Below are 56,074 nucleotides of genomic sequence, written 5' to 3'. Positions count from 1 at the left end.
GCCTGCTGCAACTGCCGACGCAAGGCCGGCTGCACACAGGAAACATGAATGTGCAGCTGGTTCTGGCTGCGGCCCCATGGCGAGTTCACCGTCAGCGCCAGCGCCTCGCGCGGCAAGGGACTGCCGTGCAGACGCTCCATCCACTGGCGAGCGTCCCAGGCCGCGGTCCAGTAATCGGGCGCATCATCCTGCAATAGCAGCGGGCTTTCGATGCCGCTGACCCGCGCGGTGGGAATCAGCAGATATTGCAGTACACCGTGGATGTCCTTGAGCACGGCAAAACCCTGCGCCTCGCCCTGCCCGGTTTCCACCCTGGCACAGGGTGCCGGGTCCTCTGCCTGCTGCCAGTGCGGTACACACTGCTCGTGCACGATATTCCACAAGGCATCGGCATTGGCGGCATGCACCGCCCAGGACACCAATAGCAGCAGCGCGGCCAGCACACTGCCGCCACGGATGACTTTCACCGTCATGGAATGATGCTTTCGCCAGAGGAAAAACCGCATGATGAATCAGCCGGATGACAAACTGTCGCTCAGCGCGGCGGCAGCAGGCTGGGCAAGGGCCAGCGCTTGACCGTCCACCAGGCATAGCCGCCCAGCGTGGCCGACAAGCCCAAGGACACCACGAAATAACCAGCCGGGCCGATGGCCGCCATCACCGAGGAGCACAATAGCGGCCCCAGCGTGCCGCCCAGCGCATACACCATCAGCAGCGAAGCACTCACCTCCACCCGATGCCGGGATGGCATGGCATCGTTGGCGATACCGCTGAGCGTGCCGTAAAAGGTAAAGGCCACCGACACATACACCATCACCAGCGGCAGCATCCAGCCGGTGTTCAGCAACTGGGTCAGGATCAGCGACAGCACCGCCACCACCAGCGCGCAGCGCGCCAGCAAGGTGGCGCGGTCGCTGCTGTCCGCCCATTTGCCCATCGGCCACTGCAATAGCGGCGCCGCCAGCAAGGCCAGGCCCATGAAACTGGCAATATCCGGTGCAGAGCGGCCGGACTGGCTGAGCATGGCCGGCAGCATGGTGTAGAAGGCGCTATTGAAACAGCCGGCCAGCACCGCCCCCACCAGGCTGAGCGGAGCGCGCCGCCCCAGCAAGCGCAGGGTACGCATGGCCCGCGCCAGCACATTGCCAGGCGCTGGGGCCGCCAGCACTTGCGGACGCTGCTGGGTCAGGGTGACCGGGATGATGGCCAGGGCAAACAACATGGCCACGATGATGAAGGGCCAGCCAGACTGGCTGAACGGCAGCTTGAGCAGCCACTGGCCGGCACTTGCCCCCAGGTAGCTGATGATCAGGTAAAGCGAAAACAGCTGGCCGCGCTGGCTGTTGCTGACACAGCCGTTCAGCCAGCTTTCCACCACCATGTAGATGCCCACCATGGCCAGACCATTGCCCAGCCGCGCCAGCAGCCACAGCCACGGTGTGGTGAACAGCGCCTGACACAGGGTCAGCACGCAGATGATGGCGGTAAGCGCAGCAAAGGCCCGGTGATGGCCATACTGGCGAATCATGCCGCTGCAGAAGAATCCGCCGAGAAAGAAACCGGCGTAATAGGCCGACTGCACCATGCCGGCCACCGCCACCGGCACGCCATTGGCCAGCAGGCTGAGCGAGGTTTCGGTGCTGCCCAGCGCATTGCCCACCACCAGCAAGGCATAGGCCAGCAACAGGCTGGCCACCGCCCGCAGCATGCTGCGCCAGCTACGCTCCACCACCATTACGCTTTCCATTCGGCAAGCACCCTCGCGACACCTGATGTGAATGGCATTATGCCTGACAGCCCACGACTGGCCATGCCTGGAAACGACCAGTTGACCAAGTCTGAGGGGCTAGTCGCTCTGCCGCTGCCGCCAGGCCGCCAGTTCGCTTAGCTTCAGCCCGCGCGGAAAGGGCCGGTGTTTGCCATGGGCAATGCGTTGTGAGCGGTAAATGCCGCTATGGCCAGAAAAATAATAGCTGGCCACGCAGGCCAGTGCGGCGTAGATGCCCACCTCGCTGCCAAACAGCTCCATCGCCATGATGGTGGAGGCCAGCGGGGTGTTGGCCGCCCCGGCAAACACCGCGACAAAACCCAGGCCGGCCAGCAGGGAAAACGGCATATGCAGCAAGGGAGACAGGGCATTGCCCAGCGTGGCACCGATATAAAACAGTGGCGTGACTTCGCCGCCCTTGAAACCGCTGGCCAGCGACAGCACGGTCAGGCCCAGCTTGGCAGCGAAATCATAAGGCGCCAGCGGCTGCTGGAAGGCGTCGACAATCACCGGAATGCCCAGACCGATATAGCGATCGGCCCCCGTCGGCCAGACGATGGCCAACAACAGCAGGCCGCCCAGCAAAGGGCGCAACGGCGGGTATTTCACCAGACGCTTGATACGCGCCGCCAAGGCATGGGTGCTGTCGGCAAACAGCTTGCCGGCAAGACCGAACAAGGCGCCGGCCACCAGCGTGGCCAGCAGGGTCCAGCCGCTGATGGCCGGGATAAATTGAATGGCGTAGTGGGTGTGCAGCACACCCCAGGCCAGGCCCACCTGGTCGGCCACGATGGCTGCCAGCAGGCAGGGAAACAGTGCGTCGTAACGCATGCGGCCGATGGCCAGCACTTCCAGTGCAAATACGGCGCCAGCCAAGGGCGTGCCGAATACCGAAGCAAAACCGGCAGCAATGCCACACATCAGCAAGATGCGCCGGTCGGCATTACTCAGCTTCAACAGGTGGGTAAGCTGGTCGGCCAGCGCTCCGCCCATCTGTACCGCAGTGCCTTCACGGCCGACCGAGGCACCGAACAGATGCGACATCACCGTGCCCCACAGCACCAGCGGCACCATGCGCAGGGGAATGATACGGGTGGGATCGTGGATTTCGTCGATCAGCAGGTTATTGCCCGCTTCCACTCGGCTGCCATAGCGCAGATAGACCCAGCCAACCACAAAGCCGGCCAGCGGCAACAAGCACAGCAAATAGCGGTGGCTGTCACGCATGGCGGTAGCCCAGACCAGGCTGTGCAGGAAAAAGGCCGAGGCCGTGCCCGCCAGCAAGGCGACAACACAGGACAACAGCAATAATTTGGCCATGCGCGGCAGCATGGCAAGCGTTTCATAACGGGAGATGGCAGACATGACGTTCTTCTGAATGACAACACATAATCACCCCCGGCCGGATAATACAGACGCACCTGCAGCTCCCGGCAAGGGGAATCCTGCAGGCATCATCAGCCCGGACGGGCGGTTTGCTGTCACGGCCGCGACATGCTGCGCAGCAGGACAAGCGGGAGGAATGCCATCTCCCACAAAGAACAGCCATGCTAGCGGCAAAGCCCGAGCACGACAAGCAAAAAGCCGGACTGCCCCTCTGGGGTAGTCCGGCTTCCGCCGACAAGCCAGCGCCAGCTCCTGCTTAGCCCAGGGTGTCGCCTTTCTCGTCACGGGTCTTGTACAGCGAGTACAGCACACCGCTGATCAGCAGGCCCAGCGTCACCACCAGCGATACGCCAGTAGGAATGTGGAACTGCACCAGCTGGATGTCGTTGAGATACACCAGCCCCACTTTCACACCGATGAACACCAGCACGATGGCCAGCGAATACTTGAGGTATTCGAAGCGGTGCACCATGGCCGACAGGGCAAAGTACAGCGCACGCAGGCCGAGGATGGCAAAGATGTTGGAGGTGTAAACCAGGAAAGGGTCCTGGGTGATGGCGAAAATCGCCGGAATGCTATCCACCGCAAACACCAGGTCGGCGCTTTCCACCAGGATCAGCGTCAGCAGCAAGGGCGTGGCCCACCAGCCACGGGACAGACCGTGCTGTTCACCACGCACCAGGAAATGATGGCCATGCAGGGTGGGCGTGAGGCGCAGATGACGGCGCAGCCACTGGTACAGTTTATTGTCATCCAGCGAGGGATGGCCTTCATCCTTGCCCAGCAGCATCTTGATGCCGGTCAGCAGCAGGAACAGGCCGAACAGCACCAGCACCCACTTGAACTCGGCCACCAGCACCGCGCCCAGACCAATCATCACCGCCCGCAGCACAATCACCCCCAGAATGCCCCAGAACAGCACCCGGTGCTGGTATAGCCGTGGCACCGCCATGCCGCTGAAGATCAGCGACATCACGAAGATGTTGTCCATCGACAACGATTTTTCCACCAGATAGCCAGTGAGATACTGCATGCCGGCATCGCCGCCGCGATACCACCACACCCAGCCACCAAAGGCCAGGCCCATGGCGATGTAAAACGCTGACAGCTTGAGGCTTTCCTTGACGCCAATTTCGTGGTCGTCCTTGTTGAGCACGCCCAGGTCAAACAGCAGCAAGGCCGCCACGATGGCCATGAACATCAGCCACATCCACAGCGGTGTGCCGGCAAACAACACATTCAACCATTCCATTATCTTGTTCTTTCACGGTAACGCAGCCAGAGCCGAAGCAGGCTGCGGGGTAAAACGGCGATGAGCAGGACCAGCCTGCTCATCGTCATGTCCTCAGACAATACAGCGGCTTAGCGCACAGCTTGCAGCGCGGCGATGCGCGATTCCAGCGAAGGGTGGCTGGACATCAGGCCCATCAGGCCGGCACCACCGGAGATACCCGAGGCCGCCATGTTCTGCGGCAGCTCGCCAGCATGTACGCCACCCAGACGGTGCAGTGCGGCAATCATCGGCTGCGGGCTGCCCAGCAGCTTGGCCGCACCGGCGTCGGCGCGGTACTCACGCTGACGCGAGAAGTACATCACGATGAAGGACGCCAGGATGCCGAACACGATTTCACACACGATCACGGTGATGAAGTAGCCAATGCCGGTGCCGCTGGATGACTCCTCGTCGTTGCGGCGCAGGAAGTTGTCCACCAGATAGCCCACCACGCGCGCCAGGAAAAACACAAAGGTATTCACCACGCCCTGGATCAGCGTCAGCGTCACCATGTCGCCGTTCTGGATGTGGGCAATTTCATGGGCCAGCACGGCTTCGACTTCCTGCTCGGTCATCGAGGACAGCAGGCCGGTGGAAACCGCCACCAGCGAACTGGACTTGCTGGCACCGGTGGCAAAGGCATTGGGCTCGCCTTCGTATACGGCAACTTCCGGCATCGGCAGGCCGGCGCGGTCGGCCAGCTTGCGCACGGTAAACAGCAGCCAGCGTTCGGTTTCATTGCTCGGCTGCTCGATGACGCGGGCGCCGGTACTCCACTTGGCCATGGTCTTGGACATCCACAGCGAAATGAAGGCACCACCAAAACCCATCAGGCCGGCAAAGGCCAGCAGGCTGCCCATGTTCAGGCCGCCAGCGGTGATAAAACGGTTGATGCCCAGCAACTGGGCGGCGATGCTCAGCACCAGCATCACCGCGATATTGGTGGCGATCAGCAAGATCACGCGTTTCATGATCAATCCTCTCAGTAGTGGTTGATGACAGACCAGCAATGAGTGCCGGCCCGTATGAAGCAGATGCTGCATGATAGATGTTTCCAGTACACGAAAAAATCAAATAAAATAATAATATTTATCAGATTTTTTCGAATAATCATGCTCAGCGACCTCAATTACAAACATCTGCACTATTTCTGGGCGGTGGCCCGTGCCGGCAGCGTCACGGCAGCGGCACGCCAGCTGGGTATGACGGCGCAGACCGTCAGCGGCCAGATCTCGCGGCTGGAGCAACACATCGGCCGCGCATTGTTTACCCAGCAAGGCCGTGGTCTGGTATTGACCGAGGCTGGCCGCATGGCACTGGGCTATGCCGACCGTATTTTCCAGCTGGGTGAAGAGTTGCAGGAAATGCTGGCCGACGAGCAGCTGGACCACACCCTGCGGCTGAGCAGCGGCATCAGCGATGTGCTGCCCAAGAGCATCGCCTACCGCCTGCTGCAACCCGCCCTGGCCTTGCCACAACGCGTCAGGCTGCATTGCACCGAGGGCGCGTTTGACCAGTTGCTGCACGAGCTGAGCAGCCACAGCCTGGATCTGGTGCTGGCCGACCGCCCGGCACCGGCAGCCGCGCAGCAGACGCTGCAATCCTATTTGCTTGCCCGCTGTCCGGTGATGATTTTCGCCACGCCAGCACTGGCCGAGCGCTACCAATCGGGATTTCCGCACAGCCTGCAGCGGGCACCGCTATTGCTGCCCAGCCGCGACAATGTGCTGCGCGGCCAGCTGGAACACTGGCTGGACGAACGTGGTATTCGCCCGGACATCGTGGGGGAGTTCAAGGATGGCGCATTGCTGCATACCTTTGGCGAACAGGGCGCTGGCCTGTTTCCGGCACCGGCCTTTGCTGCCAGCGATATCACTGGCAGCGGCAAGCTCTGCCTGCTCGGCCTGGTGGAGGGCGTGGAAGAGCAGTATTACGCCATCGCCAACCGCCGCAAATTGCAGCATACGGCGGTACAGGCGATCATTCAGCATGCCGAATCGGAATAATCGTCACACGGAAAAACACAGTTCCGCGGTACGATTTTTCCCGGCACGACTGAACCAGCTGTAAATCAGTATTGTCTGATTTGACTTACTTACACTGGCTGCTGCCAAAAGCGGCTGATCTATACTGTTGTTCTGCTGACAAATTATCCATACTGCATGACAAGCCGGCTGCCAGCAGCCGGCATACACTGGCCTGACACTATCTGACCGAATGACCAATTTGCCCAATCCGACTCTCGATGCCATCTTTCAAAGCCTGAGCGCAGGCGAATGCAGCAGCGCTGCCGCACTGGCCGACCTGGTACGCAGCCTGCGTCCGTCCAGTGCCACCGATCATGAACAGGCGGTGATGAATCTGCGTGCGCTGGCCTGGCTGCTGGAGCACCACCCGGCATATCGCCAGGCACTGCGCACTGCCCTGCTGGAACTGCTGACCCAGACCCGGCAGATACCGCTGTATACCGAATCGGGCATTCTGGCCAATACCGGCTTCTTCTCCACGCTGTCCAAGCGGGTGGGCGAACGGCTGCTGCCCATGCCCATCCGCGAAGATTCGCTGCAGGACCGCTTCGGCCGCCTCTTCCGCTGGAAGCAGGACCACATATGGCTGGCCGGCATTCCGGATGAAACCTGGCAGCAGCTATGGCAGGCCATGGCCTGGCAGGAAGAAGCCGACCGAGCCGGCTGGGTACAAACCCGCCTGCAAATGGTGGAGGCGGTACAGATCCTGTCGGCCCGGGTCACCGCCATCGGTCTGGAACCGGAGCTGGTGCGGGTGTATCCGGAAATCGAGCGCTTCGAATCGCCCTTCCTGCACCTGAACGCCGCCGTGCTCAGCTATGCCGACAGCTATCGCCGGGCGCTGGCCGATGACACGCCCCAGACAGAAGACGACAAGCACGTGCTGGTGCTGCTGGATCAGTGCGAGGAAATACTGGGCAAAATCCGCAAGAATGCCTCGCGCAACGGCATCTCGGTCAACCTCACCTATCAGGCCTTGCGCCTGCTGCAAAGCCTGCACCGCCTGCGCGCGCTGCTGGCGCTGCTGGAGCCGGGCCACGATCCGGGACATAACCCGGCATTGTTTCACCTGATACAAGACTTCGCCCGCGCGGAAAACCGCAAATACAGCGTCAGCGATGTATTCAAGTCCAATACCGAACTGCTGGCGCTGCAGGTAACCGAGCATGCCGGCCGCCACGGCGAACACTATATTGCCGAATCGCGCCGGGAATGGGCGGGCATGGCCAAGGCTGCCATGGGCGCCGGGCTGATCGTGGGGGTGATGGCGCTGATCAAGCTGCTACTGGCCCAGGCCCACCTGCCACTGCTGTGGGAGGGGCTGTCGTATGGTCTCAACTACGCCATCGGCTTCATCATCGTGCAATTGCTGCACTTCACCATTGCCACCAAACAGCCGGCGATGACCGCCGCGCGCATTGCCGCCGCCCTGCACCAGCAGGAAAAAAGCGGTTCGCGAGTGCCACTGGATGAGCTGGCCGAACTGGTGGTCAAGGTGATGCGCACGCAGTTTGTCGCCATCCTGGGCAATGTACTGCTGGCCATTCCCACCGCCGCCATCATCGCCCTTGGCTGGCAGGCACTGTTCGGCCAGCCGGTGGTCGGCACGGCCAAGGCACAACACCTGCTGCATGATCTGGACCCGCTGGGCAGCCTGGCGCTGCTGCATGCCGCCATCGCCGGGGTCTATCTCTTCCTGTCCGGGCTGATAGCCGGCTATTACGACAACAAGGCCATCTATCGCCGCATCCCGGAACGGCTGGCTGCCCACCCGCTGCTGAACAAGCTGCTGGGCAAGCATCGCGCCTGGCAGCTGGGACATTACGTAGAGCACAATCTGGGGGCACTGGCCGGCAACTTCTATTTCGGCCTGTTTCTTGGGCTGACCGGCACCATCGGCATCATTCTCGGCCTGCCGCTGGACATCCGTCACATTACCTTCTCCGCCGCCAATCTGGCATTCGGGCTGGTGGCGCTGGACTTCCAACTGCCCCTGGGGATGATTGCCCTATACTGCGGCGGCGTGGCGCTGATTGGCTTCACCAATCTGGCGGTCAGCTTCAGCATGGCCTTGTGGGTAGCGCTGCGTTCGCGCAAGCTGAGCGGCCGCCAGGTACTGCCGCTGCTGCCGCTGTTGCTCAAACGCTTTATCCGCCAGCCGCTGCAGTTCTTCATCCCGCCCGCTGCGCCGCGCCCGGCGACGGACGAGGCCGCCGGGGACAAGCCGGCCGGTTCCTGAGCAGCCCGCAAGCCAGTGCCAGGCCCGCTTTCAGCCGGGCTTGCGCCAGCGCTGATTGCGTCGGCCCAGCAGCCGCTCCAGCAGGCTTAGCAGCAGGGACAACCCGGCCGAGCTCAAGACCACCAGCGTGGCCATGGCCGCTGCCGCAGCAGTATCGCCGGCATCGTCCATGGTGATGATGGACACCGCCGCCAGGCTGTGTTCCGGCGTCATGATGAAGATCAGCGCCGACAACGTAGTCATGGCCGACACAAACAGAAAGCGCGCCACGTCCACCAGCGCCGGCAGGCAAACCGGCAGGCTCACCCGCCACCAGGTCACCCAGAACGGTACTTTCAGCGAAGCGGCCACCGCTTCGAACTCGCCATCCAGCTGCTTGAGTGCCGTGGCGGCGGTCAGGTGCGCCGTGGTATAGAAGTGGGCAATGCAGCACAACACCATCAGGTCCAGGCTGCCATACCAGCCATGCAGCGGATTGGCCGGGTGATTGAAAAAGAACACATAGCCCAGGCCCAGCACCAGCCCCGGCACCGCCATCGGCAACATGGCCAGAAAGCGCAGCAGGCTGCGCCCCAGCGCCATGCCCGGCAGTTTTTCGCAGACATAGGCGCCGACAAACACCAGCAGGCTGCCCAGCAGTGCCGTGGCCGTGGCCAGCTGCAGGCTGTTGCCATAGGCCGACCAGCCACCGCCATCCACCGTGTCGAACTGATAATGGGCCAGGGTAAAGTCCAGATTGTACGGCCAGTACTTGATGAAGGATGCCGCCACCCCCACCCCCAGCAGTGCCAGCAAAAGCAGGCCGATGGCCAGCAACAGCAGCAGGGCGCCAGCATCGCGCAGCCATGATGGCGCCGGGGCAAACGGCTGCGCCCGCGCGGTCAGCGCCGCCTGCTGCCGCCTGGCCATGCGCCGCTCCACCAGGCAGGACAGGATGGCCGGCAGCAACAGCAGCAAGCCCACTACCGCTCCACGCGGAAAGTTCTGCTGGCCGATCACCTGCTTGAAGGCCTCTACCGCCAGCACATTGAAATCGCCCCCCACCACCTTGGGCACGCCAAAATCGGTCAGCACCAGGGTAAACACCACCAGCCCCGCCGAGACCAGCCCGTAACGTACCCCGGGCAGGGTGATGGTGAGGAACTGGCGTAGGGGCCCGGCCCCCAGCACCCGGCCAGCTTCGTACAGCCGGGCATCGGCAGCGGACAGTGCCGTCATGATGATCAGCAAGGCATGCGGAAAGGTGTAAAACAACTCGCCCAGCACCACGCCCCAGAAACCGTAGATATTGCCGCCATGCAGCCAGTCCTTGAGCAGGCCCTGGTTGCCAAACAGGTAAACCAGCGAAATGGCCGGCATCAGCGACGGCGCCAGCAAGGGCGACAGGCCGATCTGCCGCCACAGCCCCCTGCCCCACAGCCGGCTGCGCAGCAGGGCCCAGGCAAAGGCAAAGGCCAGCGGCAACACCAGGGCGGTGACGGTCAGCCCCAGTTGCAGGCTGTTGCTGCTGGCACGCAGCAGGCCGGGTGATTGCAGCACCTGGGCAAAATTGACGAGGCCGACAAAGCCGCCGTCGCCATCCTGTACCGCCTTGGCAAAGATAAACAACAAGGGCAGCCCCAACCCCAGCAGCAACACCGCCACCAGCGCCCACAGCAGCAGGATGGCAATGCGCGCCTCGCCTGCGATGCCGGTCTGCCCGCCACGCGGCAGCCAGCGTAATACCGCGCTCAGCATGGCAGGTCTCCGGCAAAGGCCAGCAGGCGGGCCGCCGGCAGTTCCACCGGCACGATCTCACCCGGCACCAGCGGCTGGCGGTCCAGCATGCCGGGACAGACTTCGGCATACAGCACCTGCCCGGGCATGCCTTCCGGCAGCAGGCGGATGCGGGTCAGCGCACCGCCAAAGCTGATATTGTCGACGCGGGCCAGCACGGTATTGGGCGCGTTTTCCCAGCGCGGCTTGATGATGACGTCCTCCGGCCGCAAAAACAGCTGCAAGGCCGGGGCTGGCGGCAAGGCTGCATCCAGGCGCAGCTGGTGGTTGCCCACGCGCACCTCTTGCACGCCGCTGGTAGTGGCCGGCAGCCAGTTGGCCTCACCGACGAATTCCGCCACAAAGCGGCTGCAGGGCTGGCGGTAGATTTCCGCCGGTGTGCCGATCTGCTCGATCCGGCCGGCATTCATCACCACCACCCGGTCGGCAATGGCCAGCGCCTCTTCCTGATCATGCGTCACCATCAGCGTGGTCACCCCCAGGCGCTGCTGCAGGCCTTTCAGCTCCTCGCGCAGCCTGTCGCGCACCCGGGCATCCAGCGCCGACAGCGGTTCATCCAGCAACAGCAGGCCGGGCGAGGTCGCCAGTGCGCGCGCCAGGGCCACGCGCTGCTGCTGGCCACCGGATAATTGCGCCGGGTATTTGTCCTCGGCACCGGGCAGGCCCACCATGTCCAGCAGCTCGCGTACCCGCAGGCGGTGGCGTTGCCGCTCATGCCGTGGCTTGAGCCCGTAGGCGATATTGTCTGCCACGCTCAGGTTGGGAAACAGCGCATAGCTCTGGAAAACAATGCCGTAATCACGCTGCGCCGGTGCGGCACGGGTGATATCACGCGCTTGCAGCGCGATACTGCCGGCATCCGGCAGATCAAGCCCGGCAATCAGCCGCAACAAGGTGGTCTTGCCACAGCCGGAAGGCCCCAGCAGGCAGACGAATTCGCCTTTGCGAATGGATAGCGATACCGCATCCAGCGCGGTAAAACTGCCAAAGCGCCGGGAAAGCCCGCGCATGGTCAGGTGATCGCTCAAGCCGTTTTCGGCCGGTTTCATGACACATTCCTCCTGCCGCAGCCGGTAACAGCGACCGGCGTGCGCGGTATAAATCGACAGACAACAAGCTGACCAGGTGATGAAGCCAAGGCCGGCACAACGCAATGGCCGGCCCGGCAAATGGCGCTAGCGCCAAACAAACGACACCAACAGTCGGCGGACTGCTGGTGTCGCGGGTGATGGACAACTAGCCGTGCGGCACGCCGCCTCAGTTCTTCGGCGCGGCCTTGCTTTCATAACGACGCGACCATTCCTGCAGGATGGCTTCGCGGTTCTTGGCGGCCCAGGCAAAATTGTTCTTGCTCAGGCGCTTGGCATAGTCGGTGGGGATGTAGGGGTTCTGCCTGGCCACGCCCGGCATGGCCACCACAGCGTAGTTCTTTTCATACAGCTGCATGGCCGGCAGGCTGACCGAGAAATCCGCCAGCTTTTTGGCGGCAGCCAGGTTCTTGCTGCCCTTGAGGATGGCCGTGGCTTCCAGATCCCAGCCCAGGCCTTCCTTGGGATAGACCAGATCGATCGGCGCGCCCTTTTCCTTCAGCTCGGCGCCACGGTATTCAAAGGAAATACCAATCGGGTATTCGCCGGCGGCGGCCATCTTGCAGGGCTTGCTACCTGAGTGCACATACTGCGCCATGTTGACGTGCAGTTTGTCCATGTAGTCCCAGCCCTTTTTCTCGCCCATCATCTGCAGCCAGGCGGACACATCCAGATAGCCGGTGCCGGACGAAGCCGGATGCGGCATCACGATCTGGCCCTTGTAAACCGGCTTGGTCAGGTCGGCCCAGCTTTCCGGCTTGGGCAGGCCTTTCTTGGCGGCTTCCACGGTATTGAAGCAGATGGTGGCAGCCCACACGTCCATGCCCGTCCACTTCGGCGGATGCGCCTTGTCGACGAATTCGCGATTGAGTTTTTCCACACCCTTGGGCGCATAGCCTTGCAGCATGCCCTGCTGATCCAGAATCATCAGGCTGGTGGCGGCCAGGCCCCACACCACATCGGCCTGCGGATTGTTCTTTTCCGACAGCAACTTGGCGGTGATTACCCCGGTGGATTCGCGCACAAAGCGCAGTTCGATATCCGGGTTGGCCTTCTCGAAAGCCTCCTTGTAATCCTTCACCTGATCGGCCTCCAGTGCCGAATACACCGTCAGGGTGGTGGTGGCCTGTGCCAGCGGAGCCATCAGGCCGGTACACACCAGCCCAATACATGCAGCCATTTGCTTTTTCATCGACATTACTCCATTAGTTTAGACGTATAGACAAATTTACCGGCACTTGAAGGCTGGTTGGCCAGTCAATGGCTGCCATCATGATCAGCCTGAGTGACAAGGCAGTTAAACCGCCATGAAACTTGTCTTGCGTTGCTAGACCTTTACCGCCACATGCCCGCCCAGCATGGCGCTGCCGATTTTCTTGGCCGCAGCCAATGCCCGCGGTATACACTGCAAACATAAAATCAACGGACCCTGAAGTTGCCCCAATGACCCTGCGTCGCATCTTTGACAGCATCATCACCCGCTTGCTGATCCTGGTGGTCTGCCTGGTATGCATCGGCTCGCTGGCACGCTATTACGCACTGGGACATTTCCTGCGCCAGGATCTCAGTACGGTGATGCAAGAGCAGCAACTGGCGCTGGCCAGCTATGTGGCGCGTGATATCGATGACAAGATCAGCCAGCGCCAGACCCTGCTGACCCATCTCGCCAGCGACCTGCCACAACAATTACTGCAACGGCCAGAGCAACTGCGCCAGTGGCTGCGCCAGCAATACCAGTACCAGAGCCTGTTTTCCGGCGGCTTGTTTGTCGCTGATCTGCACGGCAGGGCCATCGCCGACTACCCGGTAGCGCCCGGCCGCGCCGAGCGCAGCTATATCGAACGCGACTACATCAGGGCCGCCTTGCAGGGCAACAGCTATATCGGCCGCCCGGTGATAGGCCAAGCGCTGGGCATACCGGTGTTGCCGATGGCCGCGCCGGTTTTCAATCGTGACATGCAAGTGGTGGGCGTGCTGGCTGGCATCACGCCGCTGACTTCCGGCGGCTTTCTCGATCTGCTGCAAAAAGCACAGATAGGCCATGATAGCGGTGGCTTTGTGCTGGTTTCGCCACGTGACAATCTGTTCGTGGCCTCCTCGCAAAAGGGCATGAGCCTGAAAAAGCTGCCCGCCAGCGGTATCAACCCTTTGCATGACCGCGCCATGGCAGGCTATCGCGGCAGCGGCATCACCACCAATGCCGACGGCCAGGAAGAAGTTGCTGCCATCGTGTCGGTCCCCAGCAGCGGCTGGTTTGTGGTGGCACGCCTGCCCAGCAGCGAGGCCTTTGCCACCGTGGGCCATGTGCAGACTTTCGCCATTCGCGGAGCCATCGTGGCCACCGTGCTGTTTGCCCTGCTGGCATCGGCCTGCATGTATTACGTGTTGCGACCGCTGTTTCATGCTGCCGCCGACGCCGAACGCATGACGCGCGGCGAATTGCCGCTGGTGCCGCTGGCCATCCGCCGCAATGACGAAGTCGGCCACTTCATCGCCGCCTTTAACCGGCTGCTGCGCAAGCTGCACGAACAGCAGGCCCAGCTGGAACGCATCGCCCACCACGACACCCTGACCGGGCTGCCCAATCGCCTGCTGCTGGCCGACCGGATGAAGCTGGCACTGGCGCAGTCACGCCGCCACGGCAAGCACGTGGCACTGCTGTTCATGGATCTGGACGGTTTCAAGCACATCAACGACAGCCAGGGCCACGACGCCGGCGACGAGGCCTTGCGCATGGTCACCAGCAGATTGCTGGCGGTGCTACGCGAAACCGATACCCTGGCGCGCATCGGTGGCGATGAATTCGTGCTGCTGCTGTGTGATCTGGACGAACAAGCCAGGGAAGTCGCCCGCATCGTGGCGGAAAAATGTCTGGCCGCCATGCAGCCGCCGCTGCGCATTGGCACGGAAGAATTCCAGCTGGGCATTTCCATCGGCCTGACCCTGGCCACCGCCGACAGCACGCCCGATTCACTGCTGCAAGAGGCCGACCAGGCGATGTATCTGGCCAAACATGCCGGTGGCAACTGCCTGATGCGCAACTAGCGCCAGCGCGGCCGGCGCACCACTCTTTGACCACGATCAAACCAATCCGGCCGCCTGCCATTTTCAACACTTTCTCACCAGCAATCAGAAATATCCGGCAAATAACACTGTTGTAGTGAAAAACTACAGTGAATACCCCTGTCGCCGCCTCCATATACTACAAATCATCCCACCACGGGACCGGACGCCGGCCTGCCACTGAGCACGCCCTTGCACGTGCAGAATTTCAGCGCACCGCCGTCCGGATGACATGCCTTGTCATTGCTGCTTGACCGAGCAGGCCGCCTGTCACCAACAGGTTGCCCGGCTACCTGCCCAAGACGTTTGCTGTTGCTTCCATCCAATAACAGAAGGAGACGGTAATGTTGATCGGTGTTCCAAAGGAAATCAAAAACCACGAGTATCGTGTGGGTCTCACCCCTTCCGGCGTGCGCGAACTGGTTGCGCATGGTCACAAGGTGCTGGTGCAGACCCAGGCCGGGCTGGCCATCGGCTTTACCGACGAACAGTACATCCAGTCCGGGGCCTCGATAGCTTCTTCGGCAGAAGAAGTATTTTCAAAGGCCGAGATGGTGGTGAAAGTGAAAGAACCGCAGCCGGTGGAATGCCGCATGCTGCGCCCCGGCCAGATCCTGTTTACCTATCTGCATCTGGCACCGGACCCGGAGCAGACCAAGCTGCTGACCGAATCCGGTGCGGTGGCCATTGCCTACGAAACCGTGACCGACGAGCGCGGCGGCCTGCCTTTGCTGGCGCCGATGTCGGAAGTGGCCGGGCGCATGGCCATCCAGGCTGGCGCCCATGCGCTGGAAAAAGCCCAGGGCGGACGTGGCGTGCTGCTGGGTGGTGTGCCGGGCGTGGCACCGGCGCGCGTGGTGGTGATCGGTGGTGGCGTGGTGGGCCTGAATGCGGCACGCATGGCGGCCGGGCTGGGTGCTGATGTCACCATTCTGGACAAATCGCTACCGCGCCTGAAGGAAATCGACATGGTGTTTGGCGGCCGCATCAAGACCCTGGTGTCCAATACCGCCAATATCGACGAATCCATCCGCGAAGCCGACATGGTGGTTGGTGCGGTGCTGATTCCGGGGGCTGCTGCACCCAAGCTGGTTACCCGCGCCATGCTGGGCAATATGAAACCGGGTGCGGTGCTGGTGGATGTGGCCATCGATCAGGGCGGCTGTTTCGAAACCAGCCGCGCCACCACCCATCAGGACCCGATCTATGTGGTGGATGGCATCGTGCACTACTGCGTGGCCAATATGCCGGGCGGCGTGGCCCGCACTTCTACCCAGGCGCTGAACAACGCCACCCTGCCTTTCACGCTGGAACTGGCCAACAAGGGCTGGCGTCAGGCACTGCTGGACAATGCCCATCTGCGCAATGGCCTGAATGTGTGCCATGGCAAGATCACCTACAAGGCAGTAGCCGATGATCTGGGCTACCACTATGTTGATCCGGTAGAAGCCATCAAGACCGCCTGATTCCCGTCAGACTACCCGCTGCAGACAAGGCCGGCCCACGCCAGAACCATGGCGCAGGCCGGCCTTTTTGCATCCGCGTTCAGGCCAGCAGCAGGGTCAGCAGCCGGCTGCCGGCCTGCTCCAGCGCGCCGTCATTCTGCAACACGATACAGCCCGGCGGCGGCTGATAGGCATCGGCCTCACGCAGGCGGGCGACAATCTGCTGCGGCGTTTCGCGACCGCGAGCGGCCAGCCGGGCAGCCCTGACCTCCGCACTGGCGGTAATCCACAGCGGTTGTAGCGAGGGGAACACCAGCTGCGCCTGGGGCAAGGTGGCACGCGAACCATTCACCACCACATCCAGCCCACTGGCCAGCCAGCTTTGCACCTCCACCCCCAGCGCATAATCCAGACCATTGCGTTGCCAGCACAGGGCAAAGCAGCCGCTGGCCTGGCGTTGGCGAAATTCCTCACTGCTCAGCGCGATATGGTTTTCCCCGCCGGCGTCTGCCGCACGCGTGATATAGCGGTGGGCAAACACCACGCCAGCCGTAGCCGGTAACTGCTGCCGCACATAGGCCAGCACGCTGTCCTTGCCCGCTGCCGACGGCCCCATCACATACCACAGCCGTCCCGGTTTAAGCGACATGCTGCAGCTCTCCGTCAAAGCTGCAGCTGGCCAGATAGCGCAGGGGGCTGGCCGGCTGCGGCTCGACAAACAAGGCCAGCCGGTCCACCAGCAGGGGCGGCAGGTCGGCAAAATGGTGCGCGGCCGCCTGCAACAGCTGCTGTGCTTCGCTGGCATCCGCCAGCGTATCGCTTAGGGTGAAGTGACAGCGGTATTGCTCGAACACATAGGGATAGCCCCAGCGTTGCTGCAATTGCTGCTGACGCTCGCTCAGGCCGGGCCGTGGCCGCAGCACTTGTTGCGGATCGACCAGTCCATCCAGCGCCACCACACAGCTGCTGGCCAGTTCATCCAGCATGGCGCTGGAGGCAAGCGGACGCAGGGCGAGAAAATCCCCCAGCAGGGCCGGCTGCAGCGCCAGGCTGAATGGCTGGAAACGTCGGGCCAGTCGCGACAGCTGCTGCAACAGCATGGCTTCGCTGATACCCGCAGCAGGGGCAAACGGCGCTTTCAGCGTGGCATGCCAGCCATAGCGCGCTGGCGTGCGGGTTAGCAGTTCGAGACGTTCGCCACTGATGCCAGCGAGCACTGGCTGCATTACCGCCACATCCAGCGCAGCGTCACGGCCCAGCCAGCTGCATCCTGCCTGCCACCAGCGGCTGTCCGTAGCCGGCGCCAGGTAAACGGCATAGCGCATCACTGATCCTCCATCACCAGCTGCACCAGATCACCATTGAAACAGGTGATGCCGTACTGCACTGGCTGGCCGTCGGGGTCGACGTTCAGCGATTTGACATGCAATACCGGGCGGTTCTTGGGGATGCCCAGATAGTCCACCACCTCGCTGTCCGGCAGGCGGGCGGTTACCCGGGTAAAGCGCCGGGTGTAGTCCTGGATGCCGAAGTGCTGCAGGGTGAGGGTGACCGAGCGCAACTGCTGGTAGATGGCCGGCAGATCGGGAAAGCGCGCAGCCGGGAAGAACATGGTGCTGTAGTCCACCACCCGGTTTTCCACCCGGCTCAGCGTCTTGATGCGGAACAGCAGCTCGCCCACATTCACCCCCAGCAGCGCGGCCAGTTCGGCATTGGCCGCCAGGCTGTCACTGGCCAGTACATCGACATCCGAGCTGCGATTCTGCCTGGCCATATTCTGCGAAAAGCGCGTGCGCTTGCTGATGGCGTAGTCGATGGCATTGTCCTGCACGAAAGTGCCGCGCCCCTGCTCCACCCGCAACAGGCCGCGCTCCACCAGCGTGGCCACCGCGCGCCGTATGGTATGGCGGTTGACGCGAAAGCGCTCCGCCAGCTGCAGCTCGGTAGGCAGTTGCTCACCGGCCTGCAACTGGCCGCAGGCAATTTCCTCGGCCAGACTGTTTTCGATCTGACGCCATACCGCCACCCCTGAACCGCGTTCAATCATCTTTTTTCTCCGGCACCGCCACTGGTCTAGCGGCGCAATCCAAGCTTCACAAAAACTTCACGCTGACGTGCTGTTCACTTATCGACTGCCGCTATTATCATGCAGTCGTCTATACGTTTATATGAATTTTTCTTGAAACCAGCACAGGTTCACCACCCACATGGAAACCACGACAAGACAACACTGGCTCAGCCTGCTGGCGCATAGCCCGGCATCGCGGCTGGCCGAACTGCTGCAACAGCACCTGCCACCGGCTGGCGATATCAGCTGGCTGCGGCGCGCCCAGACCGGCCTGGTGATGTTGCAGGGTCGCAGCGGTGGCAGCGGCAGCCGCTTCAATCTGGGTGAAATCAGCGTCACCCGCGCCAGCTGCCAGATCGCCGGCTGGCTGGGGCATGGCTGGGTACGCGGCAGCGATGGCCAGCATGCCGAGCTGATTGCCCAGGCCGATGCGCTGCTGCAAAACCCGCAACACTACCCGCCGCTGCAGGCAGCCCTGCTGCAACCGCTGCAACAGGAACTGGCAGCACGGCGCGAGCAGAGCGCCCGCGCGGCGGCGGCCAGCAAGGTCGAGTTCTTTACCATGGTGCGGGGGGAATGATGCTGCAACAAGCTTTCGACAATATGGTGCAAGACTGCCAGCAGGTATTCCGCTGCACCCTGGCGGCACTGGCCGAGCCACTGCTGCCGCTTACCCTGCCCTGCCTGCCGCCGGCGCTGCCCGGCCTCAAACCGGCCACCAGCGCCCTGCTCTACACCCTGATCGATCAGGATGTAACGCTGTGGGCGCCAGCGCTGCCTGCCGCCACCCTGGCCAGCCTGCGCTTTCATTGCGCGCTGCGCCTAGCAGATACACCAGAGCAGGCCGATTTCATTTTGCTGCCGGCCGGCAGCGCACTGCCACCCTTGTCCAGCCTGCGCGCCGGCAGCCCGGAATACCCGGACCGCTCCGCCACCGTGCTGCTGGAAGTGGAAGATTTTACCCCGCAACAAGTGGAAGCCAGCGGCCCCGGCTTCGCCAGCCCGCGCCGTTTTGGCGCAACCGGCTTGCCGCCTGCATTCTGGTCGCAATGGCAGGCCAACCATGCCCGTTTCCCGCTGGGCGTGGATGTGCTGCTGATTTCCGCCACCCAGCTGGCCGGCTTGCCGCGCAGCACCGTGGTACAGGAGGGTTGACATGTATGTAGCCGTAAAAGGTGGCGAAACCGCCATTGCCCGTTCCTGGGATTTGCTGGCCGCCGCACGGCGCGGGGACAGTGCACTGGCAGAACTGAGCCTGGGGCAGATCCGCCAGCAACTGCGCCTGGCCGTGGCCAGGGTGATGCAGGAAGGTTCGCTCTACGACGAGGAACTGGCCGCGCTGGCACTGAAGCAGGCTGCCGGCGACACGGTGGAAGCGGTATTCCTGCTGCGTGCCTTCCGTACCACCCTGCCGCGCTTTGCCAGCAGCAAGCCGCTGGATACCGCCGCCATGCGGGTACGCCGCCGCGTGTCCGGCACCTTCAAGGATGTGCCGGGTGGCCAGATACTGGGCCCCACCGCCGATTACACCCAACGCCTGCTGGACTTCTCGCTGGGCCACAGCAGCGAAGTGCCGCCCTGCGCCCTGGCCGATAACGGCGTGCCGCAACCCTTGCCCAGCGTGCTGGAAGTACTGGCCGCCGAAGGGCTGATCGAAGCCGAGCAGCCCTTGCCCGGCGACCCGGAGCCGGCCGACCTCACCCGCCAGCCGTTGATGTTCCCGGCCGACCGCGCCACCCGCCTGCAAAACCTGGCCCGTGCCGATGAGGGCTGGCTGCTGGGCCTGGCTTACTCCACCCAGCGCGGCTATGCCGAAAGCCACCCCTTTGCCGGTGAAATCCGCATGGGCGAAGTCAGCGTCAGCGTTTGCCCGGAAGAATTGGGCTTCGACATCGACATCGGCGAAATCACCCTGACCGAATGCCAGATGATCAACCAGTTTGCCGGCAGCAAGACCGCGCCGCCGCAATTCACCCGCGGCTATGGCCTGAGCTTTGGCGAGGCCGAACGCAAGGCCATGGCCATGGCGCTGGTCGACCGCAGCCTGCGCGCCGAAGAACTGGGCGAAGCGGCGCACGCCCCGGCCCAGCAGCAGGAATTCGTGCTGTATCACAGCGACAATGTGGAAGCCTCCGGCTTTGTCCAGCATCTCAAACTGCCGCATTACGTCGACTTCCAGGCCGAGCTGTCGCTGATCCGCACCCTGCGCGCCCAGGCCAACTCCTCCGCACCACAAGAGGCCGCCCATGACTGAAGCCTGTCATAGCCAATGGCAATACAATTTCGCTTTCCTCGATGAAAACACCAAGCGCATGCTGCGGCGGGCCTTGCTCAAGGCGGTGGCCATTCCCGGCTACCAGGTGCCGTTCGGCAGCCGGGAAATGCCGCTGCCCTATGGCTGGGGCACCGGCGGCATCCAGCTGACCGCCAGCATCATCGGTCAGGATGACGTGCTCAAGGTGATCGACCAGGGCGCGGATGACACCACCAATGCCGTCAACATCCGCCGTTTCTTCGCCCGTGTCACCGGCGTGTCCACCACCAGCAGCACGGCGGCAGCCAGCCTGATCCAGAGCCGGCACCGCATACCGGAAACCCCGCTGCAGCCAGGGCAGATCATGGTGTTCCAGGTACCGGAGCCGGAAGCACTGCGCACGCTGGAGGCCAGCGAGGTGGAAACGCGCAAGCTGCATGCCCACCAGGAATACGGGCTGATGCACGTCAAGCTGTACGAAGACATCGCCCGCTTCGGCCATATCGCCACCAGCTACGACTACCCGGTAATGGTGAACGATCGCTATCTGAGCTCGCCCTCGCCCATTCCCAAATTCGACAACCCCAAGCTGCACATGAGCCCGGCGCTGATGCTGTTTGGTGCCGGCCGCGAAAAACGGCTGTATGCCATTCCGCCGCATACCCGGGTGGAAAGCCTGGCGTTCGAAGACCATCCCTTCAGCGTGCAGCGCTGGGAGCAAGCCTGCGCCCTGTGCGGCAGCCATGACAGCTATCTGGATGAAATCATCACCGACGATGCCGGAGCCAGGATGTTTGTTTGCTCCGATACCGATTACTGCCAGCAACAGCAGGAGGGCAAGGCATGAGCCAGCCAGTACTGAGCGTGAGCGGCCTGACCAAGGACTATGGCAACGGGCAAGGCTGCTTTGATATTGATTTCGAACTGTACGAGGGCGAGGTGCTGTGCATTGTCGGTGAATCCGGCTCGGGCAAATCCACCCTGCTCACCACCCTGGCCGGCCGCCTGAGCGCCGATGCCGGCAGCGTGCGTTTTCGCGACCGCGCCGGCAGCAGCCACGAACTGACCACCCTGGCCGAAGCCGAGCGCCGCCGGCTGGCACGCAGCGAGTGGGGCTTTGTCACCCAGCATGCCCGCGACGGCCTGCGCATGAATGTATCGGCAGGCGCCAATGTCAGCGAACGGCTGATGGCGCTGGGCCAGCGCCACTACGGCCAGCTGCGCGAAACCGCCGCCCAGTGGCTGGAAAAAGTGGAAATCAGCCGCGAGCGGCTGGACGACCGCCCCACCGCCTTTTCCGGCGGTATGCAACAAAGGCTGCAGATCGCCCGCAACCTGGTCACCCAGCCGCGACTGGTGTTCATGGACGAACCCACCGGCGGACTGGATGTCTCGGTCCAGGCACGCTTTCTCGACCTGCTGCGGCGGCTGGTTCACGATACCGGCATCGCCGTCATCATGGTGACGCACGATCTGGGCGTGGCACGGCTGCTGGCGCAGCGCACGCTGGTGATGCAACAGGGCCGGGTGGTGGAAGCCGGGCTGACCGACCAGATCCTGGATGATCCGCAACATCCCTACAGCCAGTTGCTGGTGTCCTCCATTTTGCAGGCCTGAAATCATGAAGCTACTGATCGATGCTCAACAGCTGAGCAAAACCTTTGTCCTGCACCAGCAGCATGGACTGGCGCTGCCGGTGCTCGCCGATGTTTCACTGCAAGTGGCCGCAGGCGAATGCGTGGCGCTGACCGGCCCCTCCGGTGCCGGCAAAAGCACCCTGCTCAAGGCACTCTATGCCAACTACCTGGTAGGGGGTGGCAGCATCCGCATCAGGCACCAGGGCAGCTGGGTAGACATGACTAGCGCCCGGCCCCATGAAATCGCCGCCGTGCGCCGCCACACCCTGGGCTATGTCAGCCAGTTCCTGCGGGTGATTCCACGGGTGTCGGCCCTGGATATCGTGGCCGAACCGCTGCTGGAATGGGGCTACTCGGCACAGGAAGCCCAACAGCAGGCCGGCGCATGGCTGGCGCGGCTGAATATCGGCGAGCGGCTGTGGCAGCTACCGCCAGCCACCTTTTCCGGCGGCGAGCAGCAGCGGGTGAATATCGCCCGCGGCATGATCGCCCCCCGCCCCATCCTGCTGCTGGATGAACCAACCGCCTCGCTGGATGCGGCCAATCGCGCCGTGGTGGTCGAGCTGATGCGGGAAGCCCGCCAGCGCGGTGCGGCGCTGGTGGGCATTTTCCACGATGAAGACACCCGCGCCGCCGTCGCCAGCCGCATTTTTGATGTACCGCTGGCTCCTGCCCTGTGTGCCTGAGCCCCGATTGCGAAAGAAGCCCGATGAAAACCATCCTCAACAATGCCCGCCTGATCCTGGCCGACCGCATCATCGAACGCGGCGCGCTGGAAATCGACAACGGCCTGATCAGCGCCGTGCATGAACAGCCGCTGCCACCGGATACGCCGGCTTGCGAAGACCTGCACGGCGATGACCTGCTGCCCGGCCTGGTGGAAATCCACACCGATAATCTGGAAAAGCACCTGATGCCGCGCAACGGCGTGCTCTGGCCCATGCTACCGGCGGTGGTCACCCACGATGCCCAGTGCGCGGCTGCCGGCATCACCACGGTATTGGATGCGCTGGCGGTGGGCGATCTCGAAGGCGAAAGTGTGCGGCTCGATACCCTGCACACCGCCTTTGCCGCCATCAACCTGGGCATGGAACAAGGCGTGTTCCGCGCCAATCACCTGTTCCACCTGCGCTGCGAGCTGGCCTATCCCGGCCTGCTGCAAGAATTGCAGCCGCTGATCAGCCACCCTGCCGTGCGCCTGGTATCGGTGATGGACCACACCCCGGGCCAGCGCCAGTATCGCGATATCGAGCAATACAAGAAGTACTACGGCAAGAAAAAGGTCGGCTGGAACGAGCAGACCTTCCTGCAGGCCGTCAGCGAGCGCCAGCGCCTGCAGCAACAGTATGCCGGCCAGCACAAGCAGGCGGTGGTGGAACTGGCGCGCCAGCATGGCATTCCGCTGGCCAGCCACGACGATACCGACCTGTCCCACATCAGCGAGGCGGTGCTGGATGGCGTGACGATTTCCGAATTCCCCACCACGCGCGCCGCTGCCCAGGCCGCCCGCGAGCACGGCTTGCACACGGTGATGGGCGCACCCAATGTGGTGCGTGGCGGCTCGCATTCCGGCAATGTCGCCGCGCTGGAGCTGGCGCAACACGGCCTGCTGGACATCCTGTCCTCCGACTACGTACCCGCCAGCCTGCTGCACGCGGCGTATTTGCTGGTGGCACAGGCTGGCTGGAGCCTGCCGCAGGCGATTGCCACCGTCAGCCACAATCCGGCACAGGCAGTGGGGCTGGGTGATCGGGGCCGGATCGCCGTCGGCCTGCGTGCCGACCTGCTGCAAGTGCGCCCGCACCCGGCAGTGCCGCTGGTACAGCAGGTGTGGAACGCCGGGCGGAGGGTATTCTGATGGCGGATACCATTGCCACCTTGCGCCGCCTGCTGCTGGAACACGGTCAGCAGCACTATGGCGAGGCCATTACCCAGGCCGACCATGCCATCCAGGCCGCCACGCTGGCGCGCGACTGGGGCTGTGACGAAGAAATACAGCTGGCCGCCCTGCTGCACGATGTCGGCCATCTGCTGGAACACGACGGTGCCGCCGCCATGGGCGAGTACGGCGTGCAGGCGCACGACCGGCTGGGGGCAGACTACCTGCTGGCACTGGGCTTCTCGGCGCGGGTGGCCCGGCTGGTGGGCATGCATGTGGCGGCCAAACGCTATCTGTGCGCCATCGACCCGGCCTATCTGCAACAGCTGTCCAGCGCCAGCACCGCCACCCTGGCTTACCAGGGTGGCCCGATGAGCGCCACCGAGGTGGCGGCATTTGCCCACCAGCCCGATCTGCAGGACATCCTGCTGCTGCGCCGGCTGGATGAAGCGGCCAAGGATGGCGGCTGGCAGCTGCAACAGGTGGAATGGCTGTGGCCGGTGATGGCCGAGCACCTGGCTGCGCAGCAGACCAGCAAGCGGCATTGACCGCAGCACATTAAAAAAAACCGCTGCCCGGTAAGGGTTCAGCGGTTTTTTTCATCACACGCCAGCCTGCTGGCGGTGCGGGCAGCAGCGGCTGTTATTCAGTCAGCAGCTTTTGTACCACGTCGATATAGCCTTGCTTGGCTTCATCGCTGGACATGCCCTTGAGCTTGTCCCAGGCATCGTGCTTGGCACGGTTGATGAAGTCCATCATGCCCGGGCGCTCGCCACTGACATCGCCTTCGCTGGCTTGCTTGTACAGCGCATACAGCTGCAACAGGGTCTGGTTGTCCGGACGCTCGGACAGCGAGGTCACATCGGCCTGGGCCTGGGTGAACAGTGCATTCAGATCAGACATGCTTCTTCCTTCGTGATTACTTCGTAATTGGGTAACAGGAGCGGTATGTTCCGCTGTACTGGCACGAGCGGCTGCCTGACGCTGCCGACCCGGCTCCCGGCTGTGCCGGGATGGCTGAATTTAGCACGAAACAGGCGCTGCTGCTTGACCGGCGCGGGCGGCTTAGTTGCCCGGCTGCGCGCCATCGCTGGGCGGGCCGATACGGATCAGCTTGAAACTCTTGACCGGATGACCATCGCGGATCGCCGGATAAAACTTCGCCTGGCGGAATACTTCCAGCAGCGGCCCCTCGACCCCGGCCGGCCGCGCCGACACCAGCTGTACCGCGTCCACCCCGCCTTGCTCGTTGATATACACCCGCAGATTGACCTCGACATCGTCCATGCCCAGGCCATAGGGCTCGACCAGCTGGATAGGCAGCTGCTCCAGCGCCAGCACATCCAGCTGCGGTGCCGCATAGTAAAAATCCAGCCCCAGCTGTTGCGCTTCGGCGGCATCCGTCATGGACGCGCTGGCCGGGCTGGCGAGCAGTGGCTGGCTGGCATCTGGCAAAGGCGGCAGAACGGGCGGAGCGATCGGCTCGGGCAATACCTGTGGTGGCGGCACACTGGCCACGGCAGCACTGGCCGCCTGCGCCAGCCGCGTCTTGCTGGCAGGGGCAAGCAAGAGTCTGGCCTGATGGGGTGGGAAAGACCGGGGCTGGCTGGCCCATGTAGCTGGCGTGGCAGGTGTGGCCGGCTGGCTGGCTTTTGGCGCGGGCCTGGCCTGCCGGGCGGCCTGGCCCAGCCGCACCGACATGGCTGACGGCTGGCCGTGCAAGCTGCCTTCCTGCGTCAGCCGCAGAAACAGCGGCAGGTGCAGCAATAGCGACAGGCTGAGCATCAGCAGCAGGCGGTCGCTATCCGACAGTGCGGCCCAGCGCCACTGGGCCGGCATCCAGTGCAGGCCGGCGGGCAGCTTCATGAAACCGGCCACACTCCGCCAGCTGGTTTACTTGGCATCCAGCAGTTTTTCGATGTCGTCCTTGGCAATGGCACCCGGCACCAGCCGGCCATTGCCAAAGATCAGGCCCGGCGTGCCGGTAATGCCCAGCTCGTCACCCATGGCTTCGATCTTGTCCAGCGCGCTGGTATCGCACTTGTCGGTGCCGGTGAGTTCCTGGCCATCACGCATGAACGCTGTCCAGGTAGCCAGACGATCCTTGGAGCACCAGATCTGGCGTGCCTTGCGCGGGGCATCCGGGTGCAGCTGTGCCAGCGGGTAGAGGAAGGTGTAAATGGTGACATTGGTGATGTCAGGCAGGCTTTCGCGTTCCAGCTGCTTGCAGTACGGGCAGTCCGGGTCGGTGAACACTGCCAGCTTGCGCGCGCCATTGCCACGTACTTCCTTGATGGCGTACTGCAAAGGCAGCTTGCTGAAGCTGACGCGGTTAAGCTCGGTCATTTTCTTTTCGGTCAGGCTGGTCTTGGCGACGGTATCGATCAGGTCACCGACAAACAGGTATTTCGCCTCGGCATCGGTGTAAACGATTTGTTTGCCCTTCACGACTACCTCGTATACACCCTTGACCGGCGTTTCGCTCACGCTCAGCACTTCACGCGTGGGGAAGCGGGTGGTGAAAGCCTTTTTCACCTGCTCGTTGCTGGAGGGGGTGGCATTGGCATTGCAGGCGCTCAGGCTCAGCAGCATGGAGGCGGCCAGCGCCAGGGCTTTTACGGTGGTGTTCATTCAGATTCCTCGGGTTCAGAAGCCAATGGCATGACGGGCAAACTGCCGCTTCAGCGGTGTCAGCCGGTTGGTAAGCGTCAGGCCGGTATTGCGCAACCACGACAATCCCGGCAGGTGTTCGGTATGAAACAGCCGGTACAGGCTGTCACAGGTAAACTGCATGGTTTTCACTGCTTCGCGGCGCGAGCGCTCATAGCGGCGCAGTAGCATCCAGTCGCCGGCATCGTTGGCGTTGGCCAGCATGGAGGCCAGTTGAGCGGCGTCTTGAAAGCCCAGATTGACCCCCTGCCCTGCCAACGGGTGCACAGTGTGGGCAGCATCCCCCACCAGCGCCAGCCGCTGGCTCACCACGGCAGCGGGCTGGATCAGCCGCAAGGGAAAAGCGGCCGCCGGACCCAGCAGGCTCAGATGGCCCAGCTGGTGATCACCGGCAGCCGCCACACGGGCGCACAGCTGCTCACCGGAAAGGGCCATCAGCTCATCCGGGCGCGGGCTGGACCACACCATGGAAATACGATTCCCCGCCATCGGCAGCCAGGCCAGAATGCTGTCGCCGGTAAACCATTGGCGGGCGATATCGCCATGCGGTTTTTCACAGGCAAAATTGGCCACCACGCCGCTTTGGCCATAGGGCTTGATGCTGGCGGCAAGACCGGTCTGCTGGCGCACCCAGGAATTGGCACCGTCGGCTCCCACCACCAGCCGGCTGCGCAGCTCCCGGCCATCGTCCAGGCTCAGGCTGGCTGCTGTGGCCGTGGTCTCGAGTGCCAGCGGCCGCACGCCGGTAAAGCAGTCGACGCTACTGCTGGCCAGCCGCTGCCACAAGCTGGCCAGCAGCCAGCGGTTTTCCACAATCCAGGCCAGCGCACTGGCTCCGGCATCGCTGGCGGCAAACTGGATGCGGCCACCGGCATCGCCACGCACATCCATGCTGGCGATGGTGCCGATACGCGTCATGTCCGGCCAGGCCTGCAGCTGCTCCAGAAAACGGCGGTTGAGCGGGCTGACGGCGTAGATGCGCGCATCCCAGCCCTGCTCCAGGTCGTCGAAGCGGGCGGCAGATCCTTCCAGCAGGGCAATTTTCTTGCCGCTGTCGGCCAGCGCCAGCGCCAGGCTGGCACCGACCAGCCCACCGCCCACGATGATCACGTCGTACTGTGTCATGAAGTGCTTTCTATAGCCCGAACACCAGATGGCGGGCAAAGGCGCGTCGCAGCGGCGGTACGCTGTCCAGCGCGCTCATGCCGGCTCCGCGCAGGGCGCTGACCAGGGTGGAATCGCCGTCAAACAGTTTGATCAGCCCATGGGTAAAGCCGACCACGGCATGGCTGTCCAGCTTGCGGCTGGCGGCATACACTGCCAGCGCTGCGGCGTCGCCCGGGTCGCTGATGCCGTCCAGTGCATCAGCCAGGCCCAGGGCATCGCGCAGGCCCAGGTTCAAGCCCTGCGCCGCCACCGGATGCATGGTCTGCGCGGCATTGCCAATCAGCACCACCCGGCCGCTGCTGACGCGGTTGACCTGGCGCAGTGCCAGCGGGAAGCTGGCACGCGGGCCAATGGCCAGCACCTTGCCCTGGCGTTCGCCAAAGGCCTGCTGCAACTCGGCCATCACCTGTTCGTCTGCAGCCTCCTGCAAGGCTTTGGCATCCGCCGGCGTGCGTGTCCACACCAGCATGTAGTGGTCGCCATGCGGCAGCAGGGCAAACGGCCCTTGTTTGGAGAAGCGTTCGTAGGCAATACCGGCGGGGGGTTGTTCGGTGGTGACCTCGGCCAGTACCGCACACTGCTGGTAATCATGCACCAGCCGCTTGATACCCGGCAGGCTGTCAGCCAGCGCGCCGCCCTCGGCCAGCACCACCAGCCGGGCGGTCAGGCTGATGTCGCCATGCGCGCCGCTGGTTTTCACCGAGGCATAGCAGCCCAGGCTGTTTACCGCTTCGACCCGGGTTTGCCACCATACCTGCACCCCGGCCTGTTCCAGCTGGGCATTGATGGCCAGCGTCAGCGCCGGGTAATCCACCACCACGCCCAGGTGCGGCAGTTTCAGGTCGGCACAATCCAGCCGGGTACGGCCAAATGCGCCTTGCTGCGATACATGGACGGTGTCGATGACACTGGCCGGCAAATCATCCGGCCAGGCACCGGCAGCCGCCAGTGCCGTGCGGCTATGCCAGGACAGCGCCAGTGCGCGGGCGTCGGTCAGCGGCGCATCCTTGGCCCTGGCCTCCACCAGCAGTACGCGGCGGCCCGCAGCGGCAAAGCGCAGCGCGGCCAGCGCGCCCACCGGCCCGCCGCCCACAATGATGATGTCAGCATGCTCGCCGCCATCGTGGCCGGCACAGTTTCCAGTGCGGCCGGTTTGCTTGTCTGTAGTTTTCATGTTCAGACACCCTGCATCAGTATTTCAATTTCGTCGATTTCTTTGGGTACGTCGGCGGTATACACCTCGCGGCCGTCATCGGTCACCAGCACATCGTCCTCGATGCGGATGCCGATATTGTGCAAGGCTGCGGGGACATTATCCGCCGGGCGGATATACAGACCGGGCTCGATGGTGGTGCACATGCCGGGCTGGTAGCTGCGCCACTGGCCGCCAAGCTTGCGCTGGCCGACATCATGCACGTCCAGGCCTATCATGTGGCCGATGCCATGCATGTAAAACTGACGGAAGGCGCCCGATTCGATCACCCCATCCACGGTGCCGCTCAGCAGTTGCAAATCCAGCATACCTTGCACCAGCACCCTGAGCGCGGCGTCGCCTGGGGCATTCCACAGCGCACCAGGCTTGACCGCCGCGATGCCGGCCAGTTCCGCCGCCAGCACGATTTCATACACATCACGCTGGGCAGCGCTGAACTTGCCATTGACCGGAATGGTACGGGTAATGTCGCCGGCGTAACCGTTCAGCTCGCAGCCGGCATCAATCAGCAACAGCTCGCCATCGTTCAGCCGCGCATTATTGGCGGCATAGTGCAGGGTGCAGGCATTGGCTCCGCCGGCCACAATGCTTTCATAGGCAGGATAGCGCGCACCGTGGCGGATGAAGGTGTGCAGGATTTCCGCTTCCACCTGGTATTCCATCATGCCCGGCCGGGTGGTGCGCATGGCTTGCAGATGGCCTTCGGCCGAGATCTGGCCGGCACGGCGCAGCGTGGCACGCTCGCCAGCGTCCTTGACCATGCGCATTTCATCCAGCGGCCAGCGCAGGTCGTGATAGAGCGCCGGTGGCTGCTCGCCGCTGCGGTAGCGCTGGCGCACGCTCTCCAGCCAGCCGTTGACGCGTTCGTCAAACGCCGCATCACGCCCGACATTCCACCACAGCGCCTTCTGTCCGCTGAGCAAATCGGGCAGGCGCAGGTCCAGCTCGGCCAGCGGATAGGCCTCGTCAAAGCCAAAGGCTTCGCGCGCACCATCCGGCCCGAAACGGAAACCTTCCCACACCTCTCGCTCCATGTTCTTTTCACGGCAGAACAAGATGGACTTGCCCACGACGGCATCCAGTACCAGCACGGCTTCCGGCTCGGCAAAACCGGTCAGGTAGAGGAAATGGCTGTCAGCGCGATAGGGATAGTGGTTGTCGGCATTGCGCACCACTTCGGGCGCGGTTGGCAGAATGGCAATGCCCTCCCCCATCTGCAGCATCAGGCGGCGGCGACGCTCGGCATGGCTCTGGTACATGGCTGATTCTTTCGCAGGATGGTGAACCGGCGCTCAATTCCGGCATGGCTGAAGTTTACACTGTGGCGGCCCGGCTGCCGATGCCGATGCGCGGCAAATGGCAGACATGAAAAAGGCTTGCCGGCAGGCAAGCCTTGTCGTGACGCCGGTTAAGCTATCAGTCCAGCAGTGTGGCCGAGGTGTACACGTCCTGTACGTCGTCCAGGTCTTCCAGCGCATCCAGCAGCTTTTGCATGCGCATGGCGTCTTCGCCGGCCAGTTCGGTTTCGTTTTGCGGCTTCATGGTGACTTCGCCCATTTCCGCCTTGAAACCCTTGTCTTCCAGCGCCTGCTTCACATCACTGAATTCGTAGGGGCCGGTAATGACTTCGATGGAACCGTCGTCATTGGTCAGCACGTCTTCGGCACCGCACTCCAGCGCCGCTTCCATCAGCGCGTCTTCATCCACGCCCGGGGCAAACACCAGGAAACCGCAATGGCTGAACTGGAAGGCCACGCAACCGTCGGTACCCATATTGCCGCCATACTTGGAGAAGGCATGGCGCACATCGGCCACGGTACGGGTCTTGTTGTCGGTCAGGCAGTCCACCATCACGGCAGCACCACCAATGCCGTAGCCCTCGTAACGGCATTCGACATAGTCCACACCTTCCAGCTGGCCAGTACCGCGCTTGATGGCGTTATCGATATTATCCTTGGGCATGGATTCGGCCTTGGCCTTGTCCACGGCCAGCCGCAGGCGCGGGTTCATGTTGACATCGCCGCCGCCCATCTTGGCAGCAACGGTGATTTCCTTGATCAGACGGGTGAAGATCTTGCCGCGCTTGGCATCCTGACGACCCTTGCGGTGCTGGATGTTAGCCCATTTGCTATGACCTGCCATAATTGCCTCAATCTCGTGTGGCCCGACCGGGCCGGTTTAATGCCAGAAAAGTTGGCCGCTATTCTAGCAGAAAGCTATTTCGCCTTCAGCATGGCCAGCATGAAGGTGAAGGCCTGGCCATAAATCTGTTCGATGGCCGGCACCATCAAGGGCAGCGTGAGATAGATGGTGATGAAACCTATCATCAGCGTCAGCGGGAAGCCGAAGGTGAAAATATTGAATTGCGGAGCCGCGCGCGTCATCACGCCGATGGCGAGGTTGGTCACCAGCAAGGCAGCGATCACCGGCATCGACAGCCACACGCCCCAGGAAATGATATGGCCGCCCCACAGCACCAGTGCCTTTAGCCCCTGGGCCGGCATGCTCATGCCGATGGGTAGCACCTGGAAGCTTTCCACCAGCGTGGACAACACCACCTGGTGGCCATCGAAGGTGAGGAATAGCAGAAACACAAACATCGACAGCAGCTGCGACACCACCGGCACCTGGGCCGCATGCATGGGGTCGAAGAACATGGCAAAGCCCAGACCGGTTTGCGCGCCCATGATGAAGCCGGCCATTTCCACTGCGGTCATGGTCAGGCGCATGACAAATCCCATGGCGAGGCCAATGAGCAATTGCTGGAACAGGATGGCAATGCCGGCAGCAGAAATCACCGCCACAGCAGGGGTAGGCGGCAGCAACGGCACCACCAGTATGGTCAGCATCAGGGCAAAGCCAGCCTTGAAACGGCGCGGCACACCACGGTAGGCATACAAAGGCTCGACCAGAAACAGGCCGATGATGCGAGCGAAGGGCCAAGCGAACATGGCGACCAGCGCATTGATCTGCGCATCAGAAATGCTGAACATGGCGCGCCGGCTCAGCCGATGACGCTGGGAATGCTCTGAAACAGCCGGGTGGTGTACTCCACCAGGGTGTTCAGCATCCACGGCCCGGCCAGTACCAGCACCAGGAACATCGCCAGCAGTTTGGGGATAAAGGTCAGCGTCATTTCATTGATCTGGGTGGCAGCCTGCAGCACGCTCACCAACAGACCCACCACCAGCGACACCAGCAGTACCGGGGCCGAGACGATGATCAGGATATACAGCGCATTCTGTACGATATTGATGACGAGTTCCGGACTCATGCTTCGCTCCTTGCCACAGCGGGCTCTTGCCAGCCGCCCTTGGCCATCAGCCAGTTTTCCAGCGGGACGCCGTCACGCAGGGCACAATTGGGCCTGAGCAACACATAGCCAGCCCGCTCCAGCAGCGGCCTGGCCGCATGGCTGGCCCAGGCATGCAGGGCTGTCACGCCAGCAGCGGCAGCGGCGTGCTCAAGATCGTGAATCATCTGCCAGGCCAGCCCGCGCCGCTGTGCCCAAGGGGCGACATAGAGCATGTCGAGCTCGCCTGCCTGCGTCAGCCAGGCAAAAGCCAGCAAATGGCCGCCATCGCGGATGCCCACGCTCCAGGCACCTGCCAATCGGGCTTCCCAGTTGACCCGGCTGTCTTCATCCCAGATGCCAGCCCAGGCCAGCCGTGCCGGCAGGGAATAACAGTCATCCGGCAAATTCGCCACGCAGTCGGCCAGCAGGGCATGACAGTCGGGCAGATGTTCGGGCTGCAGTGTGAAGTTTTCCATGTCGGCTAGCCGGTGTAAAAGCTTTGCACCAGCGAACCCATCAGCAGGGTCCAGCCGTCCACCAGCACAAACAGCATCAGCTTGAACGGCAGGGAAATGGTAACCGGCGACACCATCATCATCCCCATCGCCATCAGGATGCTGGCCACCACCAGGTCAATGATCATGAAGGGAATGAACACCATGAAGCCGATCTGGAAGGCGGTTTTCAGTTCACTGATCACATAAGCCGGAATCAGGGTTTTCATGGAAACATCGGCCTTGCTGGCCGGCTTTTCCGAACGGGAAATCTCGATGAAGAAAGCCAGATCCTTTTCGCGGGTCTGGCTGAGCATGAAAGCCTTCATCGGCTTGCTGGCCTCGTCCACCGCCTGATTGAAGGTGATCTTGTCATCGGAAAACGGGGCCCAGGCCTTGTTGTAAACCTGATCGAAGGTCGGCCCCATCACAAACAGGGTCAGAAACAGCGACAGCCCGACAATTACCTGATTGGGCGGCGACTGGGTCACCCCCATGGCCTGGCGCAGCAGCGACAGCACGATGACGATGCGGGTAAAGGCGGTGGTCATGAGCAGCATGGCCGGGATGAAGCCCAGCGCCGTCATGAACAGCAGCATCTGCAGCGACAGCGAATAATTCTGGCCGCCGCCGGCACCCGGGGTACTGGTCATCAAGGGCAGGCCGCTGGCCTGGCTGAACAATGGCAGGACCAGCCACATCAGTGGCAATAGTCGGAAGAAAGGTTTCATTATTTGTTTACGACTTCGGATTGCTGACGCCCCTTGTCCATGGCGGCTTTCAACCAGCGGGCAAAGGGTTCGCCCGGCGGCACGACATCGGCAGCGGCATCAGGCGGGCGGTCCAGCTTGGTCAGCAGGTTGACGCTATGACTGGTGACACCCAACACCAGCCACTCCCCTTCCAGCTCGACGATGACCACTTTTTCCCGCTGACCAACCAGCACCCCGCTGACGACGCGCAAGCGATTGGAGCCGCCCAGCATGCCACCGGACATGCGGCGAAACAGCCAGGCCAGGCCGACAATCGCCCCCAGCACCACGGCCAGGCCCAGAATCACCTGCAACAGACTGGTGAACGGGGTCGGGCTTGAGGCCGCCACCAGCGCCACAGGAGCAGATGCCGCAGCGGCGGAAATGCCGGAAGCCGACAGCAGGCATAAGGCCGCCAAGTGACCTGACAGGCGGCAGGAGCAGCGCATTATTTCTGCAGGCGGCGGATGCGTTCCGCCGGCGTAATGATGTCGGTCAGGCGGATACCGAACTTGTCATTCACCACCACCACTTCGCCCTGGGCGATCAGGCAGCCGTTGACCAGCACATCCATCGGCTCGCCCGCCAGCCCGTCCAGCTCCACCACCGAGCCTTGCGCCAGTTGCAGCAGATTGCGGATGGCAATCTTGGTACGGCCCAACTCCACCGTCAGCTGCACCGGAATGTCGAGAATCATGTCCAGATTGCTGGGCACATTCAGCGAGGACTCGCTGCCGGAGCCCAGTTCCTGGAACAGATTGGTAGCCGGCTGCACATTGTCAGCCTGTGCGGCATCGGTGGTTTCCTGCTCCGCCATGGCGGCGGCCCAGTCATCCATGGATACTTCTTCGTCGGCCGCCCCGGCGGTCTGGCCTTCTTCTAGCTGCTCAGTCATTGCTTGTTGTCTCCTGCGGGCTCGGCGAACTCACCGGCCCCGGCCAATACCTTGTCTACCTTGAGGGCGTAGCGCCCCTGCACGGTGCCATAGTGGCATTCCAGTACCGGGATGCCGGACACGTCGACCACCACAGCCTCCGGCACATCCAGCATCACCACATCACCGTTTTTCAAATTGAGAATCTGCCCCAGCGTTACCTTGGTTTCCGCCAGGGTGGCTACCAGCTCCACTTCAGCTGCCTGTACCTGATGCGTCATCAGGCTGACCCAGCGGTTGTCCACTTCGGTCCGGTCCGCCTGCATGGTGCTGGACAGTACGTCGCGAATCGGCTCGACCATGGAGTATGGCAGACAGATGTGAAAATCGCCGCCTCCGGCACCCAGCTCGATGTGGAAGGTCATGGCCACCACCACTTCGGTGGGGGTGGCGATGTTGGCGAACTGGGTATTCATTTCCGAGCGCAGGTAAACGAATTCGATGGGGTGTACCGGCTCCCAGGCTTTCTGGCATTCGGAAAACACCACTTCCAGCAGGCGGCGGATGATGCGCTGCTCTGTCGGGGTGAAATCACGCCCTTCCACGCGCACATGATAGCGCCCGTCGCTGCCAAACAGATTATCGACGATCAGGAAAACCAGATCCGGATCGAAAATCAGCAGACCGGTACCGCGCAGCGGTTTGACATGTACCAGGTTGAGGTTGGTGGGGACCACCAGATTGCGAATGAACTCGCTGTACTTCTGCACTCTTACCGGACCAACGGAAATTTCCGCATTACGCCGGATGAAGTTGAACAGACCTATACGCAGGTTGCGGGCAAAACGTTCGTTGATGATTTCCAGCGTCGGCATGCGGCCGCGCACAATGCGCTCCTGCCGCCCAATATCGTAGCCGCGGACTCCTTGCGAGTCCTGCGCGCTGTCATCATCTTCGTCCTCGCCGGTGACGCCCCTGAGTAGGGCGTCCACCTCTTCCTGGGACAGGATATCGTCGCCCATCGCTTACTGCTTCTGAATGATGAAGGAAGTAAAGAGTACGCTTTGCACCAGCTCTTCTTCGCCGGAATCCATGGACTCGTTGATGATCTGCTTCACCTGTGCCTTCAGCTTGACCTTGCCATCCGGAGTGGCCAGCTCGGCAGCCGACTTGGACGACAGCAGCAGGATCAGCGCACTGCGAATCTTGGGCATGTAGTCGGTGAACTTCTTCTTGGCTTCTTCATCGCCCAGCTCGGCCTGCATGTCCACTTGCAGCAGGCTGCCATCACCACCCGACAAATTGACAACAAAGGTATCCAGCTTTTCGAAGATGGGTGGGCCTTCTTTTTTCTTCTTGGGCTTTTCCTTGGTCTGTTCGGTCTGTGCAGCACCCTGTGGCTTGTTCATATTGCTGAACATCACATAAGCCAGACCACCCATGCCCGCCAGCACCAATACCAGCAGGATAACCACCACCAGCATCAGCTTGTTGCCCCCGCCCGCTTTTTTCTCGCCCTTGTCCGCTTTGTCCGCTTTTTTGTCTTCTGCCATGGGTCATCAGTCCGTACGTTAGGTTTATAGGGAAAGCTTAAGCCATTTCCCTATTATATTTTCCAGATTTCCGCACGAACTGAATAGAGCCCCCTTTGAGCAAAATCAGGCAAAGATACTGAGTATCCCACGTGCGGACTGGATGGCTGCCAGGGTGTCGTCTTCGTCGTTGCCAGCGGCATTCTGGCGGCGGCCATTCTGGTTCTGGTTGAATTGCTGTTGCCGATTCCCGGATTGTCCGCTGGAAACCTGTGCATCGGCAAGAGCTATACCACTGGAAGCCATCATGGATACCAGTTTCGGCATGTTGTTTTCGATTATTTCACGGGTTGCCGGCACGGCAGAGGTAAAAATCACCTGCGCCTGGTCATTGCCATTCATTTTCAGCGTAACCTCCACCGGTCCCAATTGCGGCGGATTGACCTGGATGGTGGCCTTGTCCATTTTCATGCTGACCATGGACAGGACCTGATCTCCCAGCGCCTTTGACCAATTCGGATCGGTCATCGGCTGCGAGATGGTCAGCGTCTTGGTCTGGCTGGCCTGTGCAGCCTGCGCGGCCTGGTTGGCACTCTGGCTGGCCGAGGCCAGCTGATCGGCATTGGGCGGCAAGAATTGCTGCGCGCTGCCGTCATTAGCCGGCAATTCTTGCGCTGGCAAACCTTGCTGACGCTTCAGCCCGGCTGCACCCTGCAGTAGTGGATCGATCCCCACGTTCTTGATGCCAGCGGTCACGGCATCGCTGGTGGTGGCGGTGACGACAGGCTTGTCCTGCACCGGTTGCACCGGCAAGGCAGCCTGCAGCATGGGCAAGGCTGCCAGCAGCATATTGGGGGAAGCATCGGTGGCGGTTGTATCGTCAGACGCCGTGGAATCCTTGCTCTGCTTGCCTTTGCCGTCGTCGCCACTAGCGGTGACCGGCCCTGACAAGGCATTGGTCAGGTTGCCGATCTGCACTCCCAGCAAGCTGGCAAACAGGCCGCCGCCATCTTGCGGGCTGGCATCCGCCTGCCCTTGCGGCATGGCAGTTTTGGCGCTGGTCGCCGGAATTACGGTAATCGTCATGGCCGAAACCCCTTGGAAAGATGCAGGCATTACAGCAATTTGCATGCCAGCCGCAGGCAGCAGCCTGCTGGCACCCTAATCCTGGCCAATTAACTTTATTAATGCGAATCATTATCTTTTGCATTACAATTGGTTTAATTCCATAGCCAGCCCGGCGATGAATCAAGCGTCCTCGCCGGCCCGGCCTTTCCTGTCAGTTTTCAGCAAGGAGCACCGTACAGATGTCCAGCCCTTCCTCCCGCTTTGCCAAAATCAGCCTGTTGCTCGCCGCCCTGTTTGCTGGCAGCGCCCACGCCGCTCCTAGCGCCGACGGCATCGTGGTGTATAACGCCCAACACGAAAGCCTGACCAAATCATGGGTGGAAGGCTTTACCCGGGAAACCGGCATCAAGGTAACGGTACGTAATGGTAGCGACAGTGAAATGGGCAACCAGATCGTGCAGGAAGGTGCATCCTCGCCGGCCGATGTATTCCTGACTGAAAATTCCCCGGCCATGGTGCTGGTCGACAATGCCAAGCTGCTGGCACCGCTGGCCCCTGCCACGCTGGCCCAGGTTGACCCGGCCTACCGCCCGGCCCAGGGCAAGTGGGTGGGCATTGCCGCCCGCTCCACCGTCTTTGTTTACAACAAGAACCGTCTGACCCAGAAAGAGCTGCCCAAGTCGCTGCTGGATCTGGCCAAACCGGAATGGAAAGGCCGCTGGGCTGCAGCCCCGGCCGGTGCCGACTTCCAGGCCATTGTCAGCGCCCTGCTGGAACAGAAAGGCGAAGCTGCCACGCTGGCATGGCTGAAAGCCATGAAAACCAATGCCCTGCCCTACAAGGGCAACAGCGTGGTGATGAAGGCGGTGAATGCCAGCCAGATCGATGGCGGCGTGATCTATCACTATTACTATTTCGGCGACCAGAGCAAGACCGGCGAAAACAGCAAGAACACTGCACTGCACTACTTCAAGCACCAGGATCCGGGCGCCTTTGTCAGCCTGTCCGGTGGTGGCGTGCTGGCGTCGAGCAAGCACAAGGAAGAAGCCCAGGCCTTCCTGAAATGGATTACCGGCAAGGGTGGCCAGGACATTCTGCGTACCGAGAATTCTTTCGAGTACGCCGTGGGTCTGGGCGCACAGTCCAACCCCAAGCTGGTGCCGCTGAAGAATCTGGATGCGCCCAAGATCGACGCCTCTCGCCTGAACAGCCGCAAGACGGTTGAACTGATGACCCAGGCCGGCCTGCTGTAATTCCATGCCCAGCACGTCATCCAGCACATCGGCTGCCACCGCGGCAGCCGATATTACCCACCCAGCCACCAACCCGGACCTGAAGCTGCCGGGGCGGCGGCTGCCACTATGGCTAAGCGGCAGCTCGCTGCTGATCTCACTGCTGGCCCTGCTGCCGCTGGCCTTCATCATCGTCATTTCCATCCAGACTGGCTGGGAGACGGTGGCGCGGCTGGTATTCCGCCCCCGTGTGGGCGAATTGCTGTTCAACACCAGCCTGCTGGTGGTGCTGGCATTGCCTCTGTGCGTGGTATTGGGCATCGCCATGGCCTGGCTGACCGAACGCAGCAACTTGCCAGCGCGGCGCATGTGGTCGGCGCTCGCCATTGCGCCACTGGCCGTACCCGCTTTTGTACACAGCTATGCCTGGATCAGCCTGCTGCCGGCATTCAACGGCCTGGCGGCGGCCGTTCTGCTGTCTGTCATCGCCTATTTCCCGTTTATCTATCTGCCTGCTGCCGCCGCGCTGCGACGCATGGACCCGGCGCTGGAGGACAGTGCTGCGGCGCTGGGACTCGCGCCGTGGGCGGTATTCCGGCGCGTCACCCTGCCGCAACTGCGGCTGGCGATCTGGGGCGGTGGCTTGCTGGTCAGCCTGCACCTGCTGGCCGAATACGGCCTGTATGCCATGATCCGCTTCGACACCTTCACCACCGCGATTTTTGACCAGTTCCAGTCCAGCTTTAACGGCCCGGCCGCCAATATGCTGGCCGGCGTACTGGCCCTGTGCTGCCTGCTGCTGCTGAGCACGGAAGCCGCCACCCGCGGCAAAGCCCGTTACGCCCGCGTCGGAGCTGGCTCGGCACGCCAGGCAGTAACGACAAAACTCGGTTGGCGCTGGAGCCTGCCGGCCCTGCTACTGTGTCTGGCAACGGCAGCGCTGACCCTGGGTGTGCCGCTGCTGACCCTGGGCCACTGGCTGTGGGAGGGCGGAGGTGAAGCATGGCACAACGATGCGCTGTGGCCGGCGCTGCGCCAGACCTTGCTGTACGGGGCGGCCGGCGCCTTGCTGACCGTGCTGGCAGCCGTGCCGCTCGCCTGGCTGTCGGTACGTGCACCCAGCCGCCTGCAACGGCTGCAGGAGGGCTGCAACTACATCACCAGCTCCCTGCCTGGCATCGTCACCGCGCTGGCACTGGTCACCATCACCATCAACTTTGCCCGGCCGCTCTATCAGACGGTCATCACCATCTTGCTGGCCTATTTGCTGATGTTCCTGCCACGTGCGCTGATCAGCCTACGCGCCGGCATCGCCCAGGCACCGGCCGAACTGGAATACGCAGCACGCAGCCTGGGCTGCACGCCCGGCAAAGCCTTGTGGCGGGTCACCCTGCGGCTGGCGGCTCCGGGCGCTGCCGCCGGCATGGCCATGGTTTTTCTGGCCATCAGCAACGAGCTGACCGCCACCCTGCTACTGGCCCCCAACGGCACCCGCACCCTGGCCACCGGTTTCTGGGCCATGACCAGCGAAATCGACTACATCGCCGCTGCGCCCTATGCGCTGCTGATGGTGCTGCTGTCGCTGCCGCTGACCTGGCTGCTCCATTACCATTCCAAACGGACTGCTGGACGATGAGCTCCCTGCATCTGCACCAACTGTGCAAACACTACGGCAGCGTCAAGGCTGTCGACCATGTTTCCCTGCATGCCACATCCGGCAGCCGGCTGGCCATTGTCGGCCCTTCCGGCTCCGGCAAGACCACCTTGCTGCGCATGATCGCCGGCTTCGAATTTCCCGATAGCGGCAGCATCAGCCTGAATGGCCAGACCCTGGCCGCCGACGGCCGTGCACTACCCGCCCATCTGCGGCGCATCGGTTATGTGGCGCAGGATGGCGCGCTGTTCCCACACCTGACGGTAGCCGACAATATCGGCTTCGGCCTGGCTGACAAGGGCCCGGCGCGCCAGCAGCGCATTGCCGAGCTGGTAGAGATGGTGGCGCTGGAACAGCACATGCTGCAACGCTGGCCACATGAACTGTCCGGCGGCCAGCAGCAGCGCGTGGCGCTGGCGCGGGCACTGGCACAGCAGCCGCAGCTGATGTTGCTGGATGAACCCTTCTCGGCACTGGACACCGGCTTGCGCGCAGCCATGCGCAAGATGGTGGCGCAGCTGCTGGGCGAGGCCGGCATCAGCGCGATTCTGGTGACCCACGACCAGGCCGAGGCGCTGTCTTTTGCCGACCAGTTGGCGGTGATGCGCCAGGGAAGACTGATTCAGTCCGGCACGCCACAGCAGCTATACAGCCAGCCGGCCGATGAGACCACCGCGCTGTTTCTGGGCGAGGCGCTTATCCTGCCGGCGCAGATCAAGGCTGGCCAGGCACATTGTGCCTTGGGGGAAATTGCCATCAATGACGGGCAGTTCTGTGGCGCGGGCCGCATTATGCTGCGCCCGGAGCAACTGTCGCTACAGGCCGAGGCTGGCGCCGCGCCGGCGGTGATGGCGCAAGTGGTGGAGTGTGATTTTGGCGGCCATTCCAGCCTGCTCAGCCTGCGATTGCCCGAGCTGGCCAGCCCGCTGCAGTTGCGCAGCGCCTGCTGGCCGTTGCCAGCGTGTGGCAGCATGGTGGGGCTGACAGTGCAAGGCCGCGCCCATTTGCTGCAGGCCTGAGCCCGGCATCAGGACGGCGCGGCTCAGTCTTCGCCGTGGGTCTGGTCCCAGAAGCGACGGGTGGCAAACTCATCCGTCATTTTTTGTTCGCGCCGCGCCTGTACCAGCTGCTCGCGCTCGCGTTCACGCTCCAGCAGCTTTTCATAGGCTTTGAGCTTTTTATGCTCGTTGCGCCAGGCCTGGCGCTCCATGATGAAGCGCTGTTTGGCGAATTCGGTATCGCCCTGCTGAATGCGTACGGCCTCGTCGAGCCGACCAAGGAATTTCTGAAAGTCCTGCCACTGGGCAATGCTCATGCCCTTCATGCCGCCGGTGGTCAGCCGCTCGCGGTATTCATTGCGGAAATTCTCCAGCTGCTCCTGCCGGTTCATTGCATCCAGCACCTTGGCCTGCGCCTGGCGCATGCGTTCGGCAGCGGCCGCCTGCTTGTCCTCGGCCAGCTTGATCAGGAAGGTATATTTGCTTTGCGCCATGGCTTAGCCGCTTACGCCAGCACACTATCCAGCTGCAACTGGCTGGTGGAGTAGTCCTGCGACTCATGCATGGGCTGGGTCAGAAAGCTGGTCATCTGCAGCTGGCGGCGCATGGCTTCGTCCAGTACCGGGTCCGAACCGGGTACATAGGCACCAACGCTGATCAGGTCGCGGTTGCGCTGATAACGCGAATACAGCTGCTTGAAATAGCGCGCCTGGTCCATCTGCTTGGGCGGCACCACGTCCACCATGACACGGCTGATGGACTGTTCGATGTCGATGGCCGGATAGTGCCCGGCCTCGGCCAGTTCGCGCGACAGCACGAAGTGACCATCCAGAATCGCCCGTGCCGAGTCGGCAATCGGGTCTTGCTGGTCATCGCCTTCGGAGAGCACGGTATAGAAGCCGGTAATGGAGCCACCACCGTTGGCGGCATTACCAGCACGCTCGATCAGTTGCGGCAGGCGGGCAAACACGGATGGCGGGTAGCCCTTGGTCACCGGCGGCTCACCGATGGCCAGGGCGATTTCCCGCTGGGCCATGGCATAGCGGGTGACCGAGTCCATCAGCAGCAGCACATCCTTACCCTGGGCACGGAAATATTCGGCCAGTGCCGTGGCATACGCGGCACCGTGCAGGCGCATCAGCGGCGGCATGTCGGCCGGAGCGGCCACCACCACGGCGCGGGCGATGCCCTCCTCGCCCAGAATGTTTTCAATGAAGTCCTTGACCTCGCGCCCCCGCTCGCCGATCAGCCCCACCACCACCACATCGGCACGGGTAAAGCGCGCCATCATGCCCAGCAGTACCGACTTGCCGACGCCGGAGCCGGCAAACAGGCCCAGCCGCTGGCCACGCCCCACGGTCAGCAGGCCGTTGATGGCGCGCACGCCTACATCCAATACCTGCTTGACCGGCGAGCGGTCCAGCGGGTTCATCGGCTGGCTATGCAGGGGGAAATAGGCTTCGGGATGGATGGGGCCCTTGCCATCCAGTGGCCGGCCCAGCGAATCGAGAATACGTCCCAGCAGGCTTTCACCTACCGGTACCTGGCGGCCAGCCGGACCATTGACGCGAGCCGACACCACATTCTGCCCGTAACAGGGCGGGTGCGATGGCACCAGCGGACGCACCGGGGTGCCTGGCAACAGGCCGTGTACATTGGCCAAGGGCATCAGGTAGACGCGGTCGCCGGAAAAACCCACCACTTCGGCTTCCACCACATGCCGGTCGGCCAGCTCTACCTGACAGGCGCTGCCAACCGGCAGCTTGATGCCGGTGGCTTCCATCACCATGCCGGTGACGCGCAGCAGCCGGCCGCAAGGTTGCCACAGCGCGGCCTCTTGCGCGGCGCGGCCGCAATCGCCCAGAAAGGCGCGTTGTCGATCAATCAGCGAGGTCATCTTGTGCGGCATCCAGCCCCAGTGCACTGCTTAGCGCGGCCAGCCGTGATGCCAGCCGCAGGTCCAGCTGCAGTGACGAGGTATCGATGATGCAGCCGCCGCGCTGGATGTGGGCATCTTCTATCCATTGCCACTGGGTTTCCGGTGTTTCCTGCTGCAGGAATTCACGTGCGGCGGCCAGATCGGCCGGGTTGACCCGCAGGCGTGCCTGACTCATGGTGGCGGGCAATTCGCCCAGTACCTGGCGCAGCTGCGCGACGATGGCCGAGTCGCTGTGGGCAAGGTGCTCGCCGGCCAGCCGCTCGGCCAATTGCATGGCCAGCTGCAAAAGCGAGCCGGAGAGTTCTTCTTCCACCCGCGCCAGTTCGCGGGCGAAATTGCCGGACAGTTCCTGCAAGGGGGTCCACAACTGGGCAAACTGTTCGCTGGCCTGGTCGTGCCCCAGCTGCATGCCGCGTGCCAGCCCTTCGGCATGGCCGGCCTGCACACCTTCGTCGTAGCCGGTTTGCCAGGCTTCCTGATGAATGGCTTCCAGTTCCGAGGCGGTGGGATAGCCAACGGCCTCTTCCTGTGCGGCGGCTTCTGCCGCGGCTGCAGCAGCCTCGGCCTGGTCTTCAGCCATTTCAGCAGCTGCCGCCGTGGGGGCCTGCTCCAGATGACGACGCAAGGCATCCAGCCCGGCCAGCTGGCTCGGGCTTAGTTCGCCATCGTCCTGGCTCAGCTCGGCCGGCATCCAGCTGCTCCAGCCTTGCAGTTGCTCGCCCGGAATAATCGGATTATTCGACAAGGCCTTCGTCACCACCCTTGCTGCCTAGCACGATCTGGCCATCGTCGGCCAGTTTGCGTACGACTTTGAGGATTTCCTTCTGCTCGGCCTCGACTTCGGACAGCTTGACCGGCCCCTTGGATTCCAGGTCGTCACGCAGCATTTCGGCCGCACGCTGCGACATATTGCGGAAGATCTTGTCCTTGAGCTCGGCACTGGTGCCCTTGAGCGCCACCACCAGCGAATCGGACTGCACTTCGCGCAGAATGGTCTGGATGGAGCGGTCGTCGATGTCGAGGATGTTCTCGAACACGAACATCTTGTCCTGGATGCGTTGCGCCAGCTCCGGGTCGTATTCGCGGATGTAGTTGAGCGCCGAGCCTTCCACATTGGAACCCATGAAGTTGAGGATTTCCGCGGTAAGGCTGATGCCGCCGGACGCACTCTTCTTGATGCGGTCCGAGCCGGACAGCAATTGGGTGAGCACGTCGTTGAGTTCGCGCAGCGCCTGTGGCTGTACGCCTTCCAGCGTGGCGGTACGGATCAGCACCTCGTTGCGCAAGCGTTCCGGGAAGAAGGCCAGGATGGAGCTGGACAGGTCCGGCTCCAGATGCACCAGGATGGTGGCGATGATCTGCGGGTGCTCGTGGCGGATCAGATCGGCCGCCGAGGACGGGTCCATCCACTTCAGGCTTTCGATGCCGCTGTGGTCGTTGCCCTGCATGATCTTGTCCAGCAGGTTGGCCGCCTTGTCCGGCCCCAGCGCCTCGATCAGCACATTGCGCAGGTATTCGTCCGAGGCGCCGATGCTGGCGCGGGCCGCGCATTCTTCGCGGAATTTGCCGACGATGTCGTCGATCTGGTCGTAGCTGAGATTATTGATGGCCGCCATGGCCAGCGAAATCTTCTGCACTTCCTTCGGCCCCAGATACTTGAACACCTCTACAGCCTCAGCCTGACCCAGGCTGAACAGCAGTACGGCACTGCGATGCACACCGTTATCACTCATCGGAGCTGATCCATTCCTTGATGATCTGGGCGGCCATGCGCGGATCAGACTTCACCAGCTCGCGCGCGGCTTCCAGATTAAGGTTGTACTGACGCATCTGGGCATCCTTGGGACTTTCCGGCGTGCCATCGGGATTGGTACCGGCCACGGCCTTGCCACCAGCGCCCGCAGCCGCCGTCCCTGCTTCATCATCCCCCGCCACCGCCAGCAGACGGCCACCGGCATCGGTAAGCGGCTTGCCATCCGGGCCTTTCTTGACCGCATCCTGCGGCTTGACCAGATCCTTGACGATAGGCCGCACCACGCCGAACAGCAAATACAGTACGGCAATGGTGAGCAAGGCGTACTTGATCAGGCTGGAGGCGTTGCTGCTCAGGTAATCGGTGACCTTTTCCTGCATGGTGACCGGCACGGCCGCATCGGCAAAGGCAGCATTCACCACGTTCAGCGTATCGCCGCGCTGGCTGTTATAGCCCATGGTCTCCTTGACCAGATTATTGATCTGCTGGATTTCCTGGGCGGTCAGCGGCGTCGGTTTCACCTCGCCGGTCTTGTCCGGCATCTTGCGATAGTTGACCACCACGGCGGCTGACAGACGCTTCACCACACCTTGCGGCATCTTGGTGTGCTGTATGGTCTTGTCCACTTCGTAATTGGTGGTGATGTCTCGTTCCAGCGCACCGGACTGCCCCATGGCCTGACCAGACAGCGTGGCCGTACCCGGCGCAGCACCCGGCGGCAGGGTGATGGGGGCCGAAGCCGATGAGGGGGGCTGATTGGACAAGGCTCCCGGCACGCCACCGGCGTTGGCCGCGCCACTACCCAGCCGCTCGACGATCTGCTGGCTGCGGGTGGCGGAGGGATTCGGCGTCGAATTGGGACGGTAGCTTTCCGAAGTCTGTTCTACCTCGGAGAAATCCACATTGGCCGTGACCTGGGCGTGGATATTGCCCTGGCCGAATATGGGCTCAAGAATGCTTTCGATGCGCTTGACGTAGCCATCTTCCACCTGGCGCACATAGCCCAGCTGGGTCTGGTCCATGCCGGCAGTGTCCTTGTCCGACAGTTTGGACAGCATATTGCCGTCCTGATCCACCACCGTGACGTTCTTCACCGGCAGATTGGGCACGGCACTGGACACCAGATGCACGATGCCGGCCACCTGCCCCTGGTCCATGGTGCGGCCGCGGAACAGATTGAGCATGACCGATGCAGTGGGCTGCTGCTGGTCGCGCACAAAGACGCTTTGCTTGGGAATGGCAATATGGATGCGGGCAGATTCCACCGAGCCGATGGCTTCGATGGTGCGGGCCAGCTCACCCTCGATGGCGCGTTGGTAATTGACTTGCTCGGCAAACTGGCTGATGCCGAATTTCTGGTTGTCCATCAGCTCGAAGCCGACGCCACCAGCCTTGGGCAGCCCTTGGGCGGCAAGGCGCAGACGGGCATCGTAGACCTTGTCGGCCGGCACGGACACGGTGCCACCATCCCCCAATTGATAGGGAATGTTCATCTGCTGCAAGGCAGCCGTGACCTGACCGCCGTCACGGTCGGCAATATTGGAAAACAGGATTTTGTAGCTGGGCTGACGATTGAGCACCGCCGCGCCGACAATGACAGAGAAAAGGGCGGCCAAGGCCACCAAGAAGAGGATTTTTTTATTGTTGGGAAGCGACTTGAAACGATCAGACGCATCGTTAAGCCGGGTTCGCCAAACAGGAGTCGCGTTTTGTTCTGCCAGATCAGCCATACAGTGGTTTTAGTTTCAAGCGCAGCCACTGCCGGCAACATGGATATGTATTCGGCCAGGCTACACCTGGGTATTCATGATTTCCTGATAGGCGGACACCAGCTTGTTGCGCGCCTGGACCATTGTCTGGAACGACAGGCTGGCTTTCTGCAAGGAGACCATCACGTCCTGCAGGTTAACCCCCTCATCTCCCAACTCGAACTGCTTCTGCATTTCCTGCGAAGTTTGTTGAGCAGAATTGACCTGCTCAATCGTGGATTTGAGAACATCGGCAAAGTCAACTTGCGACGTGTCCTGCGACTGCGCTGCCGGCTTGCCGCCAGCCAGGGCCGACGCGGCCCGCAGCTCGCTCAACATCTGGTCTACATTATTAATCGACATGGCTACTCCGTACTGCGTACGTCCAGATCATCCGGATCCACTTCCTGACCATCTTCCTCGCGGTAGCGCTGCAATTTGTAGCGCAAGGTGCGTTCGCTGATGCCCAGTTTTTCGGCGGCGAGTTTCTTGACCCCTCCAACTGCTGCCAGTGTATCCAGAATATGACGTTTTTCCAGCGTTTTCATGTCGGACTCTGCAGACATGATAGGCGGAACGGTGGTTTCTGTCCGGGTAAGCGGTGTCGAACCGGAAACATCATCCAGCAACAGGTCGGCGGCAAGAATTGCCGGCCCGGCGGCAAGAATCACCGCCCGCTGCATGACGTTTTCCAATTCGCGGATGTTACCTTCCCAACTATAGGCCGTCAAATGACGTTCGGCCTCGTCGGAGAGGCTTAATCCGGAACGCCCGGCGGCTTCAGCGTACTTGTTAAGCACAAGCCGTGCCAGCGGCAGGATGTCCTCGCGCCGCTCGGCCAGTGCCGGAATGCGCAGCGGGAATACATTCAGGCGGAAATACAGGTCTTCGCGGAAGCGCCCGGCTTCCACTTCGCCTGCCACATCGCGGTTGGAGGTGGCCAACACCCGGATATCCAGCTTGATGGTGCGGGTGCTGCCCACGCGCTCCACTTCACGCTCCTGCAATACCCGCAGCAGTTTGGCCTGCAGCGACAGCGGCATTTCGGTGACTTCATCCAGCAGGATGGTGCCACCCTGCGCCTGTTCGAACTTGCCGGGCAAGGCCTGGGCGGCCCCGGTAAATGCGCCCTTTTCGTGGCCGAACAGGGTGGACTCCAGCAGGTTATCCGGAATGGCGGCGCAATTCACCGCCACAAACGCACCCTCGTGACGACGCGAATGACGGTGGATGTAACGCGCCAGCACTTCCTTGCCGGCACCGCTGGGGCCGGTGATCATCACGCTGGCATCGCTGCCGGCGACCCGGCTGGCCAGCGCCAGCAGCTGGCGCATTTGCGGTGATTCCGCCACGGCCTCATCACGCTCGCTGTCTGGCAGCTTGAGGATATGCTTTTCCACCTCGGCAATCAGGCTGGCCGGCTCGAAGGGTTTGAGCAGATAGTGGGTGGCACCTGCCCGCAGCAATTCGATGGCGCGTTCGATGATGCCGTAGGCCGTCATCAGGATGAAGGGCACGCCCGGATAGCGCACCTTCACCTCTTCAAACAGGCTATAGCCATCCATCGGAGCCATCTGTGCATCGGAAATGATCAGCCCCACCGGGGTTTTCTTCAATTGCAGCAGGGCAGCGCTGCCATCACCGGCTTCCAGCGTGGGATAACCTGCCAGGCTGAGGGTGTCGACAATGGCTTCGCGCAGGTCAGCGTCGTCTTCGACTACAAGAATGGGCAACTTCATCGCGGGTTTCTATACGGTTGGCTGGCGTTGGGCCACCAGCGCGACCAGGCGGCTGGCGATGGATGTGAGCGGCAATACCTCGTGCTGGCTCTTGAGCGCAATGGCTTCCTTGGGCATGCCGAACACCACGCAACTGGCTTCGTCCTGGGCAATATTGTAGGCACCGGCTTCTTTCAGTTCCAGCATGCCTTGCGCACCATCGCGCCCCATGCCGGTGAGGATGACGCCGATACAGTTTTTGCCAGCCAGATTGGCGGCCGAGCGGAACAGTACATCGACCGAGGGCCGGTGACGATTGACCGGCGGGCCATGATGCAGCGAGGTGGCATAGCCGATGGTGGCAGCAGACTTCAGCAGCAGATGAGAGTGACCGGGGGCGATATACACCGTGCCGGCTTGCAGGCGCTCGCCATCCTCGGCTTCCTTCACCTGCAGCTGGCACAAGGAATCCAGCCGGGCGGCAAAGGATTTGGTAAACAGTTCGGGCATGTGCTGGGTAACCAGAATGGGCGGCATGGTGGGCGGCAGCGCGCTGAGCAGCACCCGCAAGGCTTCGGTGCCACCGGTGGAGGAACCGACCACAATCACGGTCTGGCGTGCCAGCGGGGTGCGTCCGCTCTGGCGTGGCAGGATGATATCTGCGTTATGGCTGGGTACCACTTCCATTGGTGCCAATGGTTCCCGCGAAAACTGTCCCATTTATTTCCTTGCAAACATGCCGGCCATGCCGGCTTTATACAGGTGTCTAGCTTAAAGCCCCACCCGTCTTATGCCAAGATAATCAGTCGGCCGCCGCGCGCAGCGTTTGCCGCAGCTGCTCCACCCACAGCACACTCGCCTGCTCGATCAGGTCCAGCACCCGGTCAAAGCCCCCGGCACCGCCATAGTAGGGATCGGGGACTTCGAGTGCGGGCTGCTGTCCCAGTGGAGCCAGGATGAAATCCAGCCGGGCCCGGCTCTCTGGCGGGCACAGTGCGCGCAAGGCGGCCATATTGGCCCGGTCTGCGGCCAGAATCAGGTCGAAACGTTGAAAATCGGCCACGCTCACCTGGCGTGCACGCTGTGCCGACAGATCATAGCCGCGCCGCAAAGCCGCCTTGCAGCTGCGCGGGTCGGGTGCTTCACCAATATGGTAGGCATGGGTGCCGGCCGAATCGACAGTCACCTGCCCGGCCAGGCCAGCCTGCTGCACATGGGCGCGCAGCACCCCTTCGGCCGTGGGCGAACGGCAGATATTGCCCATGCAAACCATCAAGACTGCGTATTGTTTTGCCATGTCCGGATCCACTCCATGCGGGCTGCGTTGCCGCGCCCCACTTTCACCATAAACCAATCAGCGCCGGCCGGCAGCCGGGGTCTGGTCCTGCGCGGTCCAGTAACGGGCTGCCCAGGCCTGCTGCCCGGCCACATCCCAGAAGCTCCAGGCCAGCAGCCGGCTGCGCTTTTGTCCCTGGGCCATGTCCAGCACCCGGCTTTGCTTGACGCCGGCCTCACGCAAGACATGGCGCAAGGCAGGCAGACTGTCGGCACTGGACAGCAGGCTGGTGAACCAGCAGCAACGCCGGGCAAAGCGCACACTTTCGTTGATCATGCTGGCAACAAAAGCCTGTTCGCCACCGGGATAGCACAACTCGTTTTCCTGGCCACCGAAGTTCAGCAGCGGCTGTTTGCCCTGCTGCGGTCCGCCCTTGCCCAGATTGCGCCATTTGCGCTGGCTGCCGGCGGCAGCAGCGGCCCGCGACGCATGAAAGGGCGGATTGCACATGGTCACGTCGAAATGCTCGCCGCTGGCGATGATGTGGCTGAACATCTGATCGGTGTGCGGCTGGTGGCGCAATGCGATATGCGCGGCGAATTGTGGATTGGCCGCCAGAATGGCCTGGCCATTGGCCAGCGCCAGCTTGTCGATATCGGCACCGACACAGCTCCAGCCATATTCGGCATGAGCCAGCAAGGGATAGATGGCATTGGCGCCCACACCGATATCCAGCAGGCGGATTGCATCGCCCTGCGGCAGGCGGCCTTGCTGGCATTCGGCCAGCAGGTCGGCCAGGCAGTGCACATAGTCGGCCCGCCCCGGAATGGGTGGGCACAGATAGGCGGCCGGGATATCCCAGTCGCGGATGCCATACCAGTCGGCCAGCAAGGCGCGGTTCAGCAGTTTGACGGCTTGCGGGTTGGCAAAGTCTATGCTGGGCAAGCCCTGGGCATTGGGCCGCACATATTTTTTGAGCGCGGGACAGGCAATAAGCAGTCGGGAAAAATCATACTGGCCCCGGTGACGGTTGCGCGGGTGCAGGCGGGGGCCTGACGACCGCGCCTGGGCATGCGGCTTGGCTGGCATGCAGGCTCCTTGATACAGCAATACGGCGAAAAGCCGGCATTGTGCCAGCAATCGGCAGCGGCGTCCGATCCACGCCAGCCTGTGCCGGGTTCAGGGTTGCGCATGTACCGGCGCTGCATCATAACGGCCTTCGATCTCGCGGTAGCCGCCACTCTGGCGCAGCAAGGCCAGGCCACGGTCAAAGTTGTCGCGCTGCCACTGGTAACGAAAAGCCATCTGATACGGGGTGGGAGCAAACAGGTGGTAAACGGTCACCGGCGGGAGTGGTCCCTGCTCGGCGCTCATCTCCTGCGTGAAATAGCTGATGATGCGCCAGTCACCGACGATGGTATCGACGCGGCCGGCATACAGTAGCCGGTTGCGGACTTTCTGGTCGCCCTCTTCCCGGTAACGGGTATTGGCACTGACCATGGCTTCGAATGAGGGGCCAAGCAGTTGGCGCGCACGCTGGAAGCTGCTGATGGAATAGCGTTGCAAATCGCTGATGTCACGCAGCGTCAGCCGGCGCTGGGCCAGGGCAACCACCACATTGTGATATTCCAGATAGGGCTGGGAAAAATAGGCATGCAGCCCGCTATAGGGATTGGTGGTGGCAATGCCGTCCAGCCGGCCTTGCTGCAACATGCCCTGCAAGCGCTCCATGGGCGCAAAGAAAGGCCGCACTTCCATGCCGGCACGCCGGGCGGCCGCCACCACGATGTCCAGCTCCAGTCCACGGCGCTCGGCTTCGAAGATATAAGGTGGCTTGTTGCTGCCAAAGCCGATCTGCAACACCACGCCATTGGTCGGCAAAGCCTGCACCGGCATGCAAAACAACATCCAGCACCACGCTGCCAACACGCTTCTTAGTCTTGTCATCACCTGAACAGCCCTGCCCTACGCCAGTTACCGCCATCTTCAGATGACAGGCCCGTCGCCCAGTTGTCGCCACAGTCCCTGCAGTTGCCACTGCCGGCACCACTCGTCCAGTTCGGCTGCCGGCATGGGCCGGGCAATGCCATAGCCCTGCACCAGCTGGCAGCCCATCTGCAGCAATACCGCACCATGCGCCATGGTTTCCACGCCTTCGGCGATCACCTGGCGCTGGAATACTTCTGCCAGCTGGATGACGCTGGCAACGATGCCCAGATCGTCGGCATCCTCCAGCATACCGGACACAAAGCTCTGATCGATCTTCAGGGTATCCAGCGGCAGTTTGCGCAAATAGGTCAGCGAAGAATAGCCCGTGCCGAAGTCGTCCAGAGCAAAGTGCACGCCAAGTGCCCGGCATTGCTGCAACACGGCCAGGGCCTGATCCATGTCGGCCAGTGCCGCCGACTCCAGCACCTCCAGCTCCAGCAGTGAGGGCTGGAGCAGCGGATAGCGCTGCAGCGCCTGTTGCAGATGCAGATAAAAATCGGCATGCAACAGGTAGTTGGCACTGACATTGATGCTGATTGCCATGTCCAGGCCCTGCTCCTGCCAGCGGGCGGCTTGCGCCACACCCTCATCCAGCACCCAGCGGCCAAACGCGGTTTCCAGTTCGCTGCCCTGCAAGGTGGGCAGGAAAGCTGCCGGAGCCAGCAAGCCACGCTCGGGATGCTGCCAGCGTATCAGCGCCTCCACACCGATGATGCGGCCGGAGCCCAGATCGACCTTGGGCTGGTAATACAGCAGGAATTGTTGCTGCTGCAGAGCCTGTCCCAGCGACTCCAGCGTGCGGCGGTGCAACTGGGCCTTGCGGTCGCTTTCCGGGTCGAACAGCTGGTAGCGGTTCTTGCCAGAGGTCTTGGCCTGGTACATCGCCTGGTCGGCGTGACGCAGCAAGGTGTCAGCATCGGCATCGTCCAGCGGATAGAGGGTAACGCCCACACTGGCACTAGTGCAGATGGTCGCCGTATCCAGGCTGACTTCCTGGCGCACCGCACTGAGCACGCGGTCGAGCACCGGGATGCATTGATCATTACTCTCCAGCCCGGATAGCAGCAGGACGAATTCGTCGCCCCCCAGCCGTGCCAGCGTGTCATCGGCGCGCAGCACCGACTTCAGCCGCTCGGTCACCGCGATCAGCAACTGGTCGCCGGCTTCGTGGCCATGCAAGTCGTTGACGACCTTGAAACCATCAAGATCAAGAAAGCACACGGCGCAGGGCTTGCCGCTGCGTCTGCTGTGGATCAGGGCCTGCTCCAGCCGGTCGGACAGCAGACGGCGATTGGGCACACCGGTCAGCGGGTCGAAATTGGCGATGCGGTTCAGCTCCGCTTCGTGGGCTTTCAACTGGGTAATGTCGGAGAAAATGCCGATATAGTGCTGGATCTGGCCAAACTGGTCGCGCACTACCGAGATCGACAGCAGCTCGGCATACAGATCGCCATTCTTGCGCCGGTTCCAGATTTCGCCACGCCAGAAATCATGCTGCCGCACCATGGACCACAGTTCCTGATAGAAAGCCGGCCCGTGCTGACCGGAGGACAGGATGGCCGGCGAGCGGCCGATGGCTTCTTCTTCGTGGTAGCCGGTGATGCGGGTAAACGCCGCATTCACCTTGGTCATCAGCCCTGTCGGCGAAACCACCATGATGCCTTCGTAGCTGCTGTCGAACACGATGGCCGCTTCTTTCTGCGCCAGCGCATAAATCTTGTGCTCGGTGATGTCGGTATGGGTGCCGGACATCATCAAGGGCCGGCCCTGCCCATCGAGCTCCACCACCCGTCCCCGCGACAGTATCCAGCGCCAGCCACCCGCCTGGCTGCGGCAACGCATTTCCATTTCATACGCTGGGGTCTGCCCTGCCAGGTGGCGCTGCAAGGCCATCTCCACCTGCGGATAATCTTCCGGATGAATATGGCCTTGCCAGACCTGGCGGGTGATGCCGCCGCTGTCCGGCGGATAACCCAGCATCTCCTTCCAGCGCTGGCTGACCTGAAAGTCGTCGGTCTGGACATTCCAGTCCCAATAGCCTTGGTCGGAGCCTTCCAGCACGCGCGCCAGTTGCTGCTCACGCTGCAGCAGCGTCTGTTCTGCCAGTTTCTTTTCGGTCAGGTCACGGCCAAAGGCCATGTAGCGGCCATCCTGCATGTGCACCGTAGTCAGCTCGGCCAGTACCTCGCTGCCATCGACTCGCCTGAGCATCCACTCACTGCGGATGAAACGCTGCTGCTCCAGCTGACGCAGGTGTGTCGGCAAGGCAGGCTGGCTGGCCGGGGCCAGCAGGTCGGCCAGGTGCATCTGTTGCAACTGGGCCTGATCGTGGCCGGTCATGCGGCAGGCAGATGGATTGGCAAACAGGTACTGGCCCTGCTCGTCGGCAATCCAGATGGCATCACCGGCTTCGTTCAGCACGAAGCGTAAATCCTCATCCAGCCGGCGCCGCTCGGTGATATCGGACAGCGTACCGACCAGCCGCTGCACTTCGCCAATGTCATTGCGCTCCACCGCCCGCCCGCACACCCTCACCCAGCGCAATTCACCAGTACGGGTGATCAGCCGCACATCAAACTCCATCAAGCTGGTTTCGCCGCGCAAATGCGCCTGCAAGGCCTGCTGCCATACATCCAGATCGTCCGGCAGCAACAGTTGCTTGAAAAATCCGATATCGTGCGTGTCGTCCTCCGGCCGGTAGCCGGTGAGTGCGTAATAGCGGGCAGAGCGGTAGACATGGCCGCTGCGCAAATCCCAGTCCCAGAAACCGTCGCTGGTGGCCTCCACCACCTGCTGCAGCCGGCGCTCGCTGCTGCGTATCTGCAAGGTCAGCCGCATGCGCTCGCTGATATCCTGCACCGTGCCCTGCAAACGCAGCAGCCGGCCGGTGCTGTCCTGCACGGCTTCGCCACGCACTGTGATCCAGCGCTGCTCGCCATCGGGCCGCAGCACTTCCGCATCACACTGGTAGGGCTGGCCATCCTGCAGGCACTGCTGCACCAGCGCAGACAGAACCGCCCAGCTTTCGGCAGTGAAATATTCTCGGACCTCGGGGTAGACCGCCGGCGGCAATGCCGGCGAACGGCCATAAAGGTGGTACACCTCGCTGGACCAGACATGCTGGTCACTGGCCAGATCCCAGCTCCAGTTGCCAATCCCCGCCAGGCGCTGCGCCGCCCGCAAGGCGGCCTCGCTCTCCTGCAATTCCTGTTCGGCCTGCTTGTGGCGGCTGATGTCTCGCGAAATGCCGAACAGGCCAACCACCTGCCCATCTGCGCCGAATACCGGGCCCTTGCTCACCTGGAACACCAGCTCGGAGCCGTCCTGCAGGCGCAGGAACTCTTCATGCGTGTGCAGCTTGCCGTCATGCATGATGGCATCGTCCAGCGCCATCAGCTCGGCAGCAGAGGCAGCGTCAAACAATGCACGGTCATCCTCGCCAATAATGGCGCTCACCTCGCGCCCCACCATGCGGGCAGCAGCGGCATTCACCATCAGGTAGCGCCCCTGCCGGTCCTTGACGAAAATCGCGTCCGAGGTACCGGTGACTACAGCTTCCAGCAGATTGCGGTGGGTTTCATTGCGTTTGGCCAGTTGCCGCAGCAAACCGCTGAACAAGCTGACGGCAGCGCCGCACAAGGCGAGAAAACCCCATTGCAAAGTAGTGAACGGTTCGGCGGCGCTGCTATGAAAATGCGGTGTGGCCAGCCAGTCCACCCCGGCCACCGTCAGCGCGGTCGCCAGCAGCCCCGGCCCCAGTCCGCCCAGCAAGGCGCTGAGGATGATGGGAAACATGAACATGATGAGCATGGGCCGCTGGTACACGCTGATCGGCAGCAGATGGCGCAAGGCCAGTACCGCCAGCGCCAAGAGCACCGCCAGCAGATAGCCCAGCCAGGGGGCAATGCGGCCATGGCCCATGCGCTCGGCCCAGTTTTCCAGCAAGCCCGCCACCGGCGAAGGCTCTGCCGCCGGCACCGCACGCAGGGAAAAGTACAGCATGATGGTGGTGATCAGGACGAACACACCACCTTTGTAGGTGGACAGCTGACGCATGGTATCTGCATCAGCCAGCAGGCTGAGCAGGCTGTCCGACAGCAGAATCCACAGCATGGCCAGCACGCCATAGGCGATGACAACCAGGCGGATAAAACGATTACGAACAGATGCGACCATGCCAACCATTGCCTTGAGCGGTGAAGGGGCTGCCTCGAAGTGGCCGGCTCGACCCTGACAGCCTTGTAGTCAGCGAGCGGGCCGAGCATGCAGAAAAATCATGCCAAAACCCGCTGATTATTTATATATTTCCATCAAAAAATCCATCTTTCGATAGAAAATCATTAAAACCGTTGGTTTTCCGCTGATTTGCCACAGCAGCTGCCGGTTCAGCGCAGCCGGAAGCGTGCCACGACGGCGTGAATATGTTCGACCTGGCTGTCCAGTGCGCTCAGCGCCTGGTTGGTGGCATCCACCTCGCTGCGGGTTTCCGAGGCATTGCCAGCAATGCCGCTGACATCATTAGCCACCTCGGCGCAGCTTTGCTGCTGCACCGCCACTTTCTGGCTGACGCTGCCAACCAGTTGCACCACCTGATCCGATTGCAAGCTGATGCTCTTCACCGCATCACCAGCCTGGCTGATATTGCCCACACTGGTACTGACACTAGCCTCGACTGCTTGCATGTCACGCACCGCTACCTGCACCTGGCTGCCAATGGATTTGACAATGGTGTCGATTTCGCCAGTAGAGCGGCTGGTGGAGTCGGCCAGCTTGCGCACCTCGTCCGCCACCACGGCAAA

55 protein-coding genes and 1 riboswitch (1 of these 56 cut by a window edge) are annotated in these 56,074 nt (G+C 62.3%); of the genes, 15 read left to right on the top strand and 40 right to left on the bottom strand.

The genetic code is table 11. From position 1 onward, the window contains the following. The 5 genes from EAY64_RS06715 to htpX form a co-directional block, all read right to left on the bottom strand. A protein-coding gene (locus EAY64_RS06715; RefSeq protein WP_103524010.1) for a CDP-diacylglycerol diphosphatase crosses the window boundary here: on the bottom strand, positions 1-473 show its 5' portion. Its footprint begins 307 nt before the window's first position; the window shows 473 of its 780 coding nt (coding positions 1-473); its start codon is at positions 471-473; the stop codon falls past the left edge of the window. A 62-nt stretch (positions 474-535) separates the two neighbouring features. Beyond that, positions 536-1,747: an MFS transporter gene (locus tag EAY64_RS06710; protein WP_103524009.1), complete on the bottom strand. Its 1,212-nt coding sequence runs from the start codon at positions 1,745-1,747 to the stop codon at positions 536-538. Between the two features lie 99 nt (positions 1,748-1,846). Further along, entirely contained in the window at positions 1,847-3,133 is a 1,287-nt protein-coding gene (locus EAY64_RS06705; RefSeq protein WP_103524008.1) for a voltage-gated chloride channel family protein, read from the bottom strand. A gap of 76 nt (positions 3,134-3,209) precedes the next feature. Continuing rightward, positions 3,210-3,310, bottom strand: a riboswitch (Fluoride riboswitch). A gap of 100 nt (positions 3,311-3,410) precedes the next feature. Next, positions 3,411-4,406 (bottom strand): TerC family protein, encoded by a 996-nt coding sequence (locus tag EAY64_RS06700; RefSeq protein WP_103524007.1) that lies wholly within the window; start codon positions 4,404-4,406, stop codon positions 3,411-3,413. A 110-nt stretch (positions 4,407-4,516) separates the two neighbouring features. Then, the gene (htpX, locus tag EAY64_RS06695) at positions 4,517-5,398 is read right to left on the bottom strand and encodes a protease HtpX (RefSeq protein WP_103524006.1); all 882 of its coding nucleotides are present in this window, start codon (positions 5,396-5,398) and stop codon (positions 4,517-4,519) included. A 141-nt stretch (positions 5,399-5,539) separates the two neighbouring features. On the opposite strand from htpX, the gene nhaR reads away from it, so the two are divergent. Together nhaR and EAY64_RS06685 are read left to right on the top strand one after the other, a co-directional pair. Beyond that, a complete protein-coding gene (gene nhaR, locus EAY64_RS06690; protein WP_103524005.1) occupies positions 5,540-6,433 on the top strand; it encodes a transcriptional activator NhaR in 894 nt (297 codons plus the stop codon). 211 nt (positions 6,434-6,644) lie between these two features. Then, positions 6,645-8,693, top strand: coding sequence for a site-specific recombinase (locus EAY64_RS06685; RefSeq protein WP_103524004.1), 2,049 nt, complete (start codon positions 6,645-6,647; stop codon positions 8,691-8,693). Positions 8,694-8,723: 30 nt separating this feature from the next. Here the strand turns inward: EAY64_RS06685 and EAY64_RS06680 are convergent, their stop codons facing one another. The 3 genes from EAY64_RS06680 to EAY64_RS06670 all read right to left on the bottom strand — a co-directional run bounded on the left by EAY64_RS06680 (position 8,724) and on the right by EAY64_RS06670 (position 12,737). After that, a complete protein-coding gene (locus tag EAY64_RS06680) occupies positions 8,724-10,430 on the bottom strand; it encodes a putative 2-aminoethylphosphonate ABC transporter permease subunit (RefSeq protein WP_103524003.1) in 1,707 nt (568 codons plus the stop codon). Further along, entirely contained in the window at positions 10,424-11,518 is a 1,095-nt protein-coding gene (locus EAY64_RS06675; RefSeq protein WP_103524002.1) for a putative 2-aminoethylphosphonate ABC transporter ATP-binding protein, read from the bottom strand. The genes EAY64_RS06680 and EAY64_RS06675 overlap by 7 nt, the downstream gene beginning before the upstream one ends. 208 nt (positions 11,519-11,726) lie before the next feature. Then, positions 11,727-12,737: a putative 2-aminoethylphosphonate ABC transporter substrate-binding protein gene (locus tag EAY64_RS06670; RefSeq protein WP_226034268.1), complete on the bottom strand. Its 1,011-nt coding sequence runs from the start codon at positions 12,735-12,737 to the stop codon at positions 11,727-11,729. 263 nt (positions 12,738-13,000) lie between these two features. On the opposite strand from EAY64_RS06670, the gene EAY64_RS06665 reads away from it, so the two are divergent. Continuing rightward, positions 13,001-14,602: a sensor domain-containing diguanylate cyclase gene (locus EAY64_RS06665; RefSeq protein ID WP_226034267.1), complete on the top strand. Its 1,602-nt coding sequence runs from the start codon at positions 13,001-13,003 to the stop codon at positions 14,600-14,602. A 362-nt stretch (positions 14,603-14,964) separates the two neighbouring features. After that, positions 14,965-16,086, top strand: a complete 1,122-nt coding sequence (ald, locus tag EAY64_RS06660) for an alanine dehydrogenase (RefSeq protein WP_103523999.1) — start codon at positions 14,965-14,967, stop codon at positions 16,084-16,086. Between the two features lie 79 nt (positions 16,087-16,165). Here ald and phnN read toward each other — a convergent pair whose 3' ends face one another. From phnN to phnF, 3 genes are read right to left on the bottom strand one after another with little or no spacing between them, the layout of a single operon-like run. Further along, the gene (gene phnN / locus EAY64_RS06655; protein WP_103523998.1) at positions 16,166-16,714 is read right to left on the bottom strand and encodes a phosphonate metabolism protein/1,5-bisphosphokinase (PRPP-forming) PhnN; all 549 of its coding nucleotides are present in this window, start codon (positions 16,712-16,714) and stop codon (positions 16,166-16,168) included. Next, positions 16,704-17,390: a DUF1045 domain-containing protein gene (locus tag EAY64_RS06650; RefSeq protein ID WP_103523997.1), complete on the bottom strand. Its 687-nt coding sequence runs from the start codon at positions 17,388-17,390 to the stop codon at positions 16,704-16,706. The genes phnN and EAY64_RS06650 overlap by 11 nt, the downstream gene beginning before the upstream one ends. After that, positions 17,390-18,112, bottom strand: a complete 723-nt coding sequence (gene phnF, locus EAY64_RS06645; protein WP_103523996.1) for a phosphonate metabolism transcriptional regulator PhnF — start codon at positions 18,110-18,112, stop codon at positions 17,390-17,392. Before phnF ends, EAY64_RS06650 begins: the two co-directional genes overlap by 1 nt. A 160-nt stretch (positions 18,113-18,272) precedes the next feature. Here phnF and phnG point away from each other — a divergent pair, with 160 nt between their 5' ends. Genes phnG through EAY64_RS06605 form a run of 8 tightly spaced genes read left to right on the top strand, consistent with a single transcriptional unit; the run spans position 18,273 to position 24,451 of the window. Continuing rightward, a complete protein-coding gene (gene phnG, locus EAY64_RS06640) occupies positions 18,273-18,713 on the top strand; it encodes a phosphonate C-P lyase system protein PhnG (RefSeq protein WP_103523995.1) in 441 nt (146 codons plus the stop codon). After that, positions 18,710-19,288: a phosphonate C-P lyase system protein PhnH gene (gene phnH / locus EAY64_RS06635; RefSeq protein ID WP_103523994.1), complete on the top strand. Its 579-nt coding sequence runs from the start codon at positions 18,710-18,712 to the stop codon at positions 19,286-19,288. The genes phnG and phnH overlap by 4 nt, the downstream gene beginning before the upstream one ends. 1 nt (position 19,289) lies before the next feature. Continuing rightward, positions 19,290-20,387 (top strand): carbon-phosphorus lyase complex subunit, encoded by a 1,098-nt coding sequence (locus EAY64_RS06630; RefSeq protein ID WP_103523993.1) that lies wholly within the window; start codon positions 19,290-19,292, stop codon positions 20,385-20,387. Further along, positions 20,380-21,234, top strand: a complete 855-nt coding sequence (locus EAY64_RS06625) for an alpha-D-ribose 1-methylphosphonate 5-phosphate C-P-lyase PhnJ (RefSeq protein WP_103523992.1) — start codon at positions 20,380-20,382, stop codon at positions 21,232-21,234. The genes EAY64_RS06630 and EAY64_RS06625 overlap by 8 nt, the downstream gene beginning before the upstream one ends. Continuing rightward, the gene (gene phnK, locus EAY64_RS06620) at positions 21,231-22,004 is read left to right on the top strand and encodes a phosphonate C-P lyase system protein PhnK (protein ID WP_103523991.1); all 774 of its coding nucleotides are present in this window, start codon (positions 21,231-21,233) and stop codon (positions 22,002-22,004) included. Before EAY64_RS06625 ends, phnK begins: the two co-directional genes overlap by 4 nt. A gap of 4 nt (positions 22,005-22,008) precedes the next feature. Beyond that, positions 22,009-22,710, top strand: a complete 702-nt coding sequence (gene phnL / locus EAY64_RS06615) for a phosphonate C-P lyase system protein PhnL (protein ID WP_103523990.1) — start codon at positions 22,009-22,011, stop codon at positions 22,708-22,710. Between the two features lie 23 nt (positions 22,711-22,733). Continuing rightward, a complete protein-coding gene (locus EAY64_RS06610) occupies positions 22,734-23,882 on the top strand; it encodes an alpha-D-ribose 1-methylphosphonate 5-triphosphate diphosphatase (RefSeq protein WP_103523989.1) in 1,149 nt (382 codons plus the stop codon). After that, on the top strand, positions 23,882-24,451 hold the full coding sequence (locus tag EAY64_RS06605; RefSeq protein WP_103523988.1) for a phosphonate degradation HD-domain oxygenase: 570 nt from the start codon (positions 23,882-23,884) through the stop codon (positions 24,449-24,451). The genes EAY64_RS06610 and EAY64_RS06605 overlap by 1 nt, the downstream gene beginning before the upstream one ends. 94 nt (positions 24,452-24,545) lie before the next feature. On the opposite strand, the gene EAY64_RS06600 is transcribed toward EAY64_RS06605, so the two are convergent. The 16 genes from EAY64_RS06600 to EAY64_RS06525 all read right to left on the bottom strand — a co-directional run bounded on the left by EAY64_RS06600 (position 24,546) and on the right by EAY64_RS06525 (position 36,986). Beyond that, positions 24,546-24,806, bottom strand: coding sequence for an acyl-CoA-binding protein (locus EAY64_RS06600; protein ID WP_103523987.1), 261 nt, complete (start codon positions 24,804-24,806; stop codon positions 24,546-24,548). A 162-nt stretch (positions 24,807-24,968) separates the two neighbouring features. Then, positions 24,969-25,769, bottom strand: coding sequence for an energy transducer TonB (locus EAY64_RS06595; RefSeq protein ID WP_113023974.1), 801 nt, complete (start codon positions 25,767-25,769; stop codon positions 24,969-24,971). Positions 25,770-25,796: 27 nt separating this feature from the next. Continuing rightward, entirely contained in the window at positions 25,797-26,534 is a 738-nt protein-coding gene (locus tag EAY64_RS06590) for a DsbC family protein (RefSeq protein WP_103523985.1), read from the bottom strand. Between the two features lie 15 nt (positions 26,535-26,549). Next, a complete protein-coding gene (locus EAY64_RS06585; RefSeq protein WP_103523984.1) occupies positions 26,550-27,698 on the bottom strand; it encodes a UbiH/UbiF family hydroxylase in 1,149 nt (382 codons plus the stop codon). Positions 27,699-27,708: 10 nt separating this feature from the next. After that, a complete protein-coding gene (locus EAY64_RS06580) occupies positions 27,709-28,914 on the bottom strand; it encodes an FAD-dependent monooxygenase (RefSeq protein WP_103523983.1) in 1,206 nt (401 codons plus the stop codon). A gap of 2 nt (positions 28,915-28,916) precedes the next feature. After that, positions 28,917-30,212 carry an aminopeptidase P N-terminal domain-containing protein gene (locus EAY64_RS06575; protein WP_103523982.1) on the bottom strand — a complete coding sequence of 432 codons (1,296 nt, stop codon included), beginning with the start codon at positions 30,210-30,212 and terminating at the stop codon, positions 28,917-28,919. A 157-nt stretch (positions 30,213-30,369) separates the two neighbouring features. Then, positions 30,370-31,095 carry a YebC/PmpR family DNA-binding transcriptional regulator gene (locus EAY64_RS06570; protein WP_103523981.1) on the bottom strand — a complete coding sequence of 242 codons (726 nt, stop codon included), beginning with the start codon at positions 31,093-31,095 and terminating at the stop codon, positions 30,370-30,372. Positions 31,096-31,169: 74 nt separating this feature from the next. After that, positions 31,170-31,946 (bottom strand): flagellar biosynthetic protein FliR, encoded by a 777-nt coding sequence (fliR, locus tag EAY64_RS06565; RefSeq protein ID WP_103523980.1) that lies wholly within the window; start codon positions 31,944-31,946, stop codon positions 31,170-31,172. Between the two features lie 11 nt (positions 31,947-31,957). Next, positions 31,958-32,227, bottom strand: a complete 270-nt coding sequence (fliQ, locus tag EAY64_RS06560) for a flagellar biosynthesis protein FliQ (protein WP_103523979.1) — start codon at positions 32,225-32,227, stop codon at positions 31,958-31,960. After that, positions 32,224-32,724, bottom strand: coding sequence for a GNAT family N-acetyltransferase (locus tag EAY64_RS06555; protein WP_103523978.1), 501 nt, complete (start codon positions 32,722-32,724; stop codon positions 32,224-32,226). The genes fliQ and EAY64_RS06555 overlap by 4 nt, the downstream gene beginning before the upstream one ends. A gap of 5 nt (positions 32,725-32,729) precedes the next feature. Beyond that, positions 32,730-33,473 carry a flagellar type III secretion system pore protein FliP gene (gene fliP, locus EAY64_RS06550; protein ID WP_103523977.1) on the bottom strand — a complete coding sequence of 248 codons (744 nt, stop codon included), beginning with the start codon at positions 33,471-33,473 and terminating at the stop codon, positions 32,730-32,732. After that, positions 33,473-33,943 (bottom strand): flagellar biosynthetic protein FliO, encoded by a 471-nt coding sequence (gene fliO, locus EAY64_RS06545; RefSeq protein WP_103523976.1) that lies wholly within the window; start codon positions 33,941-33,943, stop codon positions 33,473-33,475. Before fliO ends, fliP begins: the two co-directional genes overlap by 1 nt. Next, positions 33,943-34,389, bottom strand: coding sequence for a flagellar motor switch protein FliN (gene fliN, locus EAY64_RS06540; RefSeq protein WP_103523975.1), 447 nt, complete (start codon positions 34,387-34,389; stop codon positions 33,943-33,945). Before fliN ends, fliO begins: the two co-directional genes overlap by 1 nt. Further along, positions 34,386-35,390 (bottom strand): flagellar motor switch protein FliM, encoded by a 1,005-nt coding sequence (gene fliM / locus EAY64_RS06535; RefSeq protein ID WP_103523974.1) that lies wholly within the window; start codon positions 35,388-35,390, stop codon positions 34,386-34,388. Before fliM ends, fliN begins: the two co-directional genes overlap by 4 nt. 3 nt (positions 35,391-35,393) lie before the next feature. After that, positions 35,394-35,921 carry a flagellar basal body-associated FliL family protein gene (locus EAY64_RS06530; RefSeq protein WP_103523973.1) on the bottom strand — a complete coding sequence of 176 codons (528 nt, stop codon included), beginning with the start codon at positions 35,919-35,921 and terminating at the stop codon, positions 35,394-35,396. A 105-nt stretch (positions 35,922-36,026) separates the two neighbouring features. Next, complete coding sequence (locus tag EAY64_RS06525; protein WP_158604628.1) at positions 36,027-36,986, bottom strand: flagellar hook-length control protein FliK; 960 nt, start codon at positions 36,984-36,986, stop codon at positions 36,027-36,029. 221 nt (positions 36,987-37,207) lie between these two features. On the opposite strand from EAY64_RS06525, the gene EAY64_RS06520 reads away from it, so the two are divergent. From EAY64_RS06520 to EAY64_RS06510, 3 genes are read left to right on the top strand one after another with little or no spacing between them, the layout of a single operon-like run. Further along, positions 37,208-38,221 (top strand): iron ABC transporter substrate-binding protein, encoded by a 1,014-nt coding sequence (locus EAY64_RS06520; protein ID WP_103523971.1) that lies wholly within the window; start codon positions 37,208-37,210, stop codon positions 38,219-38,221. 4 nt (positions 38,222-38,225) lie between these two features. After that, positions 38,226-39,836, top strand: coding sequence for an ABC transporter permease (locus tag EAY64_RS06515; RefSeq protein ID WP_103523970.1), 1,611 nt, complete (start codon positions 38,226-38,228; stop codon positions 39,834-39,836). Further along, a complete protein-coding gene (locus tag EAY64_RS06510) occupies positions 39,833-40,873 on the top strand; it encodes an ABC transporter ATP-binding protein (protein ID WP_103523969.1) in 1,041 nt (346 codons plus the stop codon). Before EAY64_RS06515 ends, EAY64_RS06510 begins: the two co-directional genes overlap by 4 nt. A 23-nt stretch (positions 40,874-40,896) precedes the next feature. Here the strand turns inward: EAY64_RS06510 and fliJ are convergent, their stop codons facing one another. From fliJ to EAY64_RS06445, 13 genes are all read right to left on the bottom strand, one after another. Beyond that, entirely contained in the window at positions 40,897-41,346 is a 450-nt protein-coding gene (gene fliJ, locus EAY64_RS06505; RefSeq protein WP_103523968.1) for a flagellar export protein FliJ, read from the bottom strand. An 11-nt stretch (positions 41,347-41,357) separates the two neighbouring features. After that, complete coding sequence (gene fliI / locus EAY64_RS06500) at positions 41,358-42,749, bottom strand: flagellar protein export ATPase FliI (protein WP_103523967.1); 1,392 nt, start codon at positions 42,747-42,749, stop codon at positions 41,358-41,360. Beyond that, positions 42,733-43,548: a FliH/SctL family protein gene (locus tag EAY64_RS06495; RefSeq protein WP_226034266.1), complete on the bottom strand. Its 816-nt coding sequence runs from the start codon at positions 43,546-43,548 to the stop codon at positions 42,733-42,735. Before EAY64_RS06495 ends, fliI begins: the two co-directional genes overlap by 17 nt. Continuing rightward, positions 43,526-44,524: a flagellar motor switch protein FliG gene (gene fliG, locus EAY64_RS06490; RefSeq protein ID WP_059286226.1), complete on the bottom strand. Its 999-nt coding sequence runs from the start codon at positions 44,522-44,524 to the stop codon at positions 43,526-43,528. Before fliG ends, EAY64_RS06495 begins: the two co-directional genes overlap by 23 nt. Next, positions 44,517-46,274, bottom strand: a complete 1,758-nt coding sequence (gene fliF, locus EAY64_RS06485; RefSeq protein WP_103523965.1) for a flagellar basal-body MS-ring/collar protein FliF — start codon at positions 46,272-46,274, stop codon at positions 44,517-44,519. The genes fliG and fliF overlap by 8 nt, the downstream gene beginning before the upstream one ends. A 60-nt stretch (positions 46,275-46,334) precedes the next feature. Then, a complete protein-coding gene (fliE, locus tag EAY64_RS06480) occupies positions 46,335-46,655 on the bottom strand; it encodes a flagellar hook-basal body complex protein FliE (RefSeq protein ID WP_059286228.1) in 321 nt (106 codons plus the stop codon). Between the two features lie 2 nt (positions 46,656-46,657). Continuing rightward, positions 46,658-48,031, bottom strand: a complete 1,374-nt coding sequence (locus EAY64_RS06475) for a sigma-54-dependent transcriptional regulator (protein ID WP_103523964.1) — start codon at positions 48,029-48,031, stop codon at positions 46,658-46,660. Positions 48,032-48,040: 9 nt separating this feature from the next. After that, entirely contained in the window at positions 48,041-48,730 is a 690-nt protein-coding gene (locus tag EAY64_RS06470; protein ID WP_103523963.1) for a chemotaxis protein CheB, read from the bottom strand. 82 nt (positions 48,731-48,812) lie between these two features. Beyond that, entirely contained in the window at positions 48,813-49,307 is a 495-nt protein-coding gene (locus EAY64_RS06465) for a low molecular weight protein-tyrosine-phosphatase (protein ID WP_226034265.1), read from the bottom strand. A gap of 57 nt (positions 49,308-49,364) precedes the next feature. Next, on the bottom strand, positions 49,365-50,375 hold the full coding sequence (rlmF, locus tag EAY64_RS06460; RefSeq protein ID WP_103523962.1) for a 23S rRNA (adenine(1618)-N(6))-methyltransferase RlmF: 1,011 nt from the start codon (positions 50,373-50,375) through the stop codon (positions 49,365-49,367). 90 nt (positions 50,376-50,465) lie between these two features. Beyond that, the gene (locus EAY64_RS06455; protein WP_103523961.1) at positions 50,466-51,182 is read right to left on the bottom strand and encodes a substrate-binding periplasmic protein; all 717 of its coding nucleotides are present in this window, start codon (positions 51,180-51,182) and stop codon (positions 50,466-50,468) included. Positions 51,183-51,272: 90 nt separating this feature from the next. Then, a complete protein-coding gene (locus EAY64_RS06450; RefSeq protein WP_158604627.1) occupies positions 51,273-55,451 on the bottom strand; it encodes a sensor domain-containing protein in 4,179 nt (1,392 codons plus the stop codon). A gap of 209 nt (positions 55,452-55,660) precedes the next feature. Then, a partial coding sequence (locus tag EAY64_RS06445) for a methyl-accepting chemotaxis protein (protein WP_233566471.1) occupies positions 55,661-56,074 on the bottom strand: 414 nt, incomplete at its 5' end.

It is taken from the genome of Aquitalea palustris (assembly GCF_003693445.1).
Lineage (GTDB): Bacteria > Pseudomonadota > Gammaproteobacteria > Burkholderiales > Chromobacteriaceae > Aquitalea > Aquitalea palustris.
The sequence above is the reverse complement of the archived record's forward strand: the minus strand, read 5'-3'. Positions and strand labels throughout refer to the sequence as shown.

What these genes read in the sequence shown, in the direction of transcription:
- EAY64_RS06705 (WP_103524008.1), bottom strand. Translation starts at nt 3,133, where the DNA reads ATGTCTGCCATCTCCCGTTATGAAACGCTTGCCATGCTGCCGCGCATG.
- EAY64_RS06525 (WP_158604628.1), bottom strand. Translation starts at nt 36,986, where the DNA reads ATGACGATTACCGTAATTCCGGCGACCAGCGCCAAAACTGCCATGCCG.
- fliJ (WP_103523968.1), bottom strand. Translation starts at nt 41,346, where the DNA reads ATGGCGCAAAGCAAATATACCTTCCTGATCAAGCTGGCCGAGGACAAG.
- EAY64_RS06580 (WP_103523983.1), bottom strand. Translation starts at nt 28,914, where the DNA reads ATGAAAACTACAGACAAGCAAACCGGCCGCACTGGAAACTGTGCCGGC.
- EAY64_RS06465 (WP_226034265.1), bottom strand. Translation starts at nt 49,307, where the DNA reads ATGGCAAAACAATACGCAGTCTTGATGGTTTGCATGGGCAATATCTGC.
- fliG (WP_059286226.1), bottom strand. Translation starts at nt 44,524, where the DNA reads ATGAGTGATAACGGTGTGCATCGCAGTGCCGTACTGCTGTTCAGCCTG.
- EAY64_RS06475 (WP_103523964.1), bottom strand. Translation starts at nt 48,031, where the DNA reads ATGAAGTTGCCCATTCTTGTAGTCGAAGACGACGCTGACCTGCGCGAA.
- fliN (WP_103523975.1), bottom strand. Translation starts at nt 34,389, where the DNA reads ATGACTGAGCAGCTAGAAGAAGGCCAGACCGCCGGGGCGGCCGACGAA.
- EAY64_RS06455 (WP_103523961.1), bottom strand. Translation starts at nt 51,182, where the DNA reads ATGCCGGTGCAGGCTTTGCCGACCAATGGCGTGGTGTTGCAGATCGGC.
- phnF (WP_103523996.1), bottom strand. Translation starts at nt 18,112, where the DNA reads ATGATTGAACGCGGTTCAGGGGTGGCGGTATGGCGTCAGATCGAAAAC.
- EAY64_RS06630 (WP_103523993.1), top strand. Translation starts at nt 19,290, where the DNA reads ATGTATGTAGCCGTAAAAGGTGGCGAAACCGCCATTGCCCGTTCCTGG.
- ald (WP_103523999.1), top strand. Translation starts at nt 14,965, where the DNA reads ATGTTGATCGGTGTTCCAAAGGAAATCAAAAACCACGAGTATCGTGTG.
- fliE (WP_059286228.1), bottom strand. Translation starts at nt 46,655, where the DNA reads ATGTCGATTAATAATGTAGACCAGATGTTGAGCGAGCTGCGGGCCGCG.
- EAY64_RS06510 (WP_103523969.1), top strand. Translation starts at nt 39,833, where the DNA reads ATGAGCTCCCTGCATCTGCACCAACTGTGCAAACACTACGGCAGCGTC.
- fliO (WP_103523976.1), bottom strand. Translation starts at nt 33,943, where the DNA reads ATGCGCTGCTCCTGCCGCCTGTCAGGTCACTTGGCGGCCTTATGCCTG.
- phnG (WP_103523995.1), top strand. Translation starts at nt 18,273, where the DNA reads ATGGAAACCACGACAAGACAACACTGGCTCAGCCTGCTGGCGCATAGC.
- fliM (WP_103523974.1), bottom strand. Translation starts at nt 35,390, where the DNA reads ATGGGCGACGATATCCTGTCCCAGGAAGAGGTGGACGCCCTACTCAGG.
- nhaR (WP_103524005.1), top strand. Translation starts at nt 5,540, where the DNA reads ATGCTCAGCGACCTCAATTACAAACATCTGCACTATTTCTGGGCGGTG.
- htpX (WP_103524006.1), bottom strand. Translation starts at nt 5,398, where the DNA reads ATGAAACGCGTGATCTTGCTGATCGCCACCAATATCGCGGTGATGCTG.
- fliI (WP_103523967.1), bottom strand. Translation starts at nt 42,749, where the DNA reads ATGACCTCGCTGATTGATCGACAACGCGCCTTTCTGGGCGATTGCGGC.
- EAY64_RS06515 (WP_103523970.1), top strand. Translation starts at nt 38,226, where the DNA reads ATGCCCAGCACGTCATCCAGCACATCGGCTGCCACCGCGGCAGCCGAT.
- EAY64_RS06605 (WP_103523988.1), top strand. Translation starts at nt 23,882, where the DNA reads ATGGCGGATACCATTGCCACCTTGCGCCGCCTGCTGCTGGAACACGGT.
- EAY64_RS06685 (WP_103524004.1), top strand. Translation starts at nt 6,645, where the DNA reads ATGACCAATTTGCCCAATCCGACTCTCGATGCCATCTTTCAAAGCCTG.
- EAY64_RS06675 (WP_103524002.1), bottom strand. Translation starts at nt 11,518, where the DNA reads ATGAAACCGGCCGAAAACGGCTTGAGCGATCACCTGACCATGCGCGGG.
- EAY64_RS06680 (WP_103524003.1), bottom strand. Translation starts at nt 10,430, where the DNA reads ATGCTGAGCGCGGTATTACGCTGGCTGCCGCGTGGCGGGCAGACCGGC.
- EAY64_RS06575 (WP_103523982.1), bottom strand. Translation starts at nt 30,212, where the DNA reads ATGTACCAGAGCCATGCCGAGCGTCGCCGCCGCCTGATGCTGCAGATG.
- EAY64_RS06600 (WP_103523987.1), bottom strand. Translation starts at nt 24,806, where the DNA reads ATGTCTGATCTGAATGCACTGTTCACCCAGGCCCAGGCCGATGTGACC.
- EAY64_RS06520 (WP_103523971.1), top strand. Translation starts at nt 37,208, where the DNA reads ATGTCCAGCCCTTCCTCCCGCTTTGCCAAAATCAGCCTGTTGCTCGCC.
- fliQ (WP_103523979.1), bottom strand. Translation starts at nt 32,227, where the DNA reads ATGAGTCCGGAACTCGTCATCAATATCGTACAGAATGCGCTGTATATC.
- rlmF (WP_103523962.1), bottom strand. Translation starts at nt 50,375, where the DNA reads ATGCCAGCCAAGCCGCATGCCCAGGCGCGGTCGTCAGGCCCCCGCCTG.
- EAY64_RS06530 (WP_103523973.1), bottom strand. Translation starts at nt 35,921, where the DNA reads ATGGCAGAAGACAAAAAAGCGGACAAAGCGGACAAGGGCGAGAAAAAA.
- EAY64_RS06590 (WP_103523985.1), bottom strand. Translation starts at nt 26,534, where the DNA reads ATGAACACCACCGTAAAAGCCCTGGCGCTGGCCGCCTCCATGCTGCTG.
- EAY64_RS06470 (WP_103523963.1), bottom strand. Translation starts at nt 48,730, where the DNA reads ATGGGACAGTTTTCGCGGGAACCATTGGCACCAATGGAAGTGGTACCC.
- EAY64_RS06700 (WP_103524007.1), bottom strand. Translation starts at nt 4,406, where the DNA reads ATGGAATGGTTGAATGTGTTGTTTGCCGGCACACCGCTGTGGATGTGG.
- EAY64_RS06650 (WP_103523997.1), bottom strand. Translation starts at nt 17,390, where the DNA reads ATGCGCTATGCCGTTTACCTGGCGCCGGCTACGGACAGCCGCTGGTGG.
- EAY64_RS06450 (WP_158604627.1), bottom strand. Translation starts at nt 55,451, where the DNA reads ATGGTCGCATCTGTTCGTAATCGTTTTATCCGCCTGGTTGTCATCGCC.
- EAY64_RS06555 (WP_103523978.1), bottom strand. Translation starts at nt 32,724, where the DNA reads ATGGAAAACTTCACACTGCAGCCCGAACATCTGCCCGACTGTCATGCC.
- EAY64_RS06665 (WP_226034267.1), top strand. Translation starts at nt 13,001, where the DNA reads ATGACCCTGCGTCGCATCTTTGACAGCATCATCACCCGCTTGCTGATC.
- fliF (WP_103523965.1), bottom strand. Translation starts at nt 46,274, where the DNA reads ATGGCTGATCTGGCAGAACAAAACGCGACTCCTGTTTGGCGAACCCGG.
- EAY64_RS06585 (WP_103523984.1), bottom strand. Translation starts at nt 27,698, where the DNA reads ATGACACAGTACGACGTGATCATCGTGGGCGGTGGGCTGGTCGGTGCC.
- fliR (WP_103523980.1), bottom strand. Translation starts at nt 31,946, where the DNA reads ATGTTCAGCATTTCTGATGCGCAGATCAATGCGCTGGTCGCCATGTTC.
- EAY64_RS06670 (WP_226034268.1), bottom strand. Translation starts at nt 12,737, where the DNA reads ATGGCTGCATGTATTGGGCTGGTGTGTACCGGCCTGATGGCTCCGCTG.
- EAY64_RS06610 (WP_103523989.1), top strand. Translation starts at nt 22,734, where the DNA reads ATGAAAACCATCCTCAACAATGCCCGCCTGATCCTGGCCGACCGCATC.
- phnN (WP_103523998.1), bottom strand. Translation starts at nt 16,714, where the DNA reads ATGTCGCTTAAACCGGGACGGCTGTGGTATGTGATGGGGCCGTCGGCA.
- phnL (WP_103523990.1), top strand. Translation starts at nt 22,009, where the DNA reads ATGAAGCTACTGATCGATGCTCAACAGCTGAGCAAAACCTTTGTCCTG.
- phnH (WP_103523994.1), top strand. Translation starts at nt 18,710, where the DNA reads ATGATGCTGCAACAAGCTTTCGACAATATGGTGCAAGACTGCCAGCAG.
- EAY64_RS06710 (WP_103524009.1), bottom strand. Translation starts at nt 1,747, where the DNA reads ATGGAAAGCGTAATGGTGGTGGAGCGTAGCTGGCGCAGCATGCTGCGG.
- phnK (WP_103523991.1), top strand. Translation starts at nt 21,231, where the DNA reads ATGAGCCAGCCAGTACTGAGCGTGAGCGGCCTGACCAAGGACTATGGC.
- EAY64_RS06625 (WP_103523992.1), top strand. Translation starts at nt 20,380, where the DNA reads ATGACTGAAGCCTGTCATAGCCAATGGCAATACAATTTCGCTTTCCTC.
- EAY64_RS06595 (WP_113023974.1), bottom strand. Translation starts at nt 25,769, where the DNA reads ATGAAGCTGCCCGCCGGCCTGCACTGGATGCCGGCCCAGTGGCGCTGG.
- EAY64_RS06570 (WP_103523981.1), bottom strand. Translation starts at nt 31,095, where the DNA reads ATGGCAGGTCATAGCAAATGGGCTAACATCCAGCACCGCAAGGGTCGT.
- fliP (WP_103523977.1), bottom strand. Translation starts at nt 33,473, where the DNA reads ATGAAACCTTTCTTCCGACTATTGCCACTGATGTGGCTGGTCCTGCCA.